At 66.5% G+C, this 55,213-nt stretch carries 57 protein-coding genes (1 of these 57 cut by a window edge); 29 read left to right on the top strand and 28 right to left on the bottom strand.

Annotated features, from left to right (window positions below; genetic code table 11):
* The 7 genes from A6A04_RS08460 to A6A04_RS08430 form a co-directional block, all read left to right on the top strand.
* Window positions 1-489, top strand: the 3' end of a protein-coding gene (locus tag A6A04_RS08460; RefSeq protein ID WP_245651129.1) for an EAL domain-containing protein. The gene continues 2,553 nt to the left of window position 1, outside the view; the window shows 489 of its 3,042 coding nt (coding positions 2,554-3,042); its start codon lies beyond the left edge, outside the window; the stop codon is at window positions 487-489.
* Between the two features lie 11 nt (window positions 490-500).
* Window positions 501-875 carry a response regulator gene (locus A6A04_RS08455; RefSeq protein ID WP_068491856.1) on the top strand — a complete coding sequence of 125 codons (375 nt, stop codon included), beginning with the start codon at window positions 501-503 and terminating at the stop codon, window positions 873-875.
* A gap of 127 nt (window positions 876-1,002) precedes the next feature.
* Window positions 1,003-1,206, top strand: coding sequence for a 50S ribosomal protein L35 (rpmI, locus tag A6A04_RS08450; protein WP_068491853.1), 204 nt, complete (start codon window positions 1,003-1,005; stop codon window positions 1,204-1,206).
* Window positions 1,207-1,209: 3 nt separating this feature from the next.
* Window positions 1,210-1,566, top strand: a complete 357-nt coding sequence (gene rplT, locus A6A04_RS08445; protein WP_068491852.1) for a 50S ribosomal protein L20 — start codon at window positions 1,210-1,212, stop codon at window positions 1,564-1,566.
* An 83-nt stretch (window positions 1,567-1,649) separates the two neighbouring features.
* Window positions 1,650-2,726 (top strand): phenylalanine--tRNA ligase subunit alpha, encoded by a 1,077-nt coding sequence (pheS, locus tag A6A04_RS08440; RefSeq protein WP_068491849.1) that lies wholly within the window; start codon window positions 1,650-1,652, stop codon window positions 2,724-2,726.
* Window positions 2,723-5,119: a phenylalanine--tRNA ligase subunit beta gene (pheT, locus tag A6A04_RS08435; protein ID WP_068491847.1), complete on the top strand. Its 2,397-nt coding sequence runs from the start codon at window positions 2,723-2,725 to the stop codon at window positions 5,117-5,119. The genes pheS and pheT overlap by 4 nt, the downstream gene beginning before the upstream one ends.
* A gap of 90 nt (window positions 5,120-5,209) precedes the next feature.
* Window positions 5,210-5,797 (top strand): histidine phosphatase family protein, encoded by a 588-nt coding sequence (locus A6A04_RS08430; protein WP_068491845.1) that lies wholly within the window; start codon window positions 5,210-5,212, stop codon window positions 5,795-5,797.
* 54 nt (window positions 5,798-5,851) lie between these two features.
* On the opposite strand, the gene A6A04_RS08425 is transcribed toward A6A04_RS08430, so the two are convergent.
* Window positions 5,852-6,715, bottom strand: a complete 864-nt coding sequence (locus A6A04_RS08425; RefSeq protein WP_068491844.1) for a dienelactone hydrolase family protein — start codon at window positions 6,713-6,715, stop codon at window positions 5,852-5,854.
* 263 nt (window positions 6,716-6,978) lie between these two features.
* Here A6A04_RS08425 and cbiB point away from each other — a divergent pair, with 263 nt between their 5' ends.
* A complete protein-coding gene (cbiB, locus tag A6A04_RS08420; protein ID WP_068491880.1) occupies window positions 6,979-7,980 on the top strand; it encodes an adenosylcobinamide-phosphate synthase CbiB in 1,002 nt (333 codons plus the stop codon).
* An 8-nt stretch (window positions 7,981-7,988) separates the two neighbouring features.
* Here cbiB and A6A04_RS08415 read toward each other — a convergent pair whose 3' ends face one another.
* Window positions 7,989-9,257, bottom strand: coding sequence for a DUF2336 domain-containing protein (locus A6A04_RS08415; protein ID WP_068491841.1), 1,269 nt, complete (start codon window positions 9,255-9,257; stop codon window positions 7,989-7,991).
* Between the two features lie 16 nt (window positions 9,258-9,273).
* Window positions 9,274-10,935 (bottom strand): sensor domain-containing diguanylate cyclase, encoded by a 1,662-nt coding sequence (locus tag A6A04_RS08410; RefSeq protein WP_068491839.1) that lies wholly within the window; start codon window positions 10,933-10,935, stop codon window positions 9,274-9,276.
* A 116-nt stretch (window positions 10,936-11,051) separates the two neighbouring features.
* Between A6A04_RS08410 and A6A04_RS08405 the strand changes: the two genes are divergently transcribed.
* Window positions 11,052-11,771 carry a pyrimidine 5'-nucleotidase gene (locus A6A04_RS08405; RefSeq protein WP_068491838.1) on the top strand — a complete coding sequence of 240 codons (720 nt, stop codon included), beginning with the start codon at window positions 11,052-11,054 and terminating at the stop codon, window positions 11,769-11,771.
* Here the strand turns inward: A6A04_RS08405 and A6A04_RS08400 are convergent.
* From A6A04_RS08400 to A6A04_RS08390, 3 genes are all read right to left on the bottom strand, one after another.
* Window positions 11,719-12,051 carry a HepT-like ribonuclease domain-containing protein gene (locus A6A04_RS08400; RefSeq protein WP_082914803.1) on the bottom strand — a complete coding sequence of 111 codons (333 nt, stop codon included), beginning with the start codon at window positions 12,049-12,051 and terminating at the stop codon, window positions 11,719-11,721. The genes A6A04_RS08405 and A6A04_RS08400 overlap by 53 nt on opposite strands.
* Window positions 12,051-12,353 (bottom strand): nucleotidyltransferase family protein, encoded by a 303-nt coding sequence (locus tag A6A04_RS08395; protein ID WP_068491833.1) that lies wholly within the window; start codon window positions 12,351-12,353, stop codon window positions 12,051-12,053. The genes A6A04_RS08400 and A6A04_RS08395 overlap by 1 nt, the downstream gene beginning before the upstream one ends.
* Before the next feature lie 64 nt (window positions 12,354-12,417).
* On the bottom strand, window positions 12,418-12,870 hold the full coding sequence (locus tag A6A04_RS08390) for a nucleoside deaminase (RefSeq protein WP_068491831.1): 453 nt from the start codon (window positions 12,868-12,870) through the stop codon (window positions 12,418-12,420).
* A 51-nt stretch (window positions 12,871-12,921) separates the two neighbouring features.
* Between A6A04_RS08390 and A6A04_RS08385 the strand changes: the two genes are divergently transcribed.
* The 4 genes from A6A04_RS08385 to rmuC all read left to right on the top strand — a co-directional run bounded on the left by A6A04_RS08385 (window position 12,922) and on the right by rmuC (window position 16,609).
* Window positions 12,922-13,629 (top strand): gamma-glutamyl-gamma-aminobutyrate hydrolase family protein, encoded by a 708-nt coding sequence (locus A6A04_RS08385; RefSeq protein WP_082914801.1) that lies wholly within the window; start codon window positions 12,922-12,924, stop codon window positions 13,627-13,629.
* A complete protein-coding gene (locus A6A04_RS08380) occupies window positions 13,626-14,570 on the top strand; it encodes a pseudouridine synthase (RefSeq protein ID WP_082914800.1) in 945 nt (314 codons plus the stop codon). The genes A6A04_RS08385 and A6A04_RS08380 overlap by 4 nt, the downstream gene beginning before the upstream one ends.
* Window positions 14,545-15,099: a 16S rRNA (guanine(966)-N(2))-methyltransferase RsmD gene (gene rsmD / locus A6A04_RS08375; protein WP_068491828.1), complete on the top strand. Its 555-nt coding sequence runs from the start codon at window positions 14,545-14,547 to the stop codon at window positions 15,097-15,099. The genes A6A04_RS08380 and rsmD overlap by 26 nt, the downstream gene beginning before the upstream one ends.
* Before the next feature lie 91 nt (window positions 15,100-15,190).
* Entirely contained in the window at window positions 15,191-16,609 is a 1,419-nt protein-coding gene (gene rmuC / locus A6A04_RS08370) for a DNA recombination protein RmuC (RefSeq protein WP_172822747.1), read from the top strand.
* Window positions 16,610-16,901: 292 nt separating this feature from the next.
* Here the strand turns inward: rmuC and A6A04_RS22275 are convergent, their stop codons facing one another.
* The 10 genes from A6A04_RS22275 to aroQ all read right to left on the bottom strand — a co-directional run bounded on the left by A6A04_RS22275 (window position 16,902) and on the right by aroQ (window position 26,376).
* Window positions 16,902-17,072 carry a hypothetical protein gene (locus tag A6A04_RS22275; RefSeq protein WP_156612528.1) on the bottom strand — a complete coding sequence of 57 codons (171 nt, stop codon included), beginning with the start codon at window positions 17,070-17,072 and terminating at the stop codon, window positions 16,902-16,904.
* A gap of 76 nt (window positions 17,073-17,148) precedes the next feature.
* Entirely contained in the window at window positions 17,149-17,706 is a 558-nt protein-coding gene (locus tag A6A04_RS08365; protein ID WP_068491826.1) for a YceI family protein, read from the bottom strand.
* Entirely contained in the window at window positions 17,703-18,257 is a 555-nt protein-coding gene (locus tag A6A04_RS08360) for a cytochrome b (protein WP_068491823.1), read from the bottom strand. The genes A6A04_RS08365 and A6A04_RS08360 overlap by 4 nt, the downstream gene beginning before the upstream one ends.
* 10 nt (window positions 18,258-18,267) lie before the next feature.
* The gene (locus A6A04_RS08355; protein ID WP_068491822.1) at window positions 18,268-18,873 is read right to left on the bottom strand and encodes a YceI family protein; all 606 of its coding nucleotides are present in this window, start codon (window positions 18,871-18,873) and stop codon (window positions 18,268-18,270) included.
* A 102-nt stretch (window positions 18,874-18,975) separates the two neighbouring features.
* Window positions 18,976-19,365 carry a bacteriohemerythrin gene (locus tag A6A04_RS08350; protein WP_068491820.1) on the bottom strand — a complete coding sequence of 130 codons (390 nt, stop codon included), beginning with the start codon at window positions 19,363-19,365 and terminating at the stop codon, window positions 18,976-18,978.
* Window positions 19,366-19,434: 69 nt separating this feature from the next.
* Window positions 19,435-21,633 carry a helix-turn-helix domain-containing protein gene (locus A6A04_RS08345; RefSeq protein ID WP_156612527.1) on the bottom strand — a complete coding sequence of 733 codons (2,199 nt, stop codon included), beginning with the start codon at window positions 21,631-21,633 and terminating at the stop codon, window positions 19,435-19,437.
* A gap of 320 nt (window positions 21,634-21,953) precedes the next feature.
* On the bottom strand, window positions 21,954-23,948 hold the full coding sequence (locus tag A6A04_RS08340) for an FAD-dependent oxidoreductase (RefSeq protein WP_068491816.1): 1,995 nt from the start codon (window positions 23,946-23,948) through the stop codon (window positions 21,954-21,956).
* Window positions 23,949-24,104: 156 nt separating this feature from the next.
* Window positions 24,105-25,451: an acetyl-CoA carboxylase biotin carboxylase subunit gene (accC, locus tag A6A04_RS08335; protein WP_068491876.1), complete on the bottom strand. Its 1,347-nt coding sequence runs from the start codon at window positions 25,449-25,451 to the stop codon at window positions 24,105-24,107.
* A gap of 5 nt (window positions 25,452-25,456) precedes the next feature.
* Window positions 25,457-25,918: an acetyl-CoA carboxylase biotin carboxyl carrier protein gene (locus A6A04_RS08330; protein ID WP_068491813.1), complete on the bottom strand. Its 462-nt coding sequence runs from the start codon at window positions 25,916-25,918 to the stop codon at window positions 25,457-25,459.
* Window positions 25,918-26,376, bottom strand: a complete 459-nt coding sequence (gene aroQ / locus A6A04_RS08325) for a type II 3-dehydroquinate dehydratase (protein ID WP_082914799.1) — start codon at window positions 26,374-26,376, stop codon at window positions 25,918-25,920. Before aroQ ends, A6A04_RS08330 begins: the two co-directional genes overlap by 1 nt.
* Window positions 26,377-26,528: 152 nt before the next feature.
* Here aroQ and thiS point away from each other — a divergent pair, with 152 nt between their 5' ends.
* A complete protein-coding gene (thiS, locus tag A6A04_RS08320) occupies window positions 26,529-27,500 on the top strand; it encodes a sulfur carrier protein ThiS (RefSeq protein WP_068491812.1) in 972 nt (323 codons plus the stop codon).
* Window positions 27,501-27,719: 219 nt separating this feature from the next.
* Here thiS and A6A04_RS08315 read toward each other — a convergent pair whose 3' ends face one another.
* From A6A04_RS08315 to A6A04_RS08305, 3 genes are all read right to left on the bottom strand, one after another.
* Window positions 27,720-29,348: a nitrite reductase gene (locus A6A04_RS08315; RefSeq protein WP_068491810.1), complete on the bottom strand. Its 1,629-nt coding sequence runs from the start codon at window positions 29,346-29,348 to the stop codon at window positions 27,720-27,722.
* Window positions 29,349-29,511: 163 nt separating this feature from the next.
* On the bottom strand, window positions 29,512-30,300 hold the full coding sequence (locus tag A6A04_RS08310) for a Crp/Fnr family transcriptional regulator (RefSeq protein ID WP_068491808.1): 789 nt from the start codon (window positions 30,298-30,300) through the stop codon (window positions 29,512-29,514).
* 19 nt (window positions 30,301-30,319) lie between these two features.
* A complete protein-coding gene (locus tag A6A04_RS08305) occupies window positions 30,320-31,012 on the bottom strand; it encodes a Crp/Fnr family transcriptional regulator (RefSeq protein ID WP_068491806.1) in 693 nt (230 codons plus the stop codon).
* Window positions 31,013-31,416: 404 nt separating this feature from the next.
* Here A6A04_RS08305 and A6A04_RS08300 point away from each other — a divergent pair, with 404 nt between their 5' ends.
* The 13 genes from A6A04_RS08300 to A6A04_RS08245 are packed head-to-tail and all read left to right on the top strand — an operon-like array spanning window position 31,417 to window position 41,601.
* Window positions 31,417-33,045, top strand: coding sequence for a NapC/NirT family cytochrome c (locus tag A6A04_RS08300; RefSeq protein WP_068491804.1), 1,629 nt, complete (start codon window positions 31,417-31,419; stop codon window positions 33,043-33,045).
* A 23-nt stretch (window positions 33,046-33,068) separates the two neighbouring features.
* Window positions 33,069-34,085, top strand: coding sequence for an ethylbenzene dehydrogenase-related protein (locus tag A6A04_RS08295; RefSeq protein ID WP_068491802.1), 1,017 nt, complete (start codon window positions 33,069-33,071; stop codon window positions 34,083-34,085).
* Window positions 34,086-34,096: 11 nt separating this feature from the next.
* Window positions 34,097-34,423, top strand: coding sequence for a cupredoxin domain-containing protein (locus A6A04_RS08290; RefSeq protein ID WP_068491800.1), 327 nt, complete (start codon window positions 34,097-34,099; stop codon window positions 34,421-34,423).
* Complete coding sequence (gene cobA / locus A6A04_RS08285; RefSeq protein WP_068491798.1) at window positions 34,420-35,199, top strand: uroporphyrinogen-III C-methyltransferase; 780 nt, start codon at window positions 34,420-34,422, stop codon at window positions 35,197-35,199. Before A6A04_RS08290 ends, cobA begins: the two co-directional genes overlap by 4 nt.
* A gap of 53 nt (window positions 35,200-35,252) precedes the next feature.
* On the top strand, window positions 35,253-35,387 hold the full coding sequence (locus A6A04_RS23410) for a hypothetical protein (RefSeq protein ID WP_281196718.1): 135 nt from the start codon (window positions 35,253-35,255) through the stop codon (window positions 35,385-35,387).
* Between the two features lie 34 nt (window positions 35,388-35,421).
* On the top strand, window positions 35,422-35,742 hold the full coding sequence (locus A6A04_RS08280; RefSeq protein ID WP_068491797.1) for a c-type cytochrome: 321 nt from the start codon (window positions 35,422-35,424) through the stop codon (window positions 35,740-35,742).
* Entirely contained in the window at window positions 35,739-36,902 is a 1,164-nt protein-coding gene (locus A6A04_RS08275; RefSeq protein WP_068491794.1) for a cytochrome D1 domain-containing protein, read from the top strand. Before A6A04_RS08280 ends, A6A04_RS08275 begins: the two co-directional genes overlap by 4 nt.
* Before the next feature lie 2 nt (window positions 36,903-36,904).
* Complete coding sequence (locus tag A6A04_RS22900) at window positions 36,905-37,354, top strand: AsnC family transcriptional regulator (RefSeq protein ID WP_068491792.1); 450 nt, start codon at window positions 36,905-36,907, stop codon at window positions 37,352-37,354.
* Window positions 37,345-37,851, top strand: coding sequence for a siroheme decarboxylase subunit beta (gene ahbB, locus A6A04_RS22895; protein WP_068491791.1), 507 nt, complete (start codon window positions 37,345-37,347; stop codon window positions 37,849-37,851). Before A6A04_RS22900 ends, ahbB (A6A04_RS22895) begins: the two co-directional genes overlap by 10 nt.
* Window positions 37,844-38,287, top strand: a complete 444-nt coding sequence (locus A6A04_RS08260) for an Lrp/AsnC family transcriptional regulator (RefSeq protein WP_068491788.1) — start codon at window positions 37,844-37,846, stop codon at window positions 38,285-38,287. Before ahbB (A6A04_RS22895) ends, A6A04_RS08260 begins: the two co-directional genes overlap by 8 nt.
* A complete protein-coding gene (gene ahbB / locus A6A04_RS08255; RefSeq protein ID WP_068491786.1) occupies window positions 38,284-38,766 on the top strand; it encodes a siroheme decarboxylase subunit beta in 483 nt (160 codons plus the stop codon). Before A6A04_RS08260 ends, ahbB (A6A04_RS08255) begins: the two co-directional genes overlap by 4 nt.
* A gap of 10 nt (window positions 38,767-38,776) precedes the next feature.
* Window positions 38,777-39,916, top strand: a complete 1,140-nt coding sequence (gene nirJ / locus A6A04_RS08250; RefSeq protein ID WP_068491785.1) for a heme d1 biosynthesis radical SAM protein NirJ — start codon at window positions 38,777-38,779, stop codon at window positions 39,914-39,916.
* A 41-nt stretch (window positions 39,917-39,957) separates the two neighbouring features.
* Entirely contained in the window at window positions 39,958-41,601 is a 1,644-nt protein-coding gene (locus A6A04_RS08245; protein WP_322096815.1) for a cytochrome D1 domain-containing protein, read from the top strand.
* Here A6A04_RS08245 and A6A04_RS08240 read toward each other — a convergent pair.
* The 6 genes from A6A04_RS08240 to A6A04_RS08215 form a co-directional block, all read right to left on the bottom strand.
* Window positions 41,595-42,227 carry a cation transporter gene (locus A6A04_RS08240; protein WP_068491783.1) on the bottom strand — a complete coding sequence of 211 codons (633 nt, stop codon included), beginning with the start codon at window positions 42,225-42,227 and terminating at the stop codon, window positions 41,595-41,597. The genes A6A04_RS08245 and A6A04_RS08240 overlap by 7 nt on opposite strands.
* Window positions 42,224-43,666 carry a hypothetical protein gene (locus A6A04_RS08235; protein WP_068491781.1) on the bottom strand — a complete coding sequence of 481 codons (1,443 nt, stop codon included), beginning with the start codon at window positions 43,664-43,666 and terminating at the stop codon, window positions 42,224-42,226. Before A6A04_RS08235 ends, A6A04_RS08240 begins: the two co-directional genes overlap by 4 nt.
* A gap of 4 nt (window positions 43,667-43,670) precedes the next feature.
* Complete coding sequence (gene cysS / locus A6A04_RS08230) at window positions 43,671-45,059, bottom strand: cysteine--tRNA ligase (protein WP_068491779.1); 1,389 nt, start codon at window positions 45,057-45,059, stop codon at window positions 43,671-43,673.
* Between the two features lie 22 nt (window positions 45,060-45,081).
* Window positions 45,082-46,413 (bottom strand): glutamate--tRNA ligase, encoded by a 1,332-nt coding sequence (gene gltX, locus A6A04_RS08225; RefSeq protein ID WP_068491777.1) that lies wholly within the window; start codon window positions 46,411-46,413, stop codon window positions 45,082-45,084.
* Complete coding sequence (locus tag A6A04_RS08220; protein ID WP_068491775.1) at window positions 46,410-48,065, bottom strand: NAD+ synthase; 1,656 nt, start codon at window positions 48,063-48,065, stop codon at window positions 46,410-46,412. The genes gltX and A6A04_RS08220 overlap by 4 nt, the downstream gene beginning before the upstream one ends.
* A 70-nt stretch (window positions 48,066-48,135) precedes the next feature.
* Window positions 48,136-49,914: a sensor histidine kinase gene (locus tag A6A04_RS08215; protein ID WP_068491773.1), complete on the bottom strand. Its 1,779-nt coding sequence runs from the start codon at window positions 49,912-49,914 to the stop codon at window positions 48,136-48,138.
* 651 nt (window positions 49,915-50,565) lie between these two features.
* On the opposite strand from A6A04_RS08215, the gene A6A04_RS08210 reads away from it, so the two are divergent.
* Window positions 50,566-51,696, top strand: coding sequence for a type III PLP-dependent enzyme (locus tag A6A04_RS08210; protein ID WP_068491771.1), 1,131 nt, complete (start codon window positions 50,566-50,568; stop codon window positions 51,694-51,696).
* Here the strand turns inward: A6A04_RS08210 and rarD are convergent.
* From rarD to A6A04_RS08195, 3 genes are read right to left on the bottom strand one after another with little or no spacing between them, the layout of a single operon-like run.
* Complete coding sequence (rarD, locus tag A6A04_RS08205; protein ID WP_068491769.1) at window positions 51,659-52,576, bottom strand: EamA family transporter RarD; 918 nt, start codon at window positions 52,574-52,576, stop codon at window positions 51,659-51,661. The genes A6A04_RS08210 and rarD overlap by 38 nt on opposite strands.
* A 54-nt stretch (window positions 52,577-52,630) precedes the next feature.
* Complete coding sequence (locus A6A04_RS08200) at window positions 52,631-54,025, bottom strand: ATP-binding protein (protein ID WP_068491767.1); 1,395 nt, start codon at window positions 54,023-54,025, stop codon at window positions 52,631-52,633.
* Window positions 54,022-54,747, bottom strand: coding sequence for a response regulator (locus A6A04_RS08195; RefSeq protein ID WP_068491765.1), 726 nt, complete (start codon window positions 54,745-54,747; stop codon window positions 54,022-54,024). The genes A6A04_RS08200 and A6A04_RS08195 overlap by 4 nt, the downstream gene beginning before the upstream one ends.
* A 132-nt stretch (window positions 54,748-54,879) precedes the next feature.
* Between A6A04_RS08195 and A6A04_RS08190 the strand changes: the two genes are divergently transcribed.
* Window positions 54,880-55,140, top strand: coding sequence for a type II toxin-antitoxin system Phd/YefM family antitoxin (locus tag A6A04_RS08190; RefSeq protein ID WP_068491764.1), 261 nt, complete (start codon window positions 54,880-54,882; stop codon window positions 55,138-55,140).
* The last annotated feature ends 73 nt before the right edge of the window (window positions 55,141-55,213 follow it).

The raw sequence follows: 55,213 nt of genomic DNA, 5'->3' as shown, positions 1-55,213 counted from the left end.
ATGGTCGCCGAGGCCATCGCCGACGCCAGGATCGACCCCACCCATCTCGACCTGGAACTGACCGAAAGCATGCTGATGGCCGATGGCGAGGGCACGCTGAAGATGCTGCGCGCCCTGGCCAAGCTGGGGGTGACGCTGTCCATCGACGATTTCGGCACCGGCTATTCGTCGCTGGCCTATCTCAAGCGCTTCCCCATCAATACGGTCAAGATCGACCGTGCCTTCGTCAAGGACCTGGACCAGGACGAGGACGGCCGCGTCATCGCCAACGCCATCATCTCGCTGGCCCATTCCCTGTCGCTGAAAACCATCGCCGAGGGTGTCGAAACGGAAGCGCAGGCCAGCTTGCTAGCTCGCCATGGTTGTGATGAAATCCAGGGCTATATGATCGGCCGTCCGTTGACGGTGGCCGATTTCACCGCCTTCGTCGGCAGCTACACGGCCCAAGGCCGAGGGACCGTCCCTCGGCTCAAGACCGGGCAAATTTGAAAGGTCGGACCATGACGGGAACGGTGGTCATCGTCGAAGACAATGCGATGAACATGAAGCTGCTGGAGCAGGCGCTCAGCATTGCCGGCTACCAGACCGTCAAGTCCTCCGATGGCGACGGACTGGTGGAGATGACCGCCGCCAGCGGCGCCGCCCTGATCCTGATGGACATCCAGCTGCCCAAATATTCCGGCGTCGACCTGCTGAAGCTGCTCAAGGCCGATGCCCGCACCGCCCAGGTGCCGGTGGTGGCGGTGACCGCCTTCGCCGATCCCGATTCGGTGGCGGGTTTCCTGGAAGACGGGTTCGAGCAGGTCATCACCAAGCCCATCTCCATCCGCAAACTGCTGGACGAGGTGGCGCGCTACTGCAAGGCGGCGGAGTAGGGCGGCACCCCCTTGCATTCCCATCCGACGCAGGCTATAAGCGTCGCCTTCCCGAGCGGACAGGGCTGTCAGGGCTGCCTTGCCGTTCGTTCTCGCTGAACCACTCCAGATCAAGGACCAAGCGAAAATGCCCAAGATGAAGACCAAGAGCTCCGCCAAGAAGCGGTTCAAGCTCACCGGCACCGGCAAGGTGAAGGCCAATGTCGCGTTCAAGCGCCACTGCCTGACCGCCAAGACGTCGAAGATGAAGCGCCAGCATCGCGGCACCTTCATGCTGTTCAAGACCGACAGCGACAACGTCAAGAAGTTCTACCTGCCGAACGGAGGCTGATCCATGGCTCGCGTCAAGCGGGGCGTGACCACCCACGCCCGTCACAAGAAGATTCTCAAGCTCGCCAAGGGTTACCGCGGCCGTTCCTCCACCTGCTTCCGGGTTGCGATCCAGAAGGTGGAAAAGGCCCTGCGCTATGCCTATCGCGATCGCCGCGCCAAGAAGCGTAATTTTCGCGCCCTGTGGATTCAGCGCATCAATGCGGGCGCCCGTGCTCACGGCCTGCCCTATTCGCGCTTCATGGACGGCCTGAAGAAGGCCAACATCGCGCTCGACCGCAAGGTTCTGTCCGACATCGCCATTCGCGAGCCGGAAGCCTTTAAGTCGCTGGTGGACAAGGCCCAGGCCGCCCTCCGGTAGACTTCCCCCGCGGGAAGAAATGTGTAGGAGAGGGGCCGGCCCGGATGGGGCGGCCCCTTTTCGCGTCTTAGGGAAATGCAAGCATGCAGGATCTCGATCAACTCCGCGCCCAGGCGCTGGCTTCGGTGGCCGCCGCCACCTCGCTCGACCAGTTGGACGCCGCCCGCGTCGCCGCGCTTGGCAAGAAGGGCACCGTCACCGGCTTGATGAAGTCGCTGGGCGGCATGGGGCCCGACGAGCGCAAGGCCGCCGGTGCCGCGCTGAACGCCGCCCGCGACGAGATCGAGGCGGCCATCACCGCCGCCAAGACGGTTCTGGAAGCCAAGGCGCTGGACGAGCGGCTGGCCCGCGAGCGCATCGACGTCACCTTGTCGTCGCGCCCCGAGGCCTCGGGGCGCATCCATCCCATCAGCCAGACCATCGAGGAAATCACCGCCATCTTCGCCCAGATGGGTTTCACCGTGGCGGAAGGTCCCGATATCGAGGACGATTTCCACAATTTCAGCGCGCTGAACATTCCGCCCGAGCATCCGGCCCGCCAGATGCACGACACCTTCTATTTCGGTGAACGCCCCGAGGGCGGGCGCCATCTGCTGCGCACCCATACCAGCCCGGTGCAGATCCGCACCATGCTGAGCGAGAAGCCGCCCATCCGGGTGCTGGTGCCCGGCCGCACCTATCGCTGCGACTCCGACATGACCCACACGCCCATGTTCCATCAGGTGGAAGGCCTCGTCATCGACGAGACCACCCATATGGGCCATCTCAAGGGCTGCCTGATCGAATTCGTCCGCGCCTTCTTCGAGGTGGACGACGTGCCGGTGCGCTTCCGACCCAGCTTCTTCCCGTTCACGGAACCCTCGGCGGAGGTGGATATCGGCTGTTCGCGCGAAGGCGGCGAACTGAAGATCGGACCCGGCGCCGGTTGGCTGGAAATCCTCGGCTGCGGCATGGTGCACCCCAATGTGCTCCGCAACTGCGGCATCGATCCCGACCGCTACCAGGGCTTCGCCTTCGGCATGGGGGTGGAGCGCGTCGCCATGCTGAAATACGGCATTCCCGATCTGCGGACCTTCTTCGATTCCGATCTGCGCTGGCTGCGCCATTACGGCTTCTCGGCGCTTGACGTTCCCACGCTTTCGGGAGGGCTGACCCGATGAAATTCACCCTGTCTTGGCTGAAGAGCCATCTGGACACCACCGCCACCTTAGGCCAGATCGAGATCGGCCTGACCGCCATCGGCCTCGAGGTGGAGGGCATCATCGATCCGTCCAAGCATCTGGGCGGCTTCGTGGTCGGCCATGTGCTGGAGGCCGAGAAGCACCCCAATGCCGACAAGCTGCGGCTGTGCAAGGTGGAGTCTGGCAGCGGCATCCTCCAGGTGGTATGCGGCGCCCCCAATGCGCGGGCGGGTCTCAAGGTGATCCTGGCCCAGCCCGGCACCTTCATCCCGCATAATGGCGAGGTGTTGAAGAAGGGCAATGTGCGCGGCGTCGAAAGCCAGGGCATGATGTGCTCGTGGCGCGAACTGGGCATCGGCGAGGACCATGACGGCATCGCCGAACTGGATGCCGACGCCAAGGTGGGCGCCAGTCTGCTCGACATCATGAGCTTCGATCCCATGATCGAGATTTCGGTGACCCCCAACCGGGTGGACTGCCTGGGGGTGCGCGGCGTCGCCCGTGATCTCGCCGCCTTCGGCCTGGGGACCCTGAAGCCGTTGCTGGTCGAGCCGGTGCCGGGCAGCTTCAAGAGCCCCATCGGCGTCCGCCTCGACTTCACCCCCGAGACCCAGGCCGCCTGCCCGCTGTTCGCCGGGCGCATGATCCGCGGCGTGACCAATGGCGAAAGCCCGCAATGGCTGAAGGACCGCCTGACCGCCATCGGCCTGCGTCCCATTTCCGCCCTGGTGGACATCACCAATTTCTTCACCTACGACCTGTGCCGTCCGCTGCACGTGTTCGACGCCGCCAAGGTCACGGGCGATATCCGCGCCCGTCTGGCCATGTCGGGCGAGACTCTGGTGGCGCTCAACGGCAAGACCTACGAGCTGGACGAGTCCATGACGGTGATCGCCGACGAGGCGGGGCCGGAAGCCCTGGCGGGCATCATGGGCGGCGAGCATTCCGGCTGCACCGAGGCCACTACCGACGTGTTCCTGGAAGCCGCCTATTTCGATCCCATCCGCACGGCGGCCACCGGGCGCAGGCTGGAAATCCTGTCCGATGCCCGCTTCCGCTTCGAACGCGGCGTCGACCCCGCCTTCGTGGTGCCGTCCATGGAACTGGCCACCCGCATGATCCTGGATCTGTGCGGCGGCGAGGCCTCGGAGCCGGTCATCGCCGGGACCGAACCCGACTGGCAGAAGTCCATCGTGCTGCGCCCCGGCCGCGTCGCCGAACTGGGCGGCGTCGAGGTGCCGCTGGCCCGCATGGAAGCCATCCTCAACGATCTCGGCTGCGCCGTGGCCGAGCATGCCGACGGGCTGCTGGTCAATCCGCCGTCCTGGCGCGGCGATATCACCGCCGAGCATGATCTGGTGGAAGAGGTGATCCGCATCAACGGCTACGACAACATCCCGTCGCTGCCGCTGCCGCGTCCGCCCATGCCCAAGCCGGTGCTGACCCCCGGCCAGCGCCGCGCCGCCTGGGTGCGGCGCCAGTTGGCGTCGCGCGGGCTGGTCGAGACGGTGACCTGGTCCTTCCTGCCCGAGGCCCAGGCCAAGCTGTTCGGCGGCGGCGCCCCCGAGATGCATCTGGCTAATCCCATCTCGTCCGACCTGGACGTGATGCGCCCCTCGGTGCTGCCCAATCTGGTCACCGCCTCGGGGCGCAATGCCGATCGTGGCATGAAGGATTTGGGCCTGTTCGAGATCGGACCGCAGTTCGACGGGCCCGAGCCCGGCCAGCAGCGTCAGGTCGCCGCCGGCATCCGCGCCGGTCGCGCCCGTGGCCGCCACTGGGCCGAACCCGCCCGCGCGGTCGACGCCTTCGACGCCAAGGCCGACGCAATGGCCGCCATCGCCGCCGCCGGAGGCAATCCCGACAGCTTCCAGGTGGGGACCGAGGCGCCAGGCTGGTATCACCCTGGCCGCTCGGGCTCGCTGAAGCTTGGCAACAAGCCGGTGGCCTTCTTCGGTGAACTCCATCCCGGCGTGCTGAACAGCCTGGACGTCAAGGGGCCGGTGGTCGGCTTCGAGCTGTTCCTGGAAGCCCTGCCGCCCACCAAGGCCAAGGCGACCAAGGCCAAGCCGCTGCTGAAGGCGTCGGCTTTCCAACCGCTGGACCGTGACTTCGCCTTCATCCTGGACGCCTCCGTCGCCGCCGATGCGGTGGTGCGCGCCGCCAAGGGCGCCGACAAGGCCCTGGTGGCCGAGGTGGCGGTATTCGACCTCTACGAGGGCGACAAGGTGGCGGCGGGAAAGAAGTCGCTGGCCATCACCGTCACCTTGCAACCCACCGAGAAGACCCTCACCGATGAGGAGATCGAGGCGGTGGGGGCGAAGATCGTCGCCGCCGTCGCCAAGGCCACCGGCGGCGAGCTGCGCGGTTAATTCCCCCTCCCCAGCCCTCCCCCGGCCGCGCCGGGGGAGGGAGGGACCCGCGTCAGCGGGAGGGTGGGGGCCATTTTTCTTGGAACCTCCATGTCCAGCATCATCCTGGTCCGCCACGGCGAGACCCAGTTCAATGCCGAGGGCCGCGTCCAGGGCTGGCACGATTCGCCCCTGACCCCCAAGGGCGTCGCCCAGGCCTTCCGCTATGGCCTGACCATTCGCGGCCTGCTGGGCGAGGATGCCCAGGGCTGGCGGGTGGTGTCCTCGCCGCTGGGGCGCTGCGCCGAGACCACCGGCATCCTGTGCGAGGCCGCCGGGCTGGCCGCCGCCGATGTCACCTATGACGCCCGCCTGAAAGAGGTGAATACCGGCCGTCTGTCCAGCGTGCTGAAGTCGGAGCTGCCGCCGGAATTGCGGGATAGCAAGGGCCTGGACCACTGGGTGTTCAAAAGCCCCGATGGCGAGACCCATGCCCAGGTCTCGGCCCGGCTGGCCGATTGGCTGGCGGGAATCCGCGAAAACGAGAAGCTGATCGTGGTCAGCCATGGGGTCGCCGGGCGCATCCTGCGCGGCCTCTATCTCGGCTCCGACCCTGCCGAGGCGCTGACCGGCGACAGCCCCCAGGACGCGGTCTTCGTCCTGGAGAACGGGGCTATCCGCCGGGTCGAGTGCGAATGATTGTAGAAGCAGCGGGCGGGGCGCCCGCGCTCCGGTCGTGCGTGCCCTGCCCCCTTACAGATCGTTGCCCCTGAACCAGTTCACCAACCGGTTCCAGCCATCCTTGGCCGGGGCCTCGCGGTAGGACGGTCGGTAATCGGCGTGGAAGGCGTGGGGCATGTCGGGATAGAGCACGATCTCCACCGGCACCTTGGCCGATTTGGCCGCCGCGCGCATCTTTTCCACCGTATCCACCGGAATGCCCTGGTCGGCGCCGCCATACAGGCCGAGCACCGGCGCCTTCAACTGGGCGGCCAGGTCTAGCGGATGCTTGGGTGTCAGAGTGGTGGCATCGCCCGCCAGCTTGCCGTACCAGGCCACCGCCGCCTTCAGCCGGGGATTGTGGGCGGCATACAGCCAGGTGATCCGTCCGCCCCAGCAAAAGCCGGTGATACCCAGGCGCTTGGCATCGCCGCCATTGGCCGCCGCCCAGGCGGCGGTGGCGTCCAGGTCGGCCAGCACCTGGGAATCGGCGACCTTGGACACGATGGTGGAGAGGATCGCCGGGATCTCGGCAATGGTCGAGGGATCGCCCTGGCGGAAATACAGTTCCGGCGCCACCGCCAGATAGCCCAGCTTGGCCAGTCGGCGGCAGACGTCGCGGATATGTTCGTGCACGCCGAAGATTTCCTGCACCACCAAGATGGTGGGGAAGGGGCCCTTGCCGCCGGGCATGGCGGCATAGGCGGGCATGGCGGCGCCACCGGTGGGGATCATCACCGCGCCGGTCACCAGGCCCACATGGTCGGTGGCGATGGCCTGGGCCGAGGCCGGACTGACCGCCAGGGCATAGCCCGAGGCCAGCACGGCGGCCGAGACGAATCCGCGCCGGGTCATGTCCAGCTTCGGCATCAGGCTGTTGATGTGATCGTCGCTCATGAACCACGCTCCCCGATTGAGTTGACACGGCAAAGATGGCATCGCCGGGGGCAAGCGACAATGGGATGATTGACATCTTCGTGCTTCCTCGATGTTGAACGCGGACTTGGGCGCAGGGATGTCTCCTCTGTTTTCCCTCGCCCGCTTGCGGGAGAGGGAGGAGGCCCTCACCCGGCTCGCTTTGGCTCGCCACCCTCTCCCGCGGGCGGGCGAGGGTTTGTGAGGGATTGACCCTTTCCTTCGCCCGCTTCATCCTGCCCGCCATGCTGCCGTTGTTTTCACATTTCGGTCACGCCCCCGATCCCCTGCTGCTGCTGGTCATGGCCATGGCGCTGGATGCCGCCCTGGGCGAGATGAACGGACTGTTCCGCCTGATCCCCCATCCGGTGGTGGCCATCGGCCGCACCATCGCGGGGCTGGAAAAACGCATGAACCGGCCGGAACGCTCGGATTCCAACCGGCGGATTCGGGGTGTGCTGCTGGTGCTGGGCATGGCTGCCCTGGCGCTGGGCATCGGCGGCGTCATCGCTTTCCTGGCGCGCACCCTGCCGCATTTCTGGCTGGCCGAGGTCTTTGTCGCCGCCACCCTGCTGGCCCAGCGCTCGCTGTTCGAGCATGTCCACGATGTCGCCCGGGCGCTGTCCGACACCGGGTTGGAAGCCGGGCGCTACGCGGTGTCGCGCATCGTCGGCCGCGACCCGCAAAGCCTGGACGAGCATGGTGTGGCGCGGGCCGCCATCGAAAGCCTGGCCGAGAACTTCGCCGACGGGGTGGTGGCGCCGGTGTTCTGGTACGTGATCCTGGGACTGCCGGGACTGCTGCTCTACAAGACGGTCAACACCCTGGACAGCATGGTGGGCCACCGCAACGACCGCTATCGCGCCTTCGGTTGGGCCTCGGCCCGTCTCGACGACGGGATGAATCTGATTCCCGCCCGTCTCTCCGCCCTGATGCTGGCCCTGGCGGCGCCCTTCGTGCCCCAGGGGCGGCCCTTCGCGGCGCTGCTGACCATGGTCCGGGATTCACGGCACCATCGCTCGCCCAATTCCGGCTGGCCGGAAGGGGCGGCGGCGGGGGCGCTGGATTTGGCCCTGGGCGGGCCGCGCAAATATCCCGGCATCACCGTGGACGAGAAATGGATCGGCGCCGGCCGCGCCCGGGCGACGGTGGCCGATATCCGCCGCGCCCTGCACCTGTTCATCGTGGCCTGCATCATCAACGCGGGCGCCGTGGTGCTGGTGTTGTGGCTGCAGTCGCGGGGCTGACCGTTTCCCTATCCCTGCGAGCCGAAGAATTCCAACTGCCATTCCATCTCGTCGATGGTCAGGGCGTGGTCGCCGCCCTTGGCGGCCAGCAGCTTGGAGCTGGACAGGCGCAGCAGCTTGGTTTGCAACTGGGTGGCGAACCCGGCCGACAGCCCCGCCTTCCAGCAGATGGCCACCACGCCCTTGGCGCTTTGGGTCTCCACCACCTTGCGGATCACCCGCTGGGGCAGACCCGCCAGTTCGGCCAGGGCGGCAATGACGAACTTGGCGTCATTGGAGGAGAGCGCGGCTTCCACGGCGGTCTCGGTCAATTGGCCGGTGGTCTTCAGGTTGCGGACCTTTGCCACCAGGGCGGCCTCGTCCGAGACGCCCTTGGGCTCGGCGGCGCCCTCGATCTCGTCGATGCGCCGCGCCACCACGGCGGCGACGGCCGCCGCGGTCTCCTCGCCCAGGTCCTGGCGGGCGGCGAGGCTTTGCAGCAGGCTGGCGGCGATGAAGCGGGCCAGCTTCTGGGCGGTCTTGGGCGACAGCTGCGGCCGTTCGGCCAGGGGCTTGTGCCAGGCCTCGATATCGGCGGCACGGTCGGCGAGGCGGTCCAGGGTCTCTTCCCTGATCTGGGCCGAACTGTTGGACAGCAGCACCGCGATGGCGTCGATATCCTCGGTGGCGGCGATGGCGTCGCAGACCCGGGTATTGACCACCGAGCGGCGCGAGATGGCGGCCAGGGCGCCGGGGATGGGATTGGCGCCGATGATCTCCAGCAGATCCTCGTCGGACAGCAGCGGCGAGTACTGCAACACCGGCCCCGCCACCACCAGTTCGGCGTCGCGGGCCAGCCGACGGATCACGTCGGGCGGCGCGTTGGCCACGTCCTTCAGTGCCTCGGCCAGGATTTGGCGCACCTTGGGAATCTGGTCGCGGGCCAACACCTCCAGCGCTTCGTAGCTGACCCGGCGCAGGCGGTCCTGTTCGTGGGCGGTCAGGCCGGGGGCCAGACGGGAAATCTTGGATGCCAGGTCGCGGCGGACGGCGTCGCTCTGGTCGCTGGCCAGCAGCAGGTTGGCCTGGGCCGGAGCATGGGCGTTGGCGGCGACCTTGCGTCGCACCTCGGGGTCGGAATCCTCGGCCAGGAAGTAGAGAATCTCGGCCTTGACATCGGTGCGCTCGGCCACCTCGGCCCGCACCCTGGCGTCGGGATGGGCCGCCAGTTCCTTGGCCTTTTCATATTCCAGCGGCTTGTCGCCGCCGCCGAACAGACGCTTGAGGAATCCGCTCACGCCCCACTCCCCTGGTTCACACCGACGGTGCCAGACGCATGGCGCCCTTGCCACTGCGCTTGACTTCATACATGGCCTTGTCGGCCCGGGCGATCAACTCCTCGATATTCTCATGGCTGCCGCCCACATGAACGGCCACGCCAAGTGAGAAGTGCAGCGGCTTGTCGGGGCTGCCGGAATACGGATCCAACTCGGCCTTGCCCGCCGTCAGCAGGTCGGTGCAGCGCCTGATGGCGATTTCCTCGCCGGCGCCTTCCAGCCAGATGGCGAATTCGTCGCCGCCTAGGCGCGCCACCAGATCCACAGGCCTGGTGTGCTGCATCAGCAGTTCGCGCACCGCCAGCAGGGCGCGGTCGCCCATCTGATGGCCGTGGACGTCATTGACCGCCTTGAAATTGTCCAAATCCACATAGATCAGGGTGGCGGGCCTGCCCTCGCGGGCCAGACGACCGAAGCGCCGCGAAATTTCGTCGAAGAAGGCGCGACGGTTGAACAGGCCGGTCAGCCCATCGGTGCGCGACAGCTTGACCACCCGCTCGTGGTTGGTGATCTGCTCGCAGGCCAGTCCCACCTGATTGGCGACGTCGTCGATCAGCAGGCGGTCGTCGTCGCTCCAGGCGGCGCGCTCCAGGCCGCGCCACATCAGCACGGCGCCGTTGATGGAATGGCGGTAGCGGCAAACGGTGGCCAGCACCCGCCAGTCCGACAGGTCGCTGTCGAAGTGGTCCGAGCCCAAAAAGGAATCCAGCACCGGCTTCTCGTCGCCGCATTGGCCGAAGCTGGCGGCCAGCTCGAAATCCGAGGCCTCGGGCAGGATGCGGAAGATCTGGCAGCCGGTGGCGCCCAGGGCGCGGGCGGTGGCCTCGGCGGCGGTCTTCAGCATGTCGGCGGGGTCGACCTCGTCGCGGATGGTGCGCACGATATAGCCCAGCAGCCGCTCGCGGTTGTTGGCCCGCGACAGGGCGGCGTCGCGCAGCCGCTCCTGGGTGACGTCGCGGCAGACCCCGCGCACGCCCTTCCAGTCGCCGCGCTCGCCCCGGATGGGGGTGGCCGAGGCCAGCAGGCAGGCCTGCGAGCCGTCGCTCTGGCGCATCCAGACTTCCACGTCCTCCAACTCGGCATTGGTCTCGAACGGGCTCAGATGGGCATGGCCTTCCTCGGGCAGGATGAAGTCCGAGGGCAGGCGGCCCACCAGTTCGTCGGCGGCGAAGCCCATGGCCCCCTTGGGGCTGACGAAGACGAAGCGGCCGTCGGGGCCGATCTCCCAGGCGAAGTCGCTGGAAATCTCCACCAGGTCCTTGTAGCGCTGTCGCGATTCCACCAGGGCGGCGCGCAGATTGCGCTCCAGGGTGACGTCGCGGCCCAGCACCAGCATCACGCCGCTTTCGGTGGGCAGCGCCACCAGATCCAGGATCAGAGTACCGCCGCTGGGCAGCGCCAGGCTTTCCACGGCATTGACGCCGGGCTTGTCCAATATGTCGCGCAGGCAGCCCAGGCGTTCCTGGGCGATGGCGGCGGCCAGGATCTCGGCCCGGGCATTGCTGGCGATGATGAGGCCGTCCCGGTCCAGCGCCACGGCGGCGCCGGGAAAGGCGGCAAGGCCGTCGGCGCCCAGGGTAAGGGCGATCCGGCCGCCAAAGCCGCTTCTCGCACGCTGTCTGTCGCCGGTGGAATCCATGGGTGCCGCATCTCTAGGCTAAAGTGACATGGACTCCATACCATAGGCATTGTCCCTTAACGAGCCCCTAAGGCAGTTGGCTGGCATCAAGGAGCGCATGACGCTAACATCCCGACATGTGCAACGATCTTTCCAACATCGAGACCTGGGTATTCGACCTGGACAATACGCTGTATCCGGCGTCGTCCAGCCTGTTCCCCCAGATCGACATCCGCATGCGCCGCTTCATCGCCGAGCGCCTGGGCCTGCCGCTGGACGAGGCCTTTGCCTTGCAGAAGCGCTATTACAAGGAATTCGGCACCACGCTTCGCGGGCTGATGATGGTGCACGCCATCGAGCCCGAGGCCTTCCTGGCCTATGTCCACGACATCGACTGCACCGTGCTGGACGCGGCGCCGCGCCTGGACGCCGCCCTGGCGCGGCTGGAGGGGCGCAAGCTGATCTTCACCAACGGCTCGGAGCGCCATGCCGAGAACGTGCTGGCGCGGCTGGGCATCAGCCGTCATTTCGACGGCATCTTCGATATCAGGGCCGCCGCCTTCATCCCCAAGCCGCAGCCGGAATGCTATCGCCTCATGCTCGAACGCCACGCCGTCGATCCCAGGGGGGCGCTGATGGTGGAGGATATCCACCGCAACCTCGTTCCGGCGGCGGCCATCGGCATGACCACCTTGTGGGTGCGGGAAGACGGCCACCCCGATTCGGCGGTGTTGAAGCAGGACGAGGCCGATCTGTCCCATGTCCACCATATCACCGACAATCTGACGCAATGGCTGGAAGGGATCAGCGTATCGCGGCCCGCAGGACCGACTCCAGGGAGTCAAGATCGTCGGTGACGACCTCCCATATTCGGCGGACATTGAGCCGGAAATACTCATGCACGATGCGGTCGCGAATCCCCGCCATGGCCCGCCAGGGAATCTCCGGGTGGGCGGCCTTGAAGTCAGGGCCGAGGCCCTTGGCCGCTTCGCCGATGATCCCGATGGAAAAGAGGACCGAACGGACACGAGTGGGATTGGCGGCGAAAGCCTCGAATATCAGGCCATCGGTATCGGATCGGATGTCGGAAATGGCGGCAAGGATGTCGGTGATCCGCTCTTGATCATTCCGCGCCATCAGAAGACCTGCACCCGATCCTGCTCAAAGCTCTCACGGATATGGGGGCGGAGCGTGGAGGTTTCCCCCAGATCCACCGGACGACCCAGCACGTCTTCCAACATCAGCCTGGTATCCTCCATGCGGATCACGGAGAAGCTGCGGCCGGGTTCGATATCCACGGCGATGTCCACATCGCTGTCCTGCCGCTCCAGGCCCTTCGCCACCGAGCCGAAGACGGAAAGATGCGCGACACCCCGTCGCCGGAGTTCCAATTCCGCCGTCTTGATCCGCCTGACCACGTCATCGAGGGTTTGAGCCAAGGCCGGGATACCTATGAGCTGTCTCCGAGCCAAGGATAGGGCCGGATTGGTAAAATCTCAAGGATCAGCGCCGGTCCCTGAAGAAGGCCCGCAGCAGCTCCGCCGCCCGGCGTTCCTCCAGCCCGCCATAGACTTCGGGCCGGTGGTGGCAGGTGGCGTGGTCGAACACTTTCGGCCCGTGCTCGACGCCGCCGGACTTGGGGTCGTAGGCGCCGAAATAGACCCGGCGGATGCGGGCCAGCGACAGCGCCGCCGCGCACATGGGGCAGGGCTCGAGGGTGACGTAGAGGTCCACTCCCGCCAGCCGTCCGCCGGCCTGGGCGCTCGCGGCGCGGATTACCTGCATCTCGGCATGGGCGGTGGGGTCGGCCAGTTCCTCCACCCGGTTGCCATCGGCGGCGATGACGGCGCCGTCCCTGACCAGCACGGCGCCCACGGGAACCTCGCCGCGCCGGGCGGCGGCTTCGGCTTGGCGCAAGGCCAGGGACATGAAGTCGGAGGTCGGTAAGATGGGCATGGCGTCCGCTTTACCATGGCTTCGGGCTCGCCGGAACTGTATAGGAACCCCATGAGCATCACCATCGGACTTACCCTGGACGCGGAAGAGGCGGGCGGCTATTCGGCCCTGCCCTGGTACGCGCTGCGTAAGAACTACTGCGAGGCGCTGGCCCAGGCGGGCGGCACTCCCGTCTGCCTGCCCCATCATGCCGAGGCAGTGGCGGCCTATCTCGATCTGGTGGACGGCATTCTGGTCACCGGCGGCGCCTTCGACGTCGACCCGTCGCTGTTCGGGGCCGAGGGGCGGCACCGGAGCGTGGTGCTGAAGCCGGGGCGCACCACATTCGAACTGGCTCTGGTCAATGGCGCGCTGGAGCGCGACATGCCCATCCTCGGCATTTGCGGCGGCCAGCAATTGCTGGCGGTGGCCCTGGGCGGCAGTCTGATCCAGCATATTCCCGACGAAGTGCCGGGCGCCCTGGCCCACGAGCAGGACACCCCGCGCCATCAGCCCGCCCATGGGGTGCGGGTGACGCCCCGGACCCGGCTGGCCCGCATTGTCGACCATGCCGAGATCGAGGTGAATTCCACCCATCATCAGGCGGTGAAGTCGGTGGGGCCGGGCTGCGTGGTCAATGCGGTGGCGCCCGATGGAGTGATCGAGGGCATCGAGATGCCCGCCAAGCGGTTTTGCCTCGGGGTGCAATGGCATCCCGAATATGGGGTCAGTCCGGCCGACGCGGCTTTGCTGCGCGCCTTCGTGGAGAGTTGCAAATGAGCGAGCAGAGCGAGCAGGGCGAGCGCATCGCCAAGCGCTTGGCCCGCGCGGGACTGTGTTCCCGGCGCGAGGCGGAACGCTGGATCGAGCAAGGCCGGGTGGTGGTCAACGGCCACCGGCTGGACACACCGGCCTGCGTGGTCGGCCCCGCCGACATGGTGGTGGTGGACGGCAAGCCGCTGGCCGATCCCGAGCCGACCCGGCTGTGGCGCTATCACAAGCCCGCCGGTCTGGTGACCACCCACAAGGACCCGGAGGGCCGGGCCACGGTGTTCGAGAAGCTGCCCGTGACCATGCCCCGGGTGGTGTCGGTGGGGCGGCTCGACCTCAATTCGGAAGGATTGCTGCTGCTGACCAATGACGGCGAACTGGCCCGCAAGCTGGAACTGCCGTCCAATGCCTGGGTGCGGCGCTATCGGGTGCGGGTGCATGGCGAGGTTTCGGCCGACGCCCTGGCCCGGCTGGAGCACGGCGTCACCGTGGAGGGCGTCGCCTATGGTTCCATCAAGGCGGTGCTCGATCGTCAGCAAGGCGCCAATGCCTGGCTGACCGTCAGCCTGCAAGAAGGCAAGAACCGCGAAATCCGCCGGGTGATGGAGCATCTGGGCTGGCCGGTGACCCGGCTGATCCGGGTCGCCTATGGGCCATTCCAACTGGGCACCCTGGCCGAGGGCGCGGTGGAAGAGGTGCCGGGCAAGGTGCTGCGCGAGCAATTGGGCCAGGGCAAGGCGGTGCTGCATGCCAAACCCGAGGCCAAGCCCGCCGGGGAGCGCGAGAAGGAACAGCGGGTGGCGGCCCGGGCCCGCAAGGAGAAGCTGGCCGAGGACAAGCGCCTGGCCGAGGCCAAGAGCAAGGCCAAGCCCTATTATGCCGCCGATGGCAGCAGAATCGAAAAGCCCGCCAAGGCCGGACCTCATGCGCATCGTCGCCGGACGCCATAAGGGCCGCCGCCTCGAGGCGCCGGACGGGCGGGTGGCGCGGCCCACCGCCGACCGGGTGCGTCAGGCGCTGTTCGACATCCTGGCCCATTCCGATCTGGTGGATATGGAGGATGCCGTGGTGGTGGACGCCTTCGCCGGGACCGGGGCACTGGGGCTGGAAGCGCTGTCGCGCGGCGCCGCCCAGGCCAGTTTCATCGAGTTGAACGCCGCATCGTTGGGGGCGCTTCATGCCAATATCAAGGCGCTGGGCGAGGATGGGCGGGCCAAGGTGATCCGCGCCGACGCTACCAAGCCCCCCGCCGCGCCCCAGCCCTGCACCCTGGCTTTTCTCGACCCGCCCTATCATGCCGATCTGGTGACGCCCTGCCTGGACGGCCTCGCCGCCCGGGGCTGGCTGGCCGACGACGCCCTGGTGGTGGTGGAGGTGGCCGCCGACGAGACGGTGACGCCGCCGCCCGGCTTCAGGCTGGCGGATGAGCGCGAACGCGGCGCCGCTCGGCTGGTGTTCCTGATTTACGGGGCGGCATAGCGTTGGAGCGCGGGCGCCCCGCCCGTATCATCTCGGCCATTGCAATCGGTGATGGCTCATGGTGTACTCTCTTTGTTCCGAGGGGGTGCCCATGACCTATACCATTCTGTCCGCCGCTTTGTCCTTCGTCGCCCTGGCCGGGGTGCTGGTGCTGCTGTTCCGCCGTCCGCCCTCGGCGGCACGCGAGATCGAGGCGCTGGCGGCCCAGGTGGACCGGCTGGAGCGCGCCCTGCGCGACGAGGCCCAGCGCGGCCGTGACGAGGCGGCCACCCAGGCCCGCGCCGGGCGGGAAGAGATGGGCGGGCTGATCCGCGCCTTCCAGGAAGGCGCTCAGGCCGGGGCCGACAAGCAGTTCACCGAGCTGCGGCTGCTGGTGGAGCAGAAGCTGGCGGAATTCCGCGCCGACCAGGCCACCCAGGGCCGCAATCTGCGCGAAGAGGTGGCGGGCGGCCTGAAAAGCCAGGGCGAGGCCCTGACCAATACCCTGCGTGAACGCCTCGAGACCGTGGCCAAGGCGGTGGCCGAGCAGACCCGCGTGGTCTCGGAGCATCTGGAGAAGCTGCGGGGCGAGAACACCGCCAAGCTGGAGCAGATGCGCCAGACCGTGGACGAGAAGCTGCAGGGCACCCTGGAAAAGCGCCTGGGCGAATCCTTCAAGCTGGTCAGCGAGCGGCTGGAGCAGGTGCACAAGGGCCTGGGCGAGATGCAGAGCCTGGCCAACGGCGTCGGCGATCTCAAGCGGGTGCTGACCAATGTGAAGACGCGCGGCACCTGGGGCGAAGTGCAGTTGGGCAATCTGCTGGAGCAGATCTTCCGTCCCGACCAGTTCCTCAAGGAGGCCAATTGCCAGAAGGGCAGCCTGGAACGGGTGGATTACGCCATCCGCCTGCCGGGCAAGGGCGACCAGGACCCGGAAGTGCTGTTGCCCATCGATTCAAAATTTCCCAACGAGGATTACGAGCGGCTGCAGATGGCGGTGGAGCGCGCCGACCCGGAAGCGGTGGAAGTGGCCGCCAAGGCGCTGGAAACCCGCGTCAAGCAGTTCGCCCGCGACATCCGCGACAAATACGTCAATCCGCCCGTCACCACCGATTTCGCCATCCTGTTCCTGCCCACCGAGGGCCTCTATGCCGAGGTGCTGCGCCGCCCCGGCCTGATGGACCTGATCCAGCGCGACTACAAGGTGGTGGCCGCCGGGCCGACCACGCTGGGCGCCATTCTCAACGCGGTGCAGATGGGATTTCGCACCATGGCCATCGAGAAGCGTTCCAGCGAGGTCTGGGAAATCCTGGGCGCGGTCAAGACCGAGTTCGGCAAATATGGCGAGGTGCTGGACAAGGTGCAGAAGAAGCTGCAGGAAGCCTCGTCCAGCATCGACGCCGTCGCCGTCCGCCGCCGCGCCATCGATCGCCGCCTGCGCTCGGTGGAGGCCCTGCCCGAGGCGGGGGCCGAGGCGCTGCTGTCCTTCGGTGGCACCGCTATCGCCGATACCGGCGAGGACGAGGCTTAGACCCCCTTTTTTCGTCATGGCCGGGCCTTGTCCCGGCCACCCATGTGGGTCAGCCCGAGCGCCGTTGGACATATTGGCTTTGGTGGATGGGCGTGGATACGCGGGACAAGCCCGCGCATGACGAATGATACCGGCCGACCTAAGAAATGACCTGTCATCCCGACGCCCTGGGCGGAGGGATCTCCGCCTGGAATGCCGGTTTCGATCCCTCGCTGTTGCTCGGGATGACATGACGAGTCGGATCACCCCCGGACTTGATCAGGGGGGGGCGGCCATGACGAGATTACCGCTCCTACATCTTGGGAAAGAAGGCGAAGCGCAACGAGGCGCGGATGAAGCGTTCGCAATATCCGTCGGAGCCGTTTTTAGCGCGCGCCTCCTCTGCCTCGGCGGCGGCGCAGCGGGTGCCGACCCGGTAATAGCAGTCGGCGCATTGGCGCGAATTGGCCTGGTTGGCGTGCATCCATGGTCTCCTTAGGCCCGGTGGCGTGGGCGGGGGGAGAATACGGATGTTCAGCGATATCGGTGTGATGGATTGGTTAAGGTTTGCGGTCGGCCACCAGATCCACCGTGACCGCCACCTCCAGCGCCACCGTGTCGCCGCTCTTCCACACGCCCTGGCCGACGCCGTAATCGGTACGGATCAAGTCCAGCCGTCCCTTGGCGCGGGCGGCGTCGCCGCTGATCTCCAGGGTGAAGGGCAGCACCACCTCTTTCTTGACGCCTCGGATGGACAAGCTGCCCACCGCCTCGAAGGCATTGCCTCCCTTGGCGCGGAAGCTGGCGGCCTCGAAGCGGGCGCGGGGGAAGCTCTTGACGTCGAACCAGTCGGACTCGGGTATCGCGCCGTCCTTCTCGCGGTCGCCGGTCACGGCGCTGGCCATGTCGATGTCGATGGCGGCCTTGCCCGCGCCGGGATTGGCGGGATCGAAGTCGATGTTGCCCGACCAGCGGGTGAAGCGGCCGTCGAAGGGGCTGCCGCCCTGCTTGCCGACGAAGCCCAGGCGGCTCTTGGCCGGATCGATCTGCCACTGGGCGGCGTCGGCGGTTCCGCCGCACACCATCAGGGCGGCGGCAAGCATCAGGATGGCTTTCATGAGTCTCTCCGGAAACGGGGCAGCATGCGGGCCATGACCTCGTCCTTCAGCAGCAGGTGGTGGCGCAACGCCGCCCCCACATGCCCCAGAAGGGTGGCGACCATCAGCCAGGCCCCGATCAGATGGGCCAGCTTGGCGGCGCCGTTGAGGTCGCGCGGCAGGGGCAGATGGGGCAGGGGCAGCAGGCCGTAAAGCACGGTGGCGATGTTGTAGGGCGAGGTGGAGACCACCGCCCAGCCGGCCAGCGGCATGGCCAGCATCAGGCCGTACAGAGCCCAGTGCCCGGCATGGGCGACGGCCTGTTCCCAGGCGGGCATGGTGTCGGGCAGCGATGGCGGCCGGTGCGCCAGTCTCCAGCCCAGGCGAAGCAGGGTCAGGGCCAGCACGGTGATGCCCACCGATTTGTGCGTCTGGTACATCTGGAATTGCTGGGCGGAACCCGGCTTCAGCCCGATCATGACGAAGCCGGAAGCCAGCAGGCCGAGGATGGCCGCCGCCATGGCCCAATGCAGGGTCATGGCGACGCCGTCGTAGCGAAGGCGCGCGGACATGGCGACGGGGCTACTGATGGACGAATTCGGTGCTGATGGTCAGCGTCACTTCGTCGCCAACCACCGGCAGGGCGTAGCCCAGGCCGAAATCACTGCGCTTCAGCTTGGCGGTGGCGTTGAAGCCCGCCACGAACTTCTTGTTCATGGGATGCACGCCCGCGCCGTTGAAGGTGGTGTCCAGCACCACCGGGCGGGTCACGCCGTGCAGGGTCAGCTCGCCGGTGATGCGGCCGGTGGTGGGGCCGGTGACCTCGATGGCGGTGCTCTTGAAGCTGGCGGTGGGATACTTGGCGGTATCGAAGAGGTCGGGCGACTTCAGATGGGCGTCGAATTTCGGCACGGTGGTGACGACGCCGTCCATGTTGACGCTGACCGCCAGGCTGCTCTTGGCCGGGGATTTGGGATCGAAGGTCATCTCGGCGTCGAAGTCACTGAACAGGCCGTAGGAGGTGGAAAAGCCCAGATGATTGAACGAGAAGATGATCTTGGCGTGGGTCTTGTCCACCACATAACGGCCTGCCTCGACCTTGGCGGGATCGGTGCTGGCGGAGGACTGGGCGAAGGCGGGTTGGACGGCGGCCAGGGCGGCGACCAGGACCAAGGGGGCAAGCTTCATGGCGGACCTCGTGGGGTGATGGAACTGGTGCCGAGTCTACCGCGGCGCCAGGTTACGACAATCCAGTCATACGGAAACGGATTGTTGCTGGATGGGGAACAGTCAGACGCTGCTCAGGTGACTGTGGAAGGCGTAGTCGTCGCTGCGGATATGGTCCAACAGCCATTGCTTCAATATCAGCAATTCCGATGACACCCCCGAGGGCTCCTCGGAGCAGAAATCGGCCTCGATCCGGCGCGCCTGCTCCATCAGCTTGTCGTGGGCGGCTTCATGTTCGGCAAGGGCGGGGTAGGAATACAGCCGCATCAGCATCTGTTCCGACATGAAATGCACATCGGTGTAGTCGACCAGTTGCCGGAGCAAAGCCTTGAGGTCCTCGTGGTCACGGCCCATGGCCAGCCCCTGCTCAAGAGCCAGGATCAGTTCCACTTGAATCCGATGTTCGGCGTCGATCCCGGCCTGACTGGTCCGCGGTCCCTCTTGACGTGTCATCCCCTTCCCCCCGATCCCGTGACATTCATCACGGATACATGGGAATGGAAGGTCCTGGGATCAATGGGATCAGCCCTTGCGGCGCGGCCGTTTCGGCAGGTGATGGCCACCGTCACTGTCGGGCGGCGGCAGCAGCATGGGGCGGCGGGGAGACAACTGGCTTTCCATGGCCCGCTCGATCATCTGGGCGGTGGCCAGGACCTCGGCCAGCTTGGCGCGCAGCACCTCCGCCGACAACGGTTCTTCCGCGGGCTTGCGGCGATGTTCGCGCTTGGGCTTGGCCGGGGACAATGCGCCCGCGCCAGCCGAAATGAAGGCATCGACCCATTCGTCCAATTTGCCCTCGCGGATGCCCAGCGCGGCGGCGATGGCCGCCGAGGATTCGCCGCGCAGGACCTTCAGCACCGACTGGCGCTTGATTGCCTGGGTGATGGGCGGCCGCTTGGATTTCGGCACCACGGTCAGGTCGGTGACGGTGGCCTTCGGGGCATCGGTGGCGGTGGCCGCCACGGTAGCCTGGGCGGGCGCAGGAGCCTTGGCCATGGCCGGGGGAAGGGCAATGGTGCCCGTCGCCACCCGGGCCGGCGCCGCCGTCGGGGCGGTGGGTTGGGCGGGGCGTTGCGCGACGGGAGCGGCGTTGGATACCGCCACCGGCTTGCCTCCGACACTGGGCAGGGCGATGCGGCCGGTCAGTGGCGTAGCCACCTTGGGCTTTACCGGTTCGGGCGTTCCGGGAGAGGCGGTCAGCAGGGCATTGGCCAGCACCGGCAGGGGGGCCGACAGGAAAGCGGGGAGTTGCGGACGCCCGCCGGGGAGGATGGCCGTGGGGCGCGCCGAGAGGGAGGGCGGCGGCTCTTCGTGACGGGCAACCACGGCCAGGGGGGGCTTCAACCGCAGCGGCCGGGCATCGGCGCTGTAGCGGGGGCCAAGGCCGGGGGCGCGACGGGGCGGCGCGCTCGTCGGGGCTGTCGCCCGGAGGGGCGCCTGGGCCGGGAGCGCCTGGGCCGGGAGTGACTGGGGCGGCAGGGTGGGTATTGGCGCGGCGGATGGCGGCGTTGCCGGGATGGTGCGGGGGATGACGTCAGCGTCCCGCGCCGGTTGGGCGGCGGTGGGCACCGTGGCGGGAATGGGCGCCGGACTTCCGGAGGGGACCGACTGCGGCGTCCCCCCATTGGCCTGTGCCTCGCGGATGGCCCGCTCGGCCAGTTCCGAGGCCGGCATCTTGATGGGATTGATGCGGGCCAGGGCTTGCCCCTCGCCGCCACCAGCTCCCGGCGGCGGCAGTGCCTGGGCGGCGGGCGGAAACATCTTTTCCGCCAGTTTGTTGATTTCTTCCAGTGACGCCGCCGCCGCGTCGATGATGGGCTGATACTGCCGGGCGGTGGCGATCTTGTTCAGGAAGGCCTGGCTGGCCTCGACATAGTCGCGGGCATCGGCGCGCCGGGCGGGGTCCTGGGCCAGCTTGCGCACCCGGTGGGGAACGCGGCGAAGCAAGCCCTGGCGCCGGTTGGACAGCACCTTGAACTCCAGGACGTCGGCCATCTCCTTGGCGTGGCGGCCGGGGTGCATGGCCTCGAACAGGGTTTCGATCAGCTCGATCTCGCCGTATTCCAGGCACAGGAACGTCTGTTGCGTCTTCTGCCAGTCGAAAACGAAACGGCCGATCACCGACAATTGCGCCGCCATCTCGTCGCCGAACACCACCGGGTCGAGCATGCGCCACGCCCGCGTGGTGGCCAATGGCAACCGTGCCGGTGTCGCGAAATGCCGCGCCAGCTTCTGGGCCACCGCCAGCAAGGCGCGCGAGCGCACGCCGCTGCTGCCGAACTCGTCGAAGCAGTCACGCACCATGTCGGCGGCGGCGAAATCATTGCCGGGTGGGGAATCGGCCAGCAGACGGGCCAGCAGGGCGAGGTCCTGGGGCAGGGCATTGTCGCCCTTGTCGGGGACTTCCGCCAGGGCGCGGCGGATCAGGGCAAGGTCATCCGGCGTCGCGGGCTCGATATGGCGGACAACCTTATCTTCGACGGCGTTGAAGCGTCCGTCGCTGGGACGATCGCGAACCGTGGTGGCGGGAGTGAAAGCGAAAATAGGGGCGACCAGCCGCCGCCCCATATCCGCGATCTTGGACGCCGCCGCCGCCAGGCTCCGCCATCCGGCCACCAAGGCCTCGACCAGAGCCGATAGCGCCCTCCCCATCAGGCGCAGGATGCCGGATGCCACGGCGACCAGGGAAATCACGACCAGCAGCACAGGAACCCAAAGCAATCCGCCAAGTCCCAGGGGCTGGATCACGTCATCGAGTCTGGATGGGGGAGTGGATGCTTCACCACCTGTCTTGGCCCCCCCCCGATACTCCGCCACTCGGGCACGCAACGCCGACCAGCCCATCCATGATGGCTGTCGGGGGGTAGACTCCTTGCGTCTCGGTTTTCCTACTAAACGCATCCTGCCACTATGAACCGGAAAATGTCGGCAAGGCAAGCTGGTCGATAGAAATAGACGCGGAAATCACGTGAATATTGAAGGCCTGGTAATAATTGATCGTGTCGCCGCTAATGGATGGCCGGGGCGCGCTCGGACACAAGTCATAGTGCCAGCCCCAGGCGGGTGCCCTCCTCGAAGGCCGCCAGGGCATCAAGACGAGCGGATTCCCTGGCTCCACCGATCAGGTGGACCGGCTTTCCCAGGGCGGCGAGGTCGGGCAGGAGGATGCGGCGGGACTCTTGGCCGATACAGACGACAACTGTGTCCGCCTCGACGACATGCCGGGCATTATTTAACGAAAGATGAACGCCCTTGTCGTCGATAAGGAGATAGGTTACGCCACTCAACATTTCCACTCCCCGACGCTGCAAGACCGCCTTGTGAATCCAGCCGGTGGTCTTGCCCAGCCCGGCGCCGGGGCGATCGGGCTTGCGCTGCATCATGACGATGCGGCGAGGTGGCGATGGCGGCGGGGCGGCGGGGCGCAGGCCGCCGGGATGGGCGAAGGAGCGGTCGATGCCCCAGGCGGCGTCGAAGGGTTCGGTCTCGCCCAGCAGCGCCAGGGCCACGTCGAAGCCGATGCCGCCGCATCCCAGGATGGCGACCCGTTCGCCCACCGCCTTGCGTCCGGACAGCACCTCGTCATAGCCCACCACCATGGGGTGGTCGGCTCCGGGCAGGTTCAGGGCGCGCGGCGTGATGCCGGTGGCCAGGACGTATTGGTCGAAGCCGTCCAGGTCCTCGACCCCGACCTCGCGGCCCAGGCGGAGCTCCACACCGGCGGCGGCCAGTTCGAAGGCGTAATGCCGGGGCGTCGCCTGGTATTCCTCCTTGCCCGGCACCCGGCGCGCCAGTAGGAACTGCCCCCCCAGTTCCGGCCCGGCCTCGAACAGGGTCACGGCATGGCCGCGCCGTCCGGCTTCCAGGGCGCAGGACATGCCCGCCGGGCCGCCGCCGATCACGGCGATGCGTTTGGAAGCCTTGGTGGGCGAGGAGCGGAAGCGGGATTCGCGCCCGGCCCGGGGATTGACCAGGCAGGTGGCGGACCCGCCCGAGAATATGGGGTCGAGGCAGCCCTGGTTGCAGCCGATGCAGGCATTGATGACCTCGGCGCGGCCGTCGCCCACCTTGACGGCGAAGTCGGGGTCGGCCAGCAGCGGCCGGGCCATGGACACCAGATCGGCCTCGCCCCGCGCCAGCAGCGCCTCGGCCATGTCGGGCGACTTGATGCGGTTGCTGGCGGCCACCGGAATGCCCACCGCCGCCTTGACCCGGGCGGTGGCCCAGGTCCAGGCGCCTTGCGGCACGGTATGGGCGATGGTGGGAATCCGGGCCTCGTGCCAGCCGATGCCGCTGTTGAGCAGGTCGCAGCCCTCGGCCTCCACCGCGCGGGCGGCGGCCACCACTTCCTCGGCGGTCAGGCCGTCCTCCACCAGATCCACCATGGACAGCCGCACCGACAGGATCAGCTTGTCGCCCAGGGCGGCGCGCACCTTGCGGGTGATCTCGCGCAGGAAACGCAGCCGTCCCGCCAGGTCGCCGCCCCAGCCATCGGTGCGCTTGTTGGTGCGCGGCGCCATGAACTCATTGATCAGATAGCCTTCCGAGGCCATGACCTCGACCCCGTCATAGCCCGCCGCCACCGCCAGCCGGGCGGTGCGGCCATAGGCCTCGATGGTGGCGAGGATGTCGGCCTCCGACATCTCGCGCGGGGTGAAGGGGCTGATGGGGGCCTTGACCGCTGACGGCGCCACCAGCTCGCGGTGCTTGGAATAGCGGCCGCAATGGAGAATCTGCATCAGGATGCGCCCACCCTCGGCGTGGACGGCCTGGGTGATCATGCGATGGTCGGCCACGCCGTGTTCGTCGGCCAGCACGGTGCCATCGGGGCCGAAGCTGCCCTCGGGCGTCGGGGCGACGCCGCCGGTGACCATCAGGCCGATGCCCCCCCTAGCCCGCTCGGCGTAGAAGGCGGCCAGCCGGGCGAAGCCATCGGCGGCGCTCTCGAAACCCAGATGCATGGAGCCCATGATCATGCGGTTGGGCAGGCGGATCGAGCGGATGTGAAGTGGCGACAGCAGGCGGGGAAAGCTCATGGAGGCACTCTCAGGGGGGGGGGTAATTCGGTATCACTATGCGTCTTTGGAACCGCTCCAGCAAGCGGCCAAAGGCATGGCTTTCCGACCGGCCCGGCAAAACAAAAAGGGGCGGCCTTGCGGCCACCCCTGGATTGATCCCCCTGGCGTCGGGCGCTACGGCGTATTGCGTTCGACGAATTTTTCCAGCCAGTGGATATCATAGTCGCCATTGACGAAGTCGGAGTCGTTCACCAGCCGGTTATGCAGCGGCAAGGTGGTCTTGACCCCCTCGATGACGTATTCGCCCAGCGCCCGCCGCAGGCGCATCAGCGCCTCGTTGCGGGAATTGCCGTGGACGATCAGCTTGGCGATCATGCTGTCGTAGTGGGGCGGGATGCGATAGCCCGCGTACAGGCCGGAATCCACCCGCACTCCCAACCCGCCGGGGGCGTGATAGCCCTCGATGCGCCCGGGGCAGGGGATGAAGGTCTGGGGGTCCTCGGCGTTGACGCGGCATTCCAGGGCATGGCCCTGGAAGCGGATATCGGCCTGAGTATAGCCCAGCGGGGCGCCCGCGGCGATGCGGATCTGCTCGCGCACCAGATCGATGCCGGTGATGGCCTCGGTGATGGGATGCTCCACCTGCAGGCGGGTATTCATCTCGATGAAGTAGAACTCGCCGTTCTCGAACAGGAATTCGATGGTTCCGGCGTTGCGATAGCCCAGCTTGGCGATGGCGTCGCAGGCGATCTTGCCGATGCGCTCGCGCTGGTCGGCGTTGAGCGCGGGCGAGGGCGCCTCTTCCAGCACCTTCTGGTGCTTGCGCTGGAGCGAGCAGTCGCGCTCGCCCAGATGCACCACCGCGCCGTAATTGTCGGCCAGGATCTGCATCTCGATATGGCGCGGCTTGCCCAGATACTTTTCCATATAGACGTCGGCATTGCCGAAGGCGGCCTTGGCCTCGTTCCTGGCCATCTTCCAGGCTTCCACCAGTTCGCTGGCGGTCCGGGCCACCTTCATGCCCTTGCCGCCGCCGCCCGCCGTCGCCTTGATCAGCACCGGATAGCCGATGCTCTCGGCCACCGACAGCGCCTGTTCCTCGGAATCGATGGAACCTTCAGAACCCGGCACCACCGGAATACCGGCGTCCTTGGCCGCCTGCTTGGCGGTGATCTTGTCGCCCATCATGCGGATGTGGTCGGCGGTGGGGCCGATGAACACGAAGCCGTGTTCCTCCACCATCTGGGCGAAGTCGGCGTTTTCCGACAGGAAACCGTAGCCGGGATGGATGGCGTCCGCCCCGGTGATGGTGGCCGCCGACAGGATCGCCGCCTTGTTGAGGTAGGAGTCCCGCGCCGAGGGCGGGCCGATGCACACGGCCTCGTCGGCCAGGCGCACATGCATGGCGTCGTTGTCGGCGGTGGAATGCACCGCGACGGTGCGGATGCCCATCTCGCGGCAGGCGCGGTGGATGCGCAGTGCGATCTCGCCCCGATTGGCGATGAGGACCTTTTCGAACATCATTGCTATTCGATGATCATCAGGGGCTCGCCGAACTCAACCGGCTGGCTGTCGGTCACCAGGATGCGGGTGACCTTGCCGGAGCGGGGCGCCCGGATCGGATTGAAGGTCTTCATGGCCTCGATCAGCATCACCGTCTGGCCCTCCGCGACCATGTCGCCGGGATTGATGAACTTGGTGGCGCCCGGTTCCGGCGACAGATAGGCCACGCCCACCATGGGCGAGGTCACCGCGCCGGGATGATCGGCATCGGCCGCGGCGCCGGTCTGGCCGGGCTGGGCGGTGGGATGGCCCATGGGCGCCAGGGCGGCGCCGTGATGGACGGTGACCGGGGCGGCGGTGCGCGCCACCCGGATCTTGACGTCGCCGACACCGTATTCGATCTCGGTGAGATTGGTCTCGTCGAGCAGTGCGGCCAGGGTGCGCACCAGGTCGCTGTCGATGGGAGTGGGAGTCTTGTTGCCCATTATGCCTCTGAACTTCCCTTGATCAGGCGGGCCAGCGCGTCGAGCGCGAGCAGGTATCCGTGGCTTCCCAGCCCGCAGATCATGCCCTTGGCCGCCTTGGCCACGTATGAATGATGGCGGAACGAATCCCGCTGGTGAATGTTGGACAGGTGGACCTCGATGGCTGGAACCTCGGCCGCCAGCAAGGCGTCGAGAATGGCCACCGATGTATGGGTATAGGCCCCGGCATTGATGATGATGCCCGATGCCCGTCCCCGGGTCTCCTGGATCCAGGTCACGAGGTCGCCCTCGTGGTTGCTTTGGCGGAACTCGACCGCGAGGCCCAGCCCATCGGCATGGGCGCGGCACAGGGCTTCGATATCGCCCAGGCTTTCGCGCCCGTACAATTCCGGCTGCCGCGTGCCCAACATGTTGAGGTTGGGGCCGTTGATGATGCTGATGACGGGAGCGGCGTTCACCGGACCTCCCCCCTCTTGCGCTCAAGTGCCATGGCTGGGTTTATAGCACGGGCGGAGGACGGTGCAACGCTTTCAGTCGCGTCGGCCCATTGCCTCGGGCCCGATGGCGCCCCATACTCTTACCCTTGGTTATTTTGCCGTGGGACAGGTCCATGAAACTGGTGATCAATGGTGAGGAGCGGAGCTTTTCCGCGTCCATGAGCGTCGAGGCCCTGCTGGGCGAGTTGGGGGTCGATCCCCGCAAGGTCGCGGTGGAGCGCAATCTGGAAATCGTGCCCAAATCCGCCTATGCCCAGGTGCCGGTCAATGACGGCGACAAGCTTGAGATCGTGGCCTTCATCGGCGGCGGCTCCGACCTGGACACCTTCACCGTGGCGGGCAAGACTTTCTCGTCCCGCCTGTTGGTCGGCACCGGCAAGTACAAGGATTTCGAGGAAACCGCCCGGGCCATCGAGGCCTCGGGCGCCGAGATCGTCACCGTGGCGGTGCGCCGGGTCAATCTGTCGGACCCGTCCAAGCCCATGCTGGTGGACTATGTCAGCCCCAAGACATACACCTTCCTGCCCAATACGGCGGGCTGCTACACCGCCGACGAGTCGGTGCGCACGCTCAGGCTGGCCCGCGAGGCCGGGGGCTGGAACCTGGTGAAGCTGGAGGTGCTGGGCGACCAGACCACCCTTTACCCCAACATGCCCGAGACGCTGAAGGCGGCCGAAGCCCTGATCAAGGACGGCTTCGAGGTCATGGTCTACTGTTCCGACGATCCCATCCAGGCCAAGATGCTCGAAGACATGGGCTGTGTCGCCATCATGCCGCTGGGCTCGCTGATCGGCTCGGGGCTCGGCATCCTCAACCCCACCACGATCCGCATCATCAAGGAAACCGTGTCGGTGCCGGTGCTGGTGGACGCGGGGGTGGGCTGCGCCTCGGACGCGGCGGTGGCCATGGAACTGGGTTGCGACGGCGTCTTGATGAACACCGCCATCGCCCATGCCGCCGATCCCATTCGCATGGCGCGGGCCATGAAGCTGGCCATCGAGGCCGGGCGGCTGTCCTATCTGGCCGGGCGCATGCCCAAGAAGAGCTATGCCGATCCGTCCTCGCCCATCTCGGGCCTGATCTGAGGCGTTCGGGGGAAGATGCCCCCACCCAACCCTCCCCCACTTCCGTGGGGGAGGGCTTTTATTGTGTGTCCTCCCACCGCCATGGGGAGGGGGGCTCCTCTATCTTGCTCCCTCCCCCGGCTGCGCCGGGGGAGGGGTGGGGAGGGGGCATGTCAGGCAAAAAAATCCCCCGGGAACCGAAAGGTTCCCGGGGGTTTCAGTGAAGGGTACTCGACGGTCTTAGTAAATGTCGTGCTGGGTATTGTAGACGTTGAACTTGCCGGTCGGCGTGATCAGCTTGGGATCCTTGATCACCGCCTTCAGCTTGCGGGTCTTGTCGTCGAGGATGACAATGGCCGACGGATCGGTCTTGCCGGCCCAGATGGAGAACCAGACTTCATCGCCCTTTTCGTTGTATTCGGCATGCACCGCGCGCTTGACCGCCTTGGTCTCGGGCAGGTCGGCCAGCTTGGCGATGTTGATGATCTCCGGACCCTTGTCGAGATTCTTGATGTCGTAGACGGTCACCGACTCGGCGGCGGCGGCTTCCGGCATCAGGGGCGCGTCAGCCCACAGATTGTTCGACTTGGGATGGGTCTTGACGAACAGCGAACCCGAACCGTGGTTCTTCAGCTCGGCGACCACCTTCCAGGCGTATTCCTTGTGCTTGGCCGGATCGGTGCCGATCAGGGTGATCACGTCGGCGCCCAGATGCGAGGTTGCCCAGACGGGGCCGAACTTCGGGTGGTTGAAGTTGGCGCCGCGACCCGGATGGGGCTTGGACTTGGTGTCGACCAGGGCGGCGAGCTTGCCTTCCTTGGTGTCGACCACGGCGACTTTGTTGGAGGCGTTGGCGGCCACCAGGAAGTAGCGCTTGGTCGCGTCCCAGCCGCCGTCATGCAGGAACTTGGCGGACTCGATGGTAGTTTCCTTCAGATTCTTGATGTCGGAATAGTCCACCAGCTTGATCAGGCCGGTTTCCTTCAGGTTGATCACCCATTCCGGCTTGATCATGGAGGAAACGATGGAGGCCACGCGCGGCTCGGGATGATACTCGCCGTCCACGGTGATGGAGCGGGTCGAGACGATCTTGAGCGGCTTCAGGTCGGCGCCGTCCATGATCACGTATTGCGGCGGCCAATAGGAACCGGCCACGGCGTACTTGTCCTCGAAGCCCTTGAACTTGGAGGTGTCGACCGAACGGGCATCCATGCCGATCTTGATGGTGGCGACCACCGCGGGGGTCTCCATCCACAGATCGATCATATCCAGCTTGCCGTCGCGGCCGATGACGTAGACATAGCGGCCCGAGGCCGACAGGCGGGAAATGTGGACCGCGTAGCCGGTCTTGATGATGGTCCAGATCTTCTTGGTGTCGCCGTCGATGAGGGCCACTTCGCCGGAATCGCGGAGCGTCACCGAGAAGACGTTCTTCAGATTGATCTTGTTCATCTGCTTCTTGGGACGGTCTTCCGGCTTCACCGTGACCTTCCAAGACGCGGTCATGTCCTTGATGCCCCATTCCGGCGGGACGTCCGGGGTCATCTGGATATAGGTGGCCATGTTCTTGATCTCATCCTTGGTCAGGATGTCGTCAAAATTGACCATGCCGCCGTCGGTGCCGTTGGTCAGGATCTTCTCCAGACGCGCCTGGCCCAGCTTGGCGGTGTTGGCGGGTTCGAGATTCTTACCTGTGGCGCCCTTGCGCAGCACGCCATGGCAGCCGGCGCAACGCTCGAAATAGATCTTGGCGCTGGCTTCCTTGGCTTCCTTGGACAGCGTCGGCGCGGCTTCCTGCGCCATGGCGGCGCCGCTCATGGCCAACGGCAACGCCGTCAGCAGCAGCGCATTGCGAACTCCCTTCCACATACGGCAACCCTCCCTTACGAAAATGACCCGACCCGCGAGGCGCGGTAGCGCCCTGGTCAAAGCTTTCAGTGCGGCGAGGATGGTCTGACAAAGGTCAAATGGATGTGACTATCGTCAAATTCCGAACAGGAATATCAGGGAGCGAGACGAACGATCTATGACGTCAGGACTTAGGGGTACTGGCGTCCAGGCAGGCACGGCGCAGGGTAGCCACATCCTCGATTCTGACGGCATTTCCAGAGGTCTGAACGCCCAGCGCCCGCAACCTTCCCAGGACACGGGACAGACTTTCGCGGCGGATGCCGACCCGGCTGGCCAGAACCTCCTTATTGAAGGGCAGGGAGATATCCGCCTGTCCTTCGACCACTCCGGTCTGGGCCAGCAGGAACTCCGCCACCCGCTGCCATGGGGTGCGGAGCTTCAGGTCGTGGATTTCGGTGGCCAGCCTGCGGTTCCATTTCACCAATCCGGCCAGCATGCGATAGGCCAGGGCATGGTCGGAGTGCAAGGTATGGAGAAAGGCGCGACGGCCCACCCGGATCAGGCTGGCATCCTCGATGACCTCGGCATGCAGCGGGAAACGCCCGGTGGCCAGCATGGCCGCCTCGGCGAAGCTGGTGCCGGGACCGAAGATCTCGACGATGGTCTCGCGGCCGTCCTGGGACAGGGCGAACAGCTTCACCGCCCCATCCAGCACGATATAGAAGCAATCGGCCTCGTCGCCCGCGCCGAACAGCAAGGTGGCGCGTCGTCGGCTGATGGTGTTGGAATCGGCCAGCAGACGGTTCAGCACCTCGGGCTGGATGCCATCGAACAGCGGCAGGGCCGTCACCACGTCCTGGGCCGATTGCGAGCCCTTGAATAACCGCTGCGGCGTGCCGAGCGTCCGCTCGCAGTCGCTGGTCGGCCCCTCGCAGGCGGGGCGGCAGGGGCAAGACGAGGGCTTGGCCATGATCGGTTCCGCCATCGGGCTAATGGGTAAACGTTGCGCCGTTGCCATAGGACCTCAGCCTCGTCACATCCGCGATTTCCACCTTGTCGGTCCGACTTGCCACCACCCCGGAATCGCGGAGTTTGGCGAAGGCCCGCGACAGGGTCGCGGGGTCCATGCCCAGATGGTCGGCCAGATGACGCTTTTCATAGGGCAGCCGGACAACCGCTCTTCCCGTGGCCGGCCCCGCCAGTGTCAGCAGGAAGCCGGCCAGGCGTTCGGCGGTGGACTGCATCTTCAGTTCGGTGATTTCACGCACCCGATCGCGCAGATGGGTCGCCATGGCGGAAATCATGCCGATGGCGGTCTCGAAATGGCGTTCCAGATGGGTCATCAGGGTCGCGGCGGGAATGGCCATGACCGAGGTCGGGCTCAATGCCCTGGCGGTGGCGCAATAAGGCATGCCGGTCAGCACCGCCTCCTCGCCCGCGGTATCGCCCTCGATCAGGCGGATGGTGGCCGCGGTCGCCCCGGTGCTGGCCGAGGGAACCAGGGTCACTTGACCCGACAGGATCAGGAACAGGTGCTCGGCACGGTCGCCCTCGCTGAACAGTTCGGCCCCCTCGGCGAAGCTCATCACCCGGTGGCCATCCAGCAGTTGGGCCAGCTCCGCCTGGGGCAGCGGCGCGAAAAGCTGATTCTTCCTCAGTGCGCTGATGGCGTCCGAACCCATGACTTTCTCCGGCCACCCCGACCCGGGGCATCCAATCGTGCCGGATCATGACATCCAGGTAATGTGCGCGACTTGACGTTGGTTAAGATTGAACGACCTCAAAACTAATATGGGTATTGCTTCGGTATGGTCTGGTCGTTTTAGTATCCCTAATGTAATGGCCGATTCGGAGGAATGGCCGATCAAATTGATCAAGGTCACGACGGCGCCATGGGGCCAGACAGTAAAGTGCGTGGCACCCAAGAGGTGTCTGACGTCCGGGGGAATGGACGTCTCGCCTTGCGGAGCGGTGAGGGGGGCCCGCAGCATCCCCGTAACTATTGCCCATGATCAAGTTTGCCGCCTTGGCCACGTGCTAAGGCTGGAGGCGGGGTCAAGGGCGCGAGACGGTGCTGGGGAGCGCAATGGCAACCGAATCCTTGTTCAGCAAGCTGTCGAAAATAAAGATCCTGGGGGCGTCCATTTTCGGCGCGGCCGTGATCTTCGTTGGCGGCATCGTTTTCTGGGGCGGCTTCAACACGGCGATGGAAGCGACCAATACATTGGGCTTCTGCATCAATTGCCATGAAATGAAGGACAACGTTTACCAGGAATACATCAAGACCATTCACTACACCAACCGCAGCGGCGTGCGCGCCACCTGCTCGGATTGCCATGTGCCCAAGGACTGGGTCCACAAGTTCATCCGCAAGATCCAGGCCAGCGGCGAGGTGTTCCACTGGCTGATGGGCACGGTCGATACCCCCGAGAAATTCGATGGCAAACGCTACCAACTGGCCAAGCGGGTCTGGGAGACCATGAAGAGCACGGACTCGCGCGAGTGCCGCAACTGCCATGCCTTCGACCAGATGAACCCCGACATGCAAAAGCAGCGCGCCCGCAAGCAGCACACCAATGCGCAGGCCGAGGGCGGCACCTGTATCGACTGCCACAAGGGCATTGCCCACAAGCCGGTGCACCACCTGCTGGAGCAGGAGGAGGAGCAGAAGGCCAAGGAGGCCGAGGCCAAGAAGGCCGCCGCCGCCAAACCGGCTCCTGCTCCCGCGACCGCTGCCGCGTCCGCCCCGGCCGCCGCTGGCGGTGCGGCGCTGCCGCCGGTGACCGGCAAGGCGGTGGACTGGAGCAAGGCGGCCGAGACCAAGACCGTGCTGTTCTATCCCGGCCAGACCGCCATCGAATGGGTGCTGACCGGCACCGACCACGGCGGCACCCGTGCCTTCAAGAAGGGTGATCGCTGCTTCGAATGCCACAGCAACGAGACCGCCGAGATGGGGGCCAAGATGGTGTCGGGCGCCAAGGCCGAGGCCACTCCCATCCCTGGCAAGCGCGCCGCCATTCCGCTGTCGGTCAAGGCCGCCTATGACGCGGATAACCTTTATATGCGCTTCGAGTTCCCGGCCGGGGCGCACGCGCCGGTTCCCTTCGCCCCGGGCGGCAAGATGGACGCCGATAATGAGGTCAAGCTGGCCATGATCATCGACGGCGGCAAGGTCGACATGGCGGCGCGCTCGGGCTGCTGGACTTCGTGCCATTCCGACGCCCGCGACATGCCCACCGCTCCCGCCGCCTCGGCGCTGGGCACTGCCAGGGGCATCGATACCAAGCTGGGCTATGTCACCAAATACGTCCCGGAAAGCCGCACCCAGTTCGACACCGTCAAGCGCGACAATTGGGACAAGGTCAAGCCCCAGGCCGAACTGGATGCCATGCTGGCGAATGGAACCTTCCTCGACCTGACCCGCTGGAAGTCTCAGGGCGTCTCCGAGCAAGGCTACATCCTGGCCGAGCGTATTCTGAAAGCCGGCAACGACGTGAGCTATTCCGGCAAGAAGGAAGGCGACAAATGGGTGGTGACCATGGTCCGCCGCCTCAAGGCGACCCAACCGGGCGAGGTCAATCTGGTTCCCGGCCAGTCCTATGCGGTGGGCTTCGCGGTGCATGACGATTTCAGCACCGGACGGTTCCACCATGTGTCCGTCGACCTCAAGCTCGGCCTCGACGCCGAGGGCGAGATCAAGGCCGTCAAACTGTAGAGACCAAGACAGGAGCACCCGCCATGATCACCCTGACCCGCACCAGCATGCTGGCATCCCTCGTGGCGGGTGCCCTGGTTACCGGGGGCGCGGCCCAGGCCGCCCCCAAGCTGAAGGATATCGACTGGGCCTCGGTGCCCGCCACCAAGACCACCTTGTTCTATCCCGGCCAGACCTCCATGGAATGGATTCTCACCGGCACCGATCACGGCGGCGTGCGCGCCTTCAAGAAGGGTGACCGCTGCTTCGAATGCCATTCCGAGGAAGCCGCCGACATGGGCGCCAAGATGGTGTCGGGCGCCAAGGCGGAAAAGACCCCCATTCCGGGCAAGCGGGCATCGGTGCCGCTGACCATCAAGGCCGCCTATGACGCCGACACCCTCTATATGCGCTTCGAGTTCCCGGCGGGCGCCCATGCCCCCATTCCCTTCGCCAAGGGCGGCAAGATGGACCCCGACAACGAGATCAAGCTGGCCATGATGATCGACGCGGGCAAGGTCGACATGGCGGCGCGCTCGGGCTGCTGGACCTCGTGCCATTCCGACAATCGCGACATGCCCACCGCGCCCGAGGCGGCCGCCCTGGGCGCCGCCAAGGGCATCGACACCAAGGCGGGCTATGTCACCAAATACGTGCCGGAAAGCCGCACCCAGTTCGACACCACCAAGCGCGACAACTGGGACAAGGTCAAGCCGCAGGCCGAGCTGGACGCCTTGCTGAAGAGCGGCGCTTATCTCGACCTGACCCGCTTCAAGTCCTCTGGCGCCTCCGAGCAGGGCTATATCCTGGCCGAGCGGACAATGAAGGCGGGAACCGACGTGGCCTATTCCGGCAAGAAGGAAGGCGACAAATGGGTGGTCACCCTGGCCCGTGCTCTCAAGCCCGCCGCCGCCGGTTCGGTGGCGCTGGAAGCGGGCAAGTCCTACACCGTCGGCTTCGCCGTGCATGACGATTTCTCGGCCGGGCGCTTCCACCATGTCTCCCTCGACCTCCGGCTGGGCCTGGATGCCGAGGGCGAGATCAAGGCGGTGAAGAAATAGGGGAGGCGGCCATGGGGGGACGCGCGATCCTGATGGGGTTGGCGGCGGCGCTGCTGGTCGCCGCCCCCGGCTGGGCGGGCGAGACCGTCCGCGTCGGCATGGAGCGGATGCAGTTCGTGCCCAAGCTGGTGAAGGTCAAGCCCGGCACCACCGTGGAATGGGTCAATGACGAGAAACGCACCAGCCACAGCGTGCTGTTCGAGAAGGAGGGGCTGGCGGAATCCGACCGGCTGTTCCCCGGCGAGAGCTGGAAGCGCACCTTCGACAAGCCCGGCCTTTACCCTTATGTCTGTGGTCCCCATCGCGAGATGACCGGCGTGGTCGAGGTGGTGCCATGAGCGCCGCGCCTCCCCTGGTGCATCTGGTGGGCGCCGGACCCGGCGATCCCGACCTGCTGACGGTCAAGGCGCTGCGCCTGATCCAGTCGGCCGATGTGGTGGTCTATGACCGGTTGGTGGGCGAGGGAATCCTGGAGCTGATTCCACCGGGCACGGCACGGATCAGCGTCGGCAAGGAAAGCGGCCGCCATCTGCTACCCCAGTCCGAGATCAACGATCTGCTGGTCAGCCTGGCCCGCCCCGACCGCCGGGTGGTGCGGCTGAAGGGCGGCGATCCCTTCGTGTTCGGGCGCGGCGGCGAGGAAGCCCTGTATCTCGCCCAATACGGTATCGCGGTCGAGGTGGTGCCCGGCATCACCGCCGCCTCGGGCTGCGCCGCCATGGCGGGGATTCCCCTGACCCATCGCGACGTGGCGCGCGGCGTGCGGCTGATCACCGGCCATTTCAGCGAGGATCAGGCGCTGGAGATGGACTGGCGATCCCTGGCCGATCCCAGTTGCACCCTGGTGGTCTATATGGGCATCGCCACCATCGGTCTGATCGCCGCCGGGCTGATGGGCGCCGGGCTGGACCCCGCCACGCCGGTTGCGGTGATCGAGCGTGGAACCAGCGGCGCCAGCCGCAGCTTCCGGGGTGTCCTGGACGGCATCAAGGCCGAGATCGACGCGCGCGGCGTCCAGCCACCCGCCCTGATCATCATCGGCAAGGTGGTCGATCTCGCCTTGGCGGCGGAACTGGCCGAGGCCCCGCTACCGGATGCCGTGCTGGGGCTGTGATCCCCGATTGTCACTTCGGTCATTCCGAGCGGAGCGAGGAATCTCCGCTTGGCATGATCGTGCCGATCCTAAAACGTCTGGTCAGGACGGGATACCTCCTCCCCCTGGTCGTCGGGATGACACGTCACATCACCGGCATGCGGCTGAGTCTCTTGCTCAACGTCAAGCCGCCGGATTTTTCCCGGTGATATGCATATCCCATGACAGTGGGAGAGTTCGCCGATGCGACCGGGGATCGCGTTCGTCGTGGTGATGGGACTGGTGGCGAGCGCCACGGTCGCGACGGCGGAGCCCGTCGCGTCGCGCCGCGATCAGTTGCGCGACATGGTGGCCCAGGATTGCGGCTCGTGCCACGGCATGACCCGCAAGGGCGGGCTGGGCTCGCCGCTGCTGCCCGAACTGCTGGCACAATATCCCGCCGAGGGACTGATCGAGACCATCCTGGACGGCCGTCCCGGCACCCCCATGCCGCCGTGGAAAAGCATGCTCAGCCGCGACGATGCCGCCTGGATGGTTGCCTATCTGTTGGGAGAGGTGAAATGAAACGCCCGCTGCTCGTGGCCGCCCTGCTGCTGCTCTCGGCCTGCGCCCAGCCGCTGCGCGGCACCGGCGATCTGGGGCTGGTGGTGGAACGCGCCGACGGAAGGGTGATGGTGGTGGAGACCACCACCAATTCCATGCTGGCCTCGGTGCCGGGCCTGGGCGATCTGTCCCATGCCGCCCTGGTCTATTCCCGCGACGCCCGCTTCGCCTTCGTGTTCGGCCGCGATGGCGGCCTGACCAAGCTCGACCTGCTGACCGGCGCCATCGCCAATCGGGTGGTGCAGTCGGGCAATTCCATCGGCGGCGCCATCTCCCAGGACGGGTCGCTGGTGGCGGTGGCCAATTACACGCCGGGCGGCATCAAGGTATTCGATACCGCCACCCTGGCTCCCGTGGCCGACATCCCGGCTATCGGCGCCGATGGCAAGGCGTCCAAGGTCATCGGCATCGCCGACCTTCCCGGCCGCCGCTTCATCTATACCCTGTATGACGCGGGCGAGATCTGGATCGCCGATCTGGCCGATCCGGCGCGGCCTGCCCTGACCAAGTTCACCAATATCGGCAAGCTGCCCTATGACGCCCTGATCACCGGCGACGGCCGCTGGTATCTGGCCGGGCTGTTCGGCGAGGACGGCATCGCCCTGCTTGACCTGTGGAATCTGGACAGGGGCGTGACGCGCATCCTGGACGGCTACGGCAAGGGAGCCGAGCCGCTGCCGGTGTTCAAGATGCCCCATCTGCGCGGCTGGGCGGCGGCTGGCAACGAGGTCTGGCTGCCCGCCATCGGTCGCCATCAGGTGCTGGTGGTGGACAAGACCACCTGGAAAGAGAAGGCCCGCGTCGATGTGGCGGGCCAGCCGGTCTTCGCCATGGCGCGGCCCGATGGCCGCCAGGTCTGGGTCAATTTCGCGGTGCCCGACTACAACGTGGTGCAGGTAATCGACGTGCCCAGCAAACGGGTGATCAAGACCATCGAGCCGGGCAAGGCCATCCTGCACATGGAATTCACCCCCAAGGGCGAGCGGGTGTGGCTGTCGGCGCGGGACTCCGACAAGGTGGTGGTTTACGACACCCAGACCCTGGAACAGGTGGCCGAATTGCCCGCCGCCAAGCCCAGCGGCATCTTCTTCACCTCGCGCGCCCATCGGACGGGGCTGTAGCCATGGACCTCGTGGACCAGAGGCTGCTCAACGATTTTCAGCGGGATTTCCCCCTGACCGCGCGCCCTTATGCCGAATTGGGCGAGAAGCTGGGCATCAATGAGGACGAGGTGATCGCGCGCCTCGACCGGCTGTCGCGCGGCGGCTCGGTCAGCCGGGTCGGCGCGGTGTTCCGCCCCCATGCCGTGGGTGCAAGCACCCTGGCCGCCCTGGCGGTTCCGCCCGAGGAGCTGGAGCGCGTCGCAGCCCTGGTCAATGCCTATCCCGAGGTCAATCACAACTACCAGCGCGAACACCGCCTGAATCTGTGGTTCGTGGTCACCGCCAGTTCTGCCCAAGCGGTGCGCGCCGTGCTGGACGATATTTCCGGGCGCACCGGGCTCGACGTGCTGGACCTGCCGCTGCTGGAGCCCTTCCATATCGACCTGGGATTCGACCTGAAATGGAGCTGAGCGATTCCGACCACGCCCTGATCTCGGTCATCGCCTCCGGCCTGCCGCTGGTGGAGCGCCCCTATCGGGCGGTGGGGGAGATGGTCGGCATGGACGAGGTCGAGGTTCTGGCGCGGATCGAGGCGCTGCGCGATTCGGGCGTCATCCGCCGCTTCGGCGTCATCGTCCGCCATCATGAATTGGGCTTTCGCGCCAATGCCATGGCGGTGTGGGACATCCCCGATACCGAGGTGGGCGAGGTCGGGCATCGGCTGGCCGGGTCGGATCAGGTGACCTTGTGCTATCGCCGTCCGCGCCGCCCGCCGGTCTGGCCCTATAACCTGTTCTGCATGATCCATGGCCGCGATCGGGCCACGGTGGAAGAGACCATCCGCGGCCTGATCCAGTGCCACGGGCTGGAGACCTATTCCCACACGGTGCTGTTCTCCACCCGCCGCTTCAAGCAGACCGGGGCGCGCTATGGCCGCCCGCTGGCGGCGGAGGTGGGCCATGGATGAGATTGACCGCCGCATCATCAACGCGCTCCAGGGCGGCTTTCCCATCGCCGAACGCCCCTTCGCGCTGGCGGCCGGGCGGCTGGGGCTGGACGAGGCCGAGCTGCTGGCCCGGATCACGGCATTGAAGCAGGCGGGAGTGATCTCGCGCTTCGGGCCGATGTGGCATGCGGAAAAGATGGGCGGCGGCCTGACCCTCTCGGCCATGCAGGTGCCCGCCGATCGCTTCGACGAGGTGGCGGCGGTGGTCAATTCCTTCCCCGAGGTGGCCCATAACTACGCCCGCGAGCATGCGTTGAACATGTGGTTCGTGGTGGCGACCGAGCGGCCCGAACGCATCAAGCAGGTGCTGGCCGAGATCGAATCCCGCACCGGCCTGCCCGTCCATGACATGCCCAAGATCGAGGAGTTCTTCGTGGGATTGAGGTTCGAGGCATGAGCGGGGGCATTCTCTCCCCCCTCGACCGCGCTATCGTCCGCGCCACCCAGGAAGGCCTGCCGCTGGTGGAGCGGCCCTATCACGCCGTGGCGGAAGCGGTGGGGACCACGCCCGAGGAGGTGATGGCCCGCATGGAGCGCCTGCTGGCCGCAGGCGTGATCCGCCGCATCGGGCTGGTGCCCAATCACTACGCCCTGGGCTATGGCTTCAACGGCATGACGGTGTGGGACGTGGCCGACGAGGACATCGCCGAGGCCGGGCTGCTGGTGGGCAATCTGGACTTCGTCAGCCATTGCTACCACCGGCCGCGCCACCTTCCCCATTGGCCCTATTCGCTGTTCGCCATGATCCACGCCAAGGAAAAGGCCGCCGCCGATGCCTTGGTGGCGAGTATCGCCCAATTGTTGGGGCCGCTGTCGCGCGGCCATCTGGTGCTGTTCAGTTCGCGCATCCTGAAGAAGACCGGGTTGCGCCTCTAGGAGTTTCGCCGTGTTCCGCGTATCCCAGTTCATGCACGAGCTTGTCGCCCCGACCCCGCCGGGGCCGCGCCGCGATCCGCCCGGCCCGGTGGTGATCTGGAACCTGATCCGCCGCTGCAATCTGGCCTGCAAGCACTGCTATTCCATCTCCACCGACAAGGACTTCGCGGGCGAATTGTCCACCGACGAGGTGTTCGCGGTGATGGACGACCTCAAGGCGTTCCGGGTGCCGGTGTTGATCCTGTCGGGCGGAGAGCCCTTGCTGCGCCCCGACATCTTCACCATCGCCGAACGGGCCAAGGCGAAGGGATTCTATACCGCCCTGTCCACCAACGGCACCCTGATCGACCCGGTCATGGCGGATCGCATCAAGGCCATCGGCTTCGACTATGTCGGCATCAGCATCGATGGCATCGGCGCCACCCATGACCGCTTCCGGGCGCTGGACGGCGCTTTTGATGCGTCGGTGGCGGGCATCCGCGCCCTGGTGGAACGCGAGGTCAAGGTGGGGCTGCGCTTTACCATGACCATGGACAATGCCGGGGAACTGCCCCAGGTCATGGCGCTGGCCGAGGCGGAAGGCGTGGGCAAGTTCTACTTCTCCCACCTCAATTATGCCGGTCGCGGCAACAAGAACCGCCTGGACGACGCCTCGGTGCAGGCGACCCGCCGGGCGATGCTTACCCTGTTCGATACCGCCTGGAGCCATGTGGAGGCTGGGCGCCAGCGGGAGTTCGTCACCGGCAACAACGATGCCGATGGACCCTATTTCCTGTCCTGGGTCCGGTCCCGCCTCCCCGACAAGGTCGCCCACATCGCCGCCAAGCTGGTGCAATGGGGCGGCAACGCCTCGGGGGTCAATGTCGCCAATATCGACAATGTCGGCGACGTCCACCCGGACACCATGTGGTGGAATCATACCATCGGCAATGTGAGGCAGCGGGCGTTCTCGGACATCTGGCCCGATACCTCGGATTCGCTGATGGCGGGGCTGAAACGCCACCCCCGGCCGGTGGAGGGGCGCTGTGCCGCTTGCGTCCACCTCGCCGCCTGCAACGGCAATACCAGGGTGCGGGCCCAGCGGGTCACCGGCAATGTCTGGGCCGAGGACCCCGGCTGTTATCTCACCGACGAGGAGGTCGGCATCTGATGAAGGCATGGCAATCTTCCCTCGCCCGCTTGCGGGAGAGGGTGGCGAGCGCGAGCGAGCCGGGTGAGGGCTTGGCGGTTTCCACCACCCCCTCACCCCGACCCTCTCCCCCATGGCTGGGGGCGAGGGGGATTCTTTACATCCTGCTGCTGGCCTGTGCCGTGCCCGCCCTGGCAGCCCCCGCCCAGACTTCCGAGGATGCTTCCCGGCTGTTCGCCGAACACTGCGCCGCCTGCCACGGCGCCGACCGGCTTGGCGCCATCGGCCCGGCGCTGCTGCCGGAAAACCTGGGACGGCTCAGGAAGGCCGAGGCCGAGAAGATCATCGTCTCCGGCCGCCCCGCCACCCAGATGCCCGGTGTCGGCGACAAGCTGACGGCGGAACAGGTCAAGGCCCTGGCCGACTACATCTATACGCCGCTGGCCTCGGTGCCCGCCTGGGGCATGGCCGAGATCGCCGCCTCGCGGGTGGTCAATGTCGATCCCGCCAGTCTGCCCGACCGGCCGCAATGGTCGGCCGATCCCCTGAACCTGTTCACCGTGGTGGAGACCGGCGACCACCATGTCACCATCCTGGACGGCGATACCAATACCGCGCTGGCCCGGTTCCAGAGCCGCTTCGCGCTGCATGGCGGCGCCAAGTATTCCCCCGATGGCCGCTTCGTCTATCTGGCCTCCCGCGATGGCTGGATCAGCAAATACGACCTTTACACCCTGCAGATCGTCGCCGAGATCAGGGTGGGCGTGAACACCCGCAACGTGGCGGTGTCCCATGACGGCCGCTTCCTGATGGCGGGCAACATGCTGCCCCATACATTGGTGGCGCTGGACGCCCGCGACCTGACGCCGCTGCAGGTGATTCCGGTGGAAGGCGACCTCAAGGCGACGTCGCGGGTCTCGGCGGTCTATACCGCGCCGCCTCGCGCCAGCTTCGTGGTGGCGCTGAAGGACATCCCGGAAATCTGGGAAATCCCCTATGCCGACGATGCCGGGCCGGTGATGAACGGCTTCGTCCATTCCTACGAGAAGGGGCTGGAGGAAGGCATCGGCACCGGCGGCCGCTTCCAGGCGCTACGCATCCGCTCTCCCGATATCCTGGACGACTTCTTCTTCGACCGCACCTATGAGCGGGTGATGGGGGCGTCGCGCGACGGCGCCAAGGGGCTGGTGGTGGATCTGGACATCAAGCGCAAGGTGGCCGAGATCGACCTGCCCGGCATGCCGCATCTCGGCTCGGGCATCATCTTCCGCAAGGACGGCCGCGACCACATGGCGACGCCGCATCTGAAGGAGGCGGTGATCAGCGTCATCGACATGACCACCTGGAAAACGGTCAAGCGCATCCCCACCCTGGGGCCGGGCTTCTTCATGCGCGGCCACGAGACCAGCCCCTATGCCTGGATCGATGTTTCCATGGGCAAGGACAAGGACGCCATCCAGATCATCGACCTGGACAGCCTGGAAATCGTCAGGACGCTGCGCCCGGCGCCGGGCAAGACCACGGCGCATGCGGAATTCGACCGCTGGGGCAAGACGGTGCTGATCTCGGTGATGGAAGGCGACGGCGCCCTGATCGTGTTCGACGCCAAGACCCTGGAGGAATGCGCCCGTCTGCCCATGAAACGGCCAGTGGGCAAGTACAACGTCTTCAACAAGATCAATTACTCAAGCGGCACCAGTCACTGAGCCCCGGCGGGGACCGTTCGCAACTCGGCGAAGGCGAGGCGCAGGATCTGGGCGGCGCCCGACAGGGCCAGCACCGCCATGATTCCCGCCACCAGCAGGTCGGGCCACCCTGCCTGGGTGGCGAAGACGCCGCTGGCGGCGGCCAGCACCGCCAGATTGCCGATGGCGTCGTTGCGCGAGCAGATCCACACCGAGCGCATATTGCTGTCGCCGTCGCGGAAGGCGTAGAGCAAGGCCGCGACTCCGGCATTGGCGGCCAGGGCCAGGGCGCCGATTCCCCCCATGACTCCGGCCTCCGGCACGGTGCCGTGAAGCAGGTGATAGACGGTGTTTGCCACCACCCACAGGCCGAACGCTCCCATGGTGGCGCCCTTCAGAACCGAGGCCATGGCGCGGCGGCGCAGGCTCATGCCCAGGATGAACAAGGCGACCCCGTAATTGGCGGCATCGCCCAGGAAATCCAGAGCGTCGGCCTGCAGGGATGACGATCCGGCGGCGATGCCCGCGCTCATTTCCACCAGATACATGCTGGCATTGACGACGAGTGCGACCCACAGCGCCCGGCGGAAGCGTGGCGTGGTGGTGTCGGTGGGAGGCGGGACGCATCCGCTGCAGCACCCGCTCAAGATGCCCCTCCCGCCGACCCCTGTGACTGGGTGGCGGCGGCTTCCTCGGCCAGGGCCTTGTTCTCGGCCACGATGGTGACACGGCGTTGTCCGGCGAAGCGCTGGTCCAGGCGCACCGCGCCCACCACCGCCGTGAACAGGGCCAGCCAGACCATCCGGTTCTGGTAACGGTCATGGGGGTTGGACAGGGCGCCACAGACGATGGCGTTGCCCACCAGCGCCATGATGACCACCAGGGCGAGGCCGGTGGTGGTGCGGTCGCGACGCTTCCAGGCCAGGGCCAGCAGGCCCAGGGTCACCAGTTGGGCGGCCTGGTTGATGGGAACCTGGAAATCGTTGATGGGCTTGAAGTTGATGGGCGGTCGCCGCTGCTGGCGGGCGTAGCGGAATTCCTTGAACTCGTCGGGATAGCGCCGCAGCATGGTCTTGACGAAATGCCAGGTCATGGGCACCAGATCCTCGCCGCTTTCGATGGCGTCCAGTTGCTCCACGAAATTGATCGCCGCGGCCGTGGCGACTTCCTGGGGAAAGCGGCGGATGGCGCCGGCGACGATTCGTCCCGACTCGTCATGCATGGCCTTCCAGCCGCCCATCTCGTCGAAGGGCGAATCGCCCCACAGGAATTCGTCGGCGGTGCGCGGCAGCTCGTCCTTGTGCTCGCACATCTCCAGATCGGCCCCCGCGGGGCAGACTTCGTCCAGATACATCTTGGCGATGCCGTTCTGGACGAACAGGGCCAGTTGCAGCACCTGGCCGGACTCGCTGAATACGGCGCGGCCGATCAGGGCATAGTGGGTGGCTGGAACCAGCAGGATGCCGCCGATCAGGGACAGGCAGGCCGCCAGCATGCGCGGCCGGGGCATGCGCCGCAGGACGCGGGACAGGACCCAGATCAGGATCATGACGATCAGCAGGCCCGCCGCCACTGCCACATGGGACATGTGCAGGCAGATGGAGACGGCGGTGATCACCGCCACGGCGAAGCGCCGCCAGGGCTGCAGGCCCTCGCCGAAGGCCAGCACCGCCACCCCCAGCACGGCGGTCCCGGCGAAAACGTCGGCCAGGATTTGGGATGCCACCCAGGGCAGGCCGGTGAACAGGGCCACCGCCAGCCCGACCCCCAGGAACACCATGTGGCGCCAGCGGCCGATGAAGCCCATCACCGCTTCGTGCAGGATCCAGGTCACCAGGATGGCGTGGACCAGGGGAATGGCCCACAGGGTGCCGAAGACCCGTCCGATGGTGCAGAACACCCCATAGGTCATGATGCGCCAGATGATGGGCTCGAACGTGAAGGCCATCTCCACGTAATCCTCGCTGTCGTAATAGACCAGCGGGTAGCCGTTCCACAGGGCGGGGGCCATCAGCAAGGCCACCACCAGCACGAAGGTCAGCGCGTGCCACGCCAACTTCCAGCCGGTGAGTGGGGCGCGGCTCATGGGATCATGTCCGCTTCCAGGTGGTGCCTTGGGGGCCGTCCTCCAGCACCACGCCCTGGTCCAGCAACTCGGCGCGGATGCGGTCGGATTCGGCGAAGTCCTTGGCCTTGCGGGCATTGGTGCGCGCCGCGATGGCGGCCTCGATCTCGGCGTCCGAGGGACCTGTGCCCGCGTCGCCCTTGAACCAGGTCTCGGGGTCCTGGAACAGCAGGCCCAGCAGATGGGCCGAGGCCAGCAGGCGGCCCTTGGCTCGCGCCTTGTCCTCGGGCGTGGCGGCCTTGTTGAGCGCGGAGGCCAACTCGTGCAGATGGCTGATGGCCAGCGGCGTGTTCAGGTCGTCCTTCAGTGCCGCCAGCATCTCGATGGGGGCGCTCATCTGGCCGCTGGCGTCGATGTCGGCGACGCCGCGCAGCGCGGTATAGAGCCGGTCCAGGGTGGTCCTGGCCTGCTTCAGCCCTTCGGCGGTCCAGTCGAAGGGCTGGTGGTAATGGGTGGACAGCATGGCCAACCGGATGGTCTCGCCCCCCTGGGTCGCGCTGGCGGCCTTGTCCAGCAGGTCGCGCACGGTGAAGAAGTTGCCCAGGGATTTGGACATCTTCTCGCCCTCCACCATCAGCCAGCCGTTGTGCAGCCAGTAGCGGGCGAAGGGAGCGCCATTGGCGCAGGTGCTCTGGGCGATCTCGTTCTCGTGATGGGGAAACACCAGGTCCTGGCCACCGCCATGGATGTCGAAGGTCTGGCCCAGATGTTCCAGGCTCATGGCCGAGCATTCGATATGCCAGCCCGGCCGTCCCCGCCCCCAGGGCGACTCCCAGCCCGGCAGGTCATCCGACGACGGCTTCCACAGCACGAAATCGCCGGGGTCCTTCTTGTAGGGCGCCACCTCGACCCGGGCGCCCGCGATCATCTCGTCTTGCGAGCGGCGCGACAGCTTGCCGTAATCGGCCATGGAGCCCACGGCGAACAGCACATGGCCCTCGGCGGCATAGGCATGGCCCCTGGCGATCAGCCGCTCGATCATGGCGATCATCTGGGTGATATGGGCGGTGGCGCGGGGCTCGATATCGGGGGGCAGGCAGTTCAGCGCCGCCATATCCTCGTGGAACATGGCGGTGGTGCGCTCGGTGATGGCCGAGATGGGCTCGCCGGACTCCTTGGCGCGCTGGTTGATCTTGTCGTCCACGTCGGTGATGTTGCGGACGTAACGCACCGACGGATACAGCGTCTTCAATAGCCGATACAGCACGTCGAACACGATGACGGGGCGCGCATTGCCGATATGGGCGCGGTCATAGACGGTGGGGCCGCAGACATACATGCCCACATGGCCGGGGACCAGCGGCTCGAACACGTCCTTGGTCCGGGTCAGGGTGTTGTAGAGAACCAGCGGCACAGATCACACTCCGGCAAGGAAATCAGGCGGTGCGGCCCAGCAGCCTGGCCTCGGCCCGCGCCCGTCCGATCAGAGGTAACAGAGTCTTGAGTTCCGGTCCATTCTCGCGCCCGGTCAGGGCCAGACGCAAGGGATGGAACAGGGTCTTGCCCTTGCGCCCCGTCGCCTGCTTGACCGCCTCGGTGAACACCGCCCAGGTCCCGGCATCCCAGGGTTCCGGCGGCAGCAGACCGGCGGCGGTCTCGGTGAAACCGGCGTCCTCGATGACGGGGGCCAGTTCGGCGCGGCAGATGGCCCACCATTGGGCGGCGTCGGACAACTGGGTCAGGTTGGCGCGGATGGCCAGCCAGAAGCCCTCGTCGGCGCCCGGTAGGTCCAGGCGGTCGGCGACCTCGTCGAAACTGGCGGTGTGCAGCAGGCGGGCGTCCAGGCGCTCCAACTCGGCGGGGTCGAATTTGGGGGTGCCGCGCCCGAACTTGTCCCAGGCGAATTCAGCGGCGAGGTCGGCCAAAGAGTGCCGGATCTCGATGGCGTCCGAACTGCCCAGCTTGGCCAGCAGCGAGTTGAGCGCCATGGCCTCGACGCCGCGGTCGCGCAGGTCCCGGAGCGAGCCCGAGCCCAGCCGCTTGGACAGGCCCTCGCCACCCGCCCCGGTCAGCAGCGGCAGATGGGCGAAGGCGGGCGGCGTTCCGCCCAGGGCCTGGAACAGCTGAATCTGCGGCGCGGTATTGGTGACGTGGTCCTCGCCGCGCACCACATGGGTGACGCCGAAGTCCATATCATCCACCACGCTGGGCAGGGTGTAGAGGAAGCTGCCGTCGCCCCGGATCAGCACCGGGTCGGACAGATTGGCGCCGTGGTAATGGCTGGGGCCGCGCACGCAGTCGTTCCAGCGCACATCGTCATGGTCCAGCTTGAAGCGCCAGTGGGGCTTGCGGCCCTCGGCTTCCAGCCTGGCGATGTCCTCGGCCGCGAGCGCCAGGGCCGAGCGGTCGTAGACCGGTGGTTTGCCCCGGGCCAACTGGCGCTTGCGCTTGTAGTCCAGTTCCTCGGCGGTTTCCCAGCATGGATAGAGGCGACCCTGGGATTTCAGGGTCTCGGCGGCCCGCCCGTAGCGCTCCAGCCGGTCCGACTGGCGCTCAAGCCGGTCCCAGCCCAGGCCCAGCCAGCGGAGGTCTTCCTGGATGGCATCGGCGAATTCCGCCGTCGAGCGCTCCAGGTCGGTGTCGTCGAGCCGCAGGATGAACTGGCCGCCCTGGACGCGGGCGAACAGCCAGTTGATCAGGGCGACGCGGGCATTGCCCACATGCAGCAAGCCGGTGGGGCTGGGGGCGAAACGGAGAACCGGGCTCATATGATCGAGGTGAAGGCGTTGGTGATGGGATAGCGGCGCTCGCGGCCGAAGGACCGCGACGAGACCTTGACGCCGGGCGGGGCCTGGCGGCGCTTGTATTCGGCGCGGTCCAGCATGCGCCAGACCCGGCGCACCACCGCGTCGTCGAAGCCCTTGGCCACCACTTCCGGCACGCTCATCTCGCCCTCGATCAGGCATTCCAGGATGCCGTCGAGCTCGTCATAGGGCGGCAGGGTGTCCTGGTCGGTCTGGTTGGGCTTGAGTTCGGCCGAAGGCGGCTTGGTGATGACGCGATCGGGCATCACCATTCCCTCGGGGCCGAGGCAGCCCGGCGGGCGGTGATGGTTGCGCCAGGACGACAGGGCGAAGACGGTGGTCTTGTAGACGTCCTTCAGCACCGCATAGCCGCCGCACATATCGCCGTACAGCGTGGCGTAGCCGCAGCTCATCTCGCTCTTGTTGCCGGTGGACAGCACCATGGGGCCGTATTTGTTGGAAATACCCATCAGGGTCATGCCGCGCGCGCGCGACTGCAGGTTCTCTTCCGTGATGTCGGCCTCGCGTCCCGCGAACAGCGGCGCCAGCATGGTGTCGAAGGCGGCCATGGCCGGGCCGATAGTGACGGTGTCCAGGCGCACGTTCAGCAGGCGGGCGATGGCGGCGGCGTCCTCCAGGCTTTCGGTGGAGGTATAGGGCGAGGGCATCATGACGCACCACACCTTGTCGGCGCCCAGCGCGTCCACCGCCACGGCGGCGCAGATGGCGCTGTCGATGCCGCCCGACAGGCCCAGCACCACGCCGGGGAAGCGGTTCTTGGTCACATAGTCGCGCAGGCCCACCACCATGGCCTGATAGATGCCTTCCAGCCGCGACACCGGCTTGGCACGGGGGCCTTCGCAATTCCAGCCATCGGCCTCGCGGGTCCAGCGGGTCAGAACCACCTCGGAGGCCCAGGGCGCCAGATCGCAGACCACCTCGCCCTTGGTATTGACCACGAAGGAGGCGCCGTCGAACACCAGTTCGTCCTGGCCGCCCACCTGATTCACGTAGATCAGCGGCAGGCCGGTTTCGGCGACGCGGTTGCGGGCGTGCTCCTGGCGGATGCCCGCCTTGTCGGCCTCGAAGGGCGAGCCGTTGGGCACCACCAGGATTTCGGCGCCGCTCTCGCCCAGGGTCTCGGCGACGTCGGCGAACCACATGTCCTCGCAGATCAGCACGCCCAGGCGTACGCCCCGGAACGAGATGGGACCCGGCGAGGGGCCGGGGGTGAAGACGCGGGCTTCGTCGAACACGCCGTAATTGGGCAGATGGTGCTTCAGCCGGGTGGCGGCGACGCGGCCATGGTCCAGCAGCAGGGCGGCATTATGGGTGCGGTCGGTCATGCGCCAGGGGGAACCGATCAGCATGGCCGGGCCGGTGACGGTCTCGGCCGCCAACTGGTGCACCACCTCCTCGCAGGCGTCGAGAAAGGCCCCCTTCAGGACCAGATCCTCGGGCGGATAGCCGCAGACGCACAATTCGCCGAAGACCACCAGATCGGCCCCCATCTCGGCGGCCTTGGCGCGGGCGTCGCGAATCAGGCGGGCATTGCCCGCCACGTCGCCCACCACGGGGTTGATCTGTGCAAGCGCGATGGAAAGTGTGTCGGACATGAGACAAAAGCCAGAGTTTGCCGCTGATATATGCACACTATGGGCCAGGACTCGGCCTGTCAACGCGCCGTCAGCTTCCGGTCAGGGCCATGGGGGTGTCGTCGGTCCGCCAGGGCAGGGTGACGGTGACGGAGGTTCCCCGGCCCACTTCGCTTTCGATGTGCAGGCGGCCGTCATGCATGTCCACCATCTCGCGCACCAGGGCCAGGCCCAGTCCGGTACCGCCGTGATTGCGGCTGGAGGAGGATTCCACCTGATAGAAGGGCTCGGTGATACGGTCGATATGCTCGGCCGGGATGCCGATGCCGGTATCGCTGACCGTCAGGCGCAGTACTTCGTGGTCGTGGACGGCGGCAAGGGTGACCTTGCCGCCCGATGGGGTGAACTTGACGGCATTTCCCACCAGATTGACCAGGATCTGCATCAGGCGGGTGCGATCGGCCAGCAGCGTCGGCAAGCCGCTCAGACCCGCGTGATGCAAGCTGACCCCGGCCGCTTCGGCCCGTGCGCTCATCATGGCCAGACAGCTCTTGGCCAGATCGGCCATGTCCACCGGCTCAAGCTCCAATTCCACATGCCCGGCCTCGATCTTGGCGATATCCAGGATATCGTTGACGATGGCCAGCAGATGCTGACCGGCGGTGTGGATGTCGTCGCAGTAATCCTTCACCTTGCCGGTGACCGGCGCGATGATGCCGGTGCGCAGCACCTCGGAAAAACCGATGATGGCGTTGAGCGGTGTGCGCAGCTCATGGCTCATATTGGCCAGGAACTCGCTCTTGGCGCGGTTCGCCACCTCGGCCTCGCGCACCGAGGCCCGCAGGATGCGGTTCCCCTCGCTGACGGCAATGCGCATGGAGGCGAAGGCTCGGGCCAACTCCCCCAACTCGCCCGGGGCGGAGGTGTTGATGGGCCTGGATGCGCGGCCCAGGGTGAAGTCCCGGGTGGCCTGGGTCAATTCCGTCACCGGACGGATGATGGAACGGGCGATGCGCATGGCGGCCAGGGCGGCCAGGATCAGCAGCGCGGCGGCGACACTCGCCAACCGGATATGCAGCTCTGTCAGTGCCGCGAAGGCTTCCGCCTGGTCGGCATGGGCCATGATGCAACCGCCGCCCACTTCTGGGACCAGGCGATAGCCGTGAATAATGGGGACGTCGCGATAGTCAAGGTCCAGGGTTTCGCTGCTGCGCCCCGCCAGGCATTCCCGCATGGGGCGGGCGGAGATGGGGTGGTCTCCGTGTCCCTGTGTCGACGGATAGCGGGCCTGGGTGAAGAACAATCCCTGGTCATCGGCCAGGAAGGTCTCGCCCGCGCTGCCCAGGTCGGGATGGCCGGAAAAGACCGGCTGCAGAATGCTGGCGGGAAAGGTGATGGCGATGGCCGATTCATCGGACTTGTATTGGGCCTTGACCACGTATTGGCGCGGCTGCCCCTCGGGCGTCGGCAGCATGAACGCGATCTGGTTCGGCATTGGCGTCGGTAGGGCGGCAAGCGGAACCGGGGCGGCGCCCTGGCTGAACTCCACGTCGAACTGCGGCATGTGAAGCACCGCGCCCACCGCCTGTTCACTGCGGATGAACAGCTTCAGCGAATCCGATATGCAGCGGGCCCGGTCGGCCCGGTTCGGCGCATCGCAGCGGGCGCCCACATCGGCCAGAAAGCTTTCGGCCCGGGTCCGCGTGCGGTGCAGCAAGGTGACCAGTTGATCCCGTTTCGACGACGCCACCGCGCCGACGATATGAGTCCGTTCGTTGGTGATGCTGGCGGTGACGGCGTCATAGGCAATCCATCCCAGCACAACAGTCGGCAATAGCATGCAGCCAAGAATTACGGCGATCAGCCGCATTTCGAGCCTGCTGCGTGTCCATGTCGTGGCGAAGTTCGGTTTCATACCCAATCAAATTGCTATGATTATTTGCCGATATTTCGTGCCGCACTATAGTGAAATGGCGCCTGACTTGCGAGGTTGGCCATCGCTTCTATATATTCAATCCTAAGGCGTTTGCGTCATTTGATGGGTTTTCCGCGGCCGGGATGGCTCCTGGCGCGGACGAGTTCCGGGGCGGGCACAAAATTTTCCCGTGACGAGATTTCCGCTTTTCATCCGGTGAAAACCGCGTATATAGCGGCCTCAGGACAGACGTACAGCGCACGTGCCTCTGACCATATCGGTCAGGCAACGACGTCAAAGGCGTCTTCCGGGTGCAGGCGGGGTGAAAGCCCCCGGTGCTTGGAGGAAATCTTATGAACTCGATTGCCCGGCACGCTTTGGCGGCGTCCGATTCCTTGTCTTCGCATTATTCGGAACCCGTTCCTCGGCTGGGCTGGGCCCTGCTGTGGTCCGACGTCCGAAGTACGCTCAAACGGGCCTGACGACACCCCCCGATGTGTCGTCACCGATGGACCGCCTGTCCCCTCGCCGAGGGAATGGGACGGGGCCGTCACCGCCTATCCGGCCGCAAGCCGAAAGACCATCCGGTCCGTTTGGAGTACCCCCATGACCGCCAAGATTGCCCGTTTCCTGGAAGAGGTTCAGCCCGCCACCCCCTGCCTGGTGGTCGACCTCGATGTCGTCCGACAGAATTACGAGGATATCCGCCACTGGCTGCCGGTGGCCGAGGTCTTCTATGCCGTCAAGGCCAATCCGGCGCCCGAGATCGTGGCGCTGCTGACCGGGCTGGGTTCCAATTTCGACGTGGCCAGCCCGGGCGAGATTGATCTCTGCCTGGCCGCCGGGGCGGCGCCCGAGCGCATCTCCTTCGGCAATACCATCAAGAAGCAGCGCGACATCGCCTATGCCCATGCCAAGGGCGTCAGCCTGTTCGCCTTCGATTCCGAGGCCGAGCTGGAGAAGCTGGCCGAATCCGCCCCCGGCGCCCGGGTGTTCTGCCGCATCCTGATGACCTGCGACGGCGCCGAATGGCCGCTGTCGCGCAAGTTCGGCTGCGAGGTCGACATGGCCCGCGACCTGCTGGTGCGCGCCCGTGAACTGGGCCTCGACCCCTATGGCATCTCGTTCCATGTGGGCAGCCAGCAGACCGACCTGTCCCAGTGGGATATCGCGGTGGGCAAGACCGCCATGCTGTTCACCGAGCTGGCCGCCAGCGGGATCGAGCTGCGCATGATCAATCTGGGCGGCGGCCTGCCCACCAAATACCGCACCGACATTCCCGGCATGGACCGCTATGCCGACGCCATCATGCACGCCATGACCAAGCATTTCGGCAACAACCTGCCCACCATGATCATCGAGCCGGGCCGCTCCATGGTCGGCAATTCCGGCGTGCTGGAGGCCGAGGTGGTGCTGATCAGCCGCAAGAGCTACGACGAGGATGTGCGCTGGGTCTATCTCGACGTGGGCAAGTTCGGCGGCCTTGCCGAGACCATGGACGAGGCCATCAAGTACCGCATCGAGACCCCCTACGAGAACGACGAGACCGGCCCCGTCGCCCTGGCGGGTCCCACCTGCGATTCCGCCGACATCCTCTACGAGAAGTGCGGCTATCGCATGCCGTTGTCGCTCAAGGTGGGCGACAAGGTGCGCATTCTCTCCACCGGCGCCTATACCAGCAGCTATTCGGCGGTGAACTTCAACGGCTTCGCCCCGCTTCGGACCTATTTCGTCTAGCGAAGGCCCAGCTATCGGCCGAATACAGCGCGATGGCCGTCCAGATGCCGGCGAAAGCCAGCATCCGGGCGGCCTCGGCGTTTTCGCCATAGGCCAGCACCGCCAGCAGGAAATGACCGGTGGGCGCCAGATACTGGAAGAAGCCCAGGGTGGAATAGCGCATGCGCGACGCGGCCGCCGCGAACCAGAGCAGCGGCAGGGCGGTAACCGGGCCGCAGGCCAGCAAGGCCGTCGCCAGGGGCCAGCTGCCGCCCATGAACGGCGCACCCTCGGCCAGGCGCCAGCCGAGATAGGCCAGGGCGAAGGGCAGCATCAGCGCGGTTTCCACCGCCAGCCCGGTGAGCGGCGCCACCGGCAGTATCTTGCGCAGCAGCCCATAGACGCCGAAGGTGGCGGCCAGGAACAGCGCCGCCCAGGGCGGCGTGCCGGTACTGAGGCTGAGATGGACGATCCCGGCGGCGGCGATGGCGACCGCCAGCCACTGCATCTTCCGCAGCCGCTCGCCCAGCACCAGGACGCCCAGGCCCACATTGACCAGTGGGTTGAGGAAATAGCCCATGCTGGCTTCCAGCACATTGCCACTTCCCACCACCCAGATGAACACCAGCCAGTTGGTGCTGATGCATAAGGTGGAGGCGGCCAGGATCAGCACCTGGCGGCGCTTGCCCAACAGTGTCAGGACCTCGCCCCAGCGGCGGTCAAGCCCCACCAGAACCAAGACCATCACCAGGGTCCAAACCACGCGATAGGCCAGAACCTCGGGCGGCGGCAGTTCCGCCATCAGCCGCCAGAAGGCGGGAAACAGCCCCCAACTGCCATAGGCGGCCAGGGCGAAGATGACGCCCTTCTTCGTCTCGGCGGCGGAAAGTGAAGTGGTCATACCACAACCTTGCCCGAGGCCGCCGGGTGCGGCAAGCCCGAGAAAAGGATGGGGTCAGGAGATGGGCAGGCTCACCGTGACCCTGAGGCCGCCCTCGGGGCGGTTGGCGAGGCGGATATCGCCGCCATGGGCGCGGATGGCGGCGCGGGCCACCGCCAGGCCGAGGCCGGACCCGCCGGTATCGCGCGAGCGCGAGGCCTCCAGGCGTACGAAGGGGGCGAAGACCCGTTCGAAATCCGCCTCGGGGATGCCAGGGCCGTCATCATTGATGGTCAGGGTGATCTCGCCTCCTCCCCGGGTCAGGGCGAGGCGGGCGCAGCCGCCGTATTTGATGGCGTTGTCCACCAGATTGCCCAAGGCCCGCTTCAGCGCCGCCGGGCGGGCTTCGATCACCAGCGAGGAGGGGCCGTCATAGGTGCAGCGTGTGCCCAGATCCTCCAGGTCGTCGGCCATGCCCTGGACCATGGCGGCAAGGTCGAGGCGGATGCGGGGCTCGCTGGTGGCGTCGTCGCGGGCGAAGGCCAGGGTGGCGGCGATCATGGCCTCCATCTCCTCCAGATCGGCCAGCATCTTGGTGCGCTGCTCATCGTCCTCCATGAATTCAGCGCGCAGCCGCAGGCGGGTGATGGGGGTCTTGAGGTCGTGGCTGATGGCGGCCAGCATCTGGGTCCGGTCCTGCACCATGCGGGCGATGCGGCCTTGCATGATATTGAAGGCCTGGGCGGCCTGGCGCACCTCGCGCGGGCCGTCCTCCTTCAGCGGCGGAGCCGCCACGTCGACGCCCAGGCGCTCGGCGGCGGCGGCGAAGGCGGCGAAGGGAAGGGTGGCCTTGCGCACCGCCCACAGCGCGGCGGCGGTGACCAGCACCAGCGCCAGCAGCAGGGGCAGCACGAAACGCGGCCGCCACAGCGAATCGCCGAACTCGAACGGGGCCAGCACGTTGAGCCAGCTGCCGTCATTCAGGCGCACCGCGATGCGCAATGCCGGAGCCGGAGGATGAAACCCGCCGCCCCCCATATGGCCGCCGCCTCCACCGCCACCCCGCCCGCCACCACGCAGGCCGGTATTGGGGCCGCCGGGCGGGGCGGGTTGGGTGGAGATGCGGATCTCGCGGCCCTCCAGCCCCTTTTCCAGCACCGAACGGACATAGGCGGCCAGCCCAATGGTCTCGTCATCGACCACGATGGGGGCGATGCCCCAGCCCACCCGGAAGCGCGGGGTTTCCAGGTTGTGCAGGGTGGCGTGACGGGACTCGGGCGGGGTCTGTTCCATCAGGGCGATCATGCCGCCCACCCGCTCGGCGGCGTTGCGCCCGCCGATATTGGTCAGCGCCTCCTGGCGCTGGGCGGCGAACAGGCCCATGGCCGCCGCAGCCGACAGCAGCAAGGCCGCCACCAGCACCAGGGCGGTGCGGCCCAGCACGCTGTCGGGGATGACTCGCATGCTCATGCCTTGTCCACCTCGGCGGTGAAGAGATAGCCGCCGCCCCGCACCGTCTTGATCAATTGCGGGTCCTTGGCGTCGTCGCCCAGGCGGCGGCGCAGGCGGCTGACCTGGATGTCGATGCTGCGGTCGAAGGGCACCGCCGAGCGGCCGCGCGCGAAGTCCAGCAACTGGTCGCGCGACAGCACCCGGCGGGGATGCTCGACGAAGACCTGCAACAGGCTGAATTCCCCCGCCGACAGCGCCACCATGACGCCATCGGGCGAGGTCAGGTCGCGGGTGCCCAGGTCCAGGACCCAGCCGTCGAAGCCAAGGCGGCTGCCATGGGGTGGGGCGGGGCCATCCTCGGGGCCGGGCTGGGCACGACGCAGCACCGCCTTGATGCGGGCCAGCAATTCGCGCGGGTTGAACGGCTTGGCCACATAGTCGTCGGCTCCCATCTCCAGTCCGACGATGCGGTCGGTATCCTCGCCCATGGCGGTCAGCATGACGATGGGAATGGCCGAGCGGGCGGCGCGCAGCGAGCGGGTCAGGCTCAGCCCGTCCTCGCCCGGCAGCATCAGGTCCAGCACGATCAGGTCGATGCGGCGCTCGTCGAGCAGGCGGCGCATCTCTGCTCCGTCCTTGGCCGTGCTCACCCGCAAGCCGTGCCGCGTCAGGAAACGGGCCACCAGGTCGCGGATTTCGCGGTCGTCGTCGACCACCAGGATATGGGCATTGGGTTCCATGTCCTCATTTATACCGCTTGGCAGGCTTTTCGTCGGTTCCATTTCGGTAACCGATGGTAACAGCCGGGATGCCTTGACAGCCGGGCAAGCGGTCTCCACATTCTGGCTAGTTGAACTGGCCAGGAATCAGTCATGCCCGAGCCGCGTTGGTCCTTGCAGGATGCCAAGAACAGCTTCAGCGCGGTGGTGGATGCCGCCTTGCACGGGCGGCCTCAGACGGTGACCCGGCACGGAAAGCCTGCCGTGGTGGTGCTGTCGGTGGCGGATTTCGAGCGTCTGACCCAGCGGCATTCAGCGACAACCCCGTCCTTCGCCGAGCATCTCCTGGCACTGCCGCAGGATGAGGGCGATGGTGAGCGGCTGGTGGCGAGCGCGCGCGACGTGGAGTTCTAGCACTACTTTGGCATATTTTAGCTACGGGCGGTTTTTTGGGGTTCCCAAGAGCAAGTTTGCGTGATTCATAAGA

This window comes from Paramagnetospirillum marisnigri, from assembly GCF_001650715.1.
Lineage (GTDB): Bacteria > Pseudomonadota > Alphaproteobacteria > Rhodospirillales > Magnetospirillaceae > Phaeospirillum > Phaeospirillum marisnigri.
The sequence above is the reverse complement of the archived record's forward strand: the minus strand, read 5'-3'. Positions and strand labels throughout refer to the sequence as shown.

Excerpts from the sequence above, each read along its gene's own strand:
- A6A04_RS08355 (WP_068491822.1), bottom strand. The coding sequence starts at position 18,873 with ATGAAGCTTGCCCCCTTGGTCCTGGTCGCCGCCCTGGCCGCCGTCCAA.
- A6A04_RS08410 (WP_068491839.1), bottom strand. The coding sequence starts at position 10,935 with ATGGATTCCACCGGCGACAGACAGCGTGCGAGAAGCGGCTTTGGCGGC.
- A6A04_RS08290 (WP_068491800.1), top strand. The coding sequence starts at position 34,097 with ATGGGGGGACGCGCGATCCTGATGGGGTTGGCGGCGGCGCTGCTGGTC.
- A6A04_RS08215 (WP_068491773.1), bottom strand. The coding sequence starts at position 49,914 with ATGCGGCTGATCGCCGTAATTCTTGGCTGCATGCTATTGCCGACTGTT.
- rplT (WP_068491852.1), top strand. The coding sequence starts at position 1,210 with ATGGCTCGCGTCAAGCGGGGCGTGACCACCCACGCCCGTCACAAGAAG.
- A6A04_RS08195 (WP_068491765.1), bottom strand. The coding sequence starts at position 54,747 with ATGGAACCCAATGCCCATATCCTGGTGGTCGACGACGACCGCGAAATC.
- A6A04_RS08300 (WP_068491804.1), top strand. The coding sequence starts at position 31,417 with ATGGCAACCGAATCCTTGTTCAGCAAGCTGTCGAAAATAAAGATCCTG.
- A6A04_RS08385 (WP_082914801.1), top strand. The coding sequence starts at position 12,922 with ATGAGCATCACCATCGGACTTACCCTGGACGCGGAAGAGGCGGGCGGC.
- A6A04_RS08310 (WP_068491808.1), bottom strand. The coding sequence starts at position 30,300 with ATGGCCAAGCCCTCGTCTTGCCCCTGCCGCCCCGCCTGCGAGGGGCCG.
- A6A04_RS08455 (WP_068491856.1), top strand. The coding sequence starts at position 501 with ATGACGGGAACGGTGGTCATCGTCGAAGACAATGCGATGAACATGAAG.
- A6A04_RS08330 (WP_068491813.1), bottom strand. The coding sequence starts at position 25,918 with ATGGGCAACAAGACTCCCACTCCCATCGACAGCGACCTGGTGCGCACC.
- A6A04_RS08190 (WP_068491764.1), top strand. The coding sequence starts at position 54,880 with ATGCCCGAGCCGCGTTGGTCCTTGCAGGATGCCAAGAACAGCTTCAGC.
- A6A04_RS08235 (WP_068491781.1), bottom strand. The coding sequence starts at position 43,666 with ATGAGCCGCGCCCCACTCACCGGCTGGAAGTTGGCGTGGCACGCGCTG.
- A6A04_RS22900 (WP_068491792.1), top strand. The coding sequence starts at position 36,905 with ATGGACCTCGTGGACCAGAGGCTGCTCAACGATTTTCAGCGGGATTTC.
- A6A04_RS08280 (WP_068491797.1), top strand. The coding sequence starts at position 35,422 with ATGCGACCGGGGATCGCGTTCGTCGTGGTGATGGGACTGGTGGCGAGC.
- A6A04_RS22275 (WP_156612528.1), bottom strand. The coding sequence starts at position 17,072 with ATGCACGCCAACCAGGCCAATTCGCGCCAATGCGCCGACTGCTATTAC.
- A6A04_RS08260 (WP_068491788.1), top strand. The coding sequence starts at position 37,844 with ATGGATGAGATTGACCGCCGCATCATCAACGCGCTCCAGGGCGGCTTT.
- A6A04_RS08405 (WP_068491838.1), top strand. The coding sequence starts at position 11,052 with ATGTGCAACGATCTTTCCAACATCGAGACCTGGGTATTCGACCTGGAC.
- rpmI (WP_068491853.1), top strand. The coding sequence starts at position 1,003 with ATGCCCAAGATGAAGACCAAGAGCTCCGCCAAGAAGCGGTTCAAGCTC.
- A6A04_RS08340 (WP_068491816.1), bottom strand. The coding sequence starts at position 23,948 with ATGAGCTTTCCCCGCCTGCTGTCGCCACTTCACATCCGCTCGATCCGC.
- A6A04_RS08210 (WP_068491771.1), top strand. The coding sequence starts at position 50,566 with ATGACCGCCAAGATTGCCCGTTTCCTGGAAGAGGTTCAGCCCGCCACC.
- A6A04_RS08390 (WP_068491831.1), bottom strand. The coding sequence starts at position 12,870 with ATGCCCATCTTACCGACCTCCGACTTCATGTCCCTGGCCTTGCGCCAA.
- A6A04_RS08275 (WP_068491794.1), top strand. The coding sequence starts at position 35,739 with ATGAAACGCCCGCTGCTCGTGGCCGCCCTGCTGCTGCTCTCGGCCTGC.
- cobA (WP_068491798.1), top strand. The coding sequence starts at position 34,420 with ATGAGCGCCGCGCCTCCCCTGGTGCATCTGGTGGGCGCCGGACCCGGC.
- A6A04_RS23410 (WP_281196718.1), top strand. The coding sequence starts at position 35,253 with ATGATCGTGCCGATCCTAAAACGTCTGGTCAGGACGGGATACCTCCTC.
- A6A04_RS08315 (WP_068491810.1), bottom strand. The coding sequence starts at position 29,348 with ATGTGGAAGGGAGTTCGCAATGCGCTGCTGCTGACGGCGTTGCCGTTG.
- rmuC (WP_172822747.1), top strand. The coding sequence starts at position 15,191 with ATGACCTATACCATTCTGTCCGCCGCTTTGTCCTTCGTCGCCCTGGCC.
- rsmD (WP_068491828.1), top strand. The coding sequence starts at position 14,545 with ATGCGCATCGTCGCCGGACGCCATAAGGGCCGCCGCCTCGAGGCGCCG.
- rarD (WP_068491769.1), bottom strand. The coding sequence starts at position 52,576 with ATGACCACTTCACTTTCCGCCGCCGAGACGAAGAAGGGCGTCATCTTC.
- ahbB (WP_068491786.1), top strand. The coding sequence starts at position 38,284 with ATGAGCGGGGGCATTCTCTCCCCCCTCGACCGCGCTATCGTCCGCGCC.
- cbiB (WP_068491880.1), top strand. The coding sequence starts at position 6,979 with ATGCTGCCGTTGTTTTCACATTTCGGTCACGCCCCCGATCCCCTGCTG.
- gltX (WP_068491777.1), bottom strand. The coding sequence starts at position 46,413 with ATGAGCCCGGTTCTCCGTTTCGCCCCCAGCCCCACCGGCTTGCTGCAT.
- A6A04_RS08350 (WP_068491820.1), bottom strand. The coding sequence starts at position 19,365 with ATGACACGTCAAGAGGGACCGCGGACCAGTCAGGCCGGGATCGACGCC.
- A6A04_RS08305 (WP_068491806.1), bottom strand. The coding sequence starts at position 31,012 with ATGGGTTCGGACGCCATCAGCGCACTGAGGAAGAATCAGCTTTTCGCG.
- A6A04_RS08200 (WP_068491767.1), bottom strand. The coding sequence starts at position 54,025 with ATGAGCATGCGAGTCATCCCCGACAGCGTGCTGGGCCGCACCGCCCTG.
- A6A04_RS08295 (WP_068491802.1), top strand. The coding sequence starts at position 33,069 with ATGATCACCCTGACCCGCACCAGCATGCTGGCATCCCTCGTGGCGGGT.
- thiS (WP_068491812.1), top strand. The coding sequence starts at position 26,529 with ATGAAACTGGTGATCAATGGTGAGGAGCGGAGCTTTTCCGCGTCCATG.
- ahbB (WP_068491791.1), top strand. The coding sequence starts at position 37,345 with ATGGAGCTGAGCGATTCCGACCACGCCCTGATCTCGGTCATCGCCTCC.
- A6A04_RS08365 (WP_068491826.1), bottom strand. The coding sequence starts at position 17,706 with ATGAAAGCCATCCTGATGCTTGCCGCCGCCCTGATGGTGTGCGGCGGA.
- A6A04_RS08430 (WP_068491845.1), top strand. The coding sequence starts at position 5,210 with ATGTCCAGCATCATCCTGGTCCGCCACGGCGAGACCCAGTTCAATGCC.
- A6A04_RS08400 (WP_082914803.1), bottom strand. The coding sequence starts at position 12,051 with ATGGCGCGGAATGATCAAGAGCGGATCACCGACATCCTTGCCGCCATT.
- A6A04_RS08220 (WP_068491775.1), bottom strand. The coding sequence starts at position 48,065 with ATGTCCGACACACTTTCCATCGCGCTTGCACAGATCAACCCCGTGGTG.
- pheS (WP_068491849.1), top strand. The coding sequence starts at position 1,650 with ATGCAGGATCTCGATCAACTCCGCGCCCAGGCGCTGGCTTCGGTGGCC.
- A6A04_RS08360 (WP_068491823.1), bottom strand. The coding sequence starts at position 18,257 with ATGTCCGCGCGCCTTCGCTACGACGGCGTCGCCATGACCCTGCATTGG.
- A6A04_RS08380 (WP_082914800.1), top strand. The coding sequence starts at position 13,626 with ATGAGCGAGCAGAGCGAGCAGGGCGAGCGCATCGCCAAGCGCTTGGCC.
- pheT (WP_068491847.1), top strand. The coding sequence starts at position 2,723 with ATGAAATTCACCCTGTCTTGGCTGAAGAGCCATCTGGACACCACCGCC.
- A6A04_RS08425 (WP_068491844.1), bottom strand. The coding sequence starts at position 6,715 with ATGAGCGACGATCACATCAACAGCCTGATGCCGAAGCTGGACATGACC.
- accC (WP_068491876.1), bottom strand. The coding sequence starts at position 25,451 with ATGTTCGAAAAGGTCCTCATCGCCAATCGGGGCGAGATCGCACTGCGC.